At 68.7% G+C, this 56,021-nt stretch carries 54 protein-coding genes (1 of these 54 cut by a window edge); 30 read left to right on the top strand and 24 right to left on the bottom strand.

Annotated elements, in window-relative coordinates; translation table 11 throughout:
- The 4 genes in view from L324_RS13205 to L324_RS13190 are tightly spaced (each overlapping or abutting the next) and all read left to right on the top strand, a layout consistent with a single transcriptional unit that may run on beyond the window.
- Positions 1-556: the 3' end of a sensor histidine kinase gene (locus L324_RS13205; protein WP_037306801.1), read on the top strand. 1,955 nt of this gene lie to the left of the window's left edge; only the last 556 of its 2,511 coding nucleotides appear in the window; its start codon lies off the left edge, out of view; its stop codon occupies positions 554-556.
- Positions 557-967: a roadblock/LC7 domain-containing protein gene (locus L324_RS13200; RefSeq protein ID WP_037306800.1), complete on the top strand. Its 411-nt coding sequence runs from the start codon at positions 557-559 to the stop codon at positions 965-967.
- On the top strand, positions 964-1,335 hold the full coding sequence (locus tag L324_RS13195; protein WP_037306798.1) for a DUF742 domain-containing protein: 372 nt from the start codon (positions 964-966) through the stop codon (positions 1,333-1,335). Before L324_RS13200 ends, L324_RS13195 begins: the two co-directional genes overlap by 4 nt.
- Entirely contained in the window at positions 1,316-1,921 is a 606-nt protein-coding gene (locus L324_RS13190) for a GTP-binding protein (protein ID WP_044852534.1), read from the top strand. Before L324_RS13195 ends, L324_RS13190 begins: the two co-directional genes overlap by 20 nt.
- 429 nt (positions 1,922-2,350) lie before the next feature.
- Here L324_RS13190 and L324_RS13185 read toward each other — a convergent pair whose 3' ends face one another.
- Together L324_RS13185 and L324_RS13180 are read right to left on the bottom strand one after the other, a co-directional pair.
- Positions 2,351-2,776 carry a DoxX family protein gene (locus tag L324_RS13185; RefSeq protein WP_037306795.1) on the bottom strand — a complete coding sequence of 142 codons (426 nt, stop codon included), beginning with the start codon at positions 2,774-2,776 and terminating at the stop codon, positions 2,351-2,353.
- 193 nt (positions 2,777-2,969) lie between these two features.
- On the bottom strand, positions 2,970-3,419 hold the full coding sequence (locus L324_RS13180) for a DoxX family protein (RefSeq protein WP_152546818.1): 450 nt from the start codon (positions 3,417-3,419) through the stop codon (positions 2,970-2,972).
- Between the two features lie 141 nt (positions 3,420-3,560).
- On the opposite strand from L324_RS13180, the gene L324_RS13175 reads away from it, so the two are divergent.
- A complete protein-coding gene (locus L324_RS13175) occupies positions 3,561-4,028 on the top strand; it encodes an NUDIX hydrolase (protein WP_037306793.1) in 468 nt (155 codons plus the stop codon).
- Here L324_RS13175 and L324_RS13170 read toward each other — a convergent pair.
- The gene (locus L324_RS13170) at positions 4,018-4,662 is read right to left on the bottom strand and encodes an HAD family hydrolase (protein WP_037306791.1); all 645 of its coding nucleotides are present in this window, start codon (positions 4,660-4,662) and stop codon (positions 4,018-4,020) included. The two genes, L324_RS13175 and L324_RS13170, sit on opposite strands and share 11 nt — an antisense overlap.
- 144 nt (positions 4,663-4,806) lie before the next feature.
- Here L324_RS13170 and L324_RS13165 point away from each other — a divergent pair, with 144 nt between their 5' ends.
- The 3 genes from L324_RS13165 to L324_RS13155 all read left to right on the top strand — a co-directional run bounded on the left by L324_RS13165 (position 4,807) and on the right by L324_RS13155 (position 8,693).
- Positions 4,807-6,393 carry a discoidin domain-containing protein gene (locus tag L324_RS13165; RefSeq protein WP_162835862.1) on the top strand — a complete coding sequence of 529 codons (1,587 nt, stop codon included), beginning with the start codon at positions 4,807-4,809 and terminating at the stop codon, positions 6,391-6,393.
- A 75-nt stretch (positions 6,394-6,468) separates the two neighbouring features.
- Positions 6,469-7,713, top strand: a complete 1,245-nt coding sequence (locus tag L324_RS13160) for an MFS transporter (protein ID WP_037306788.1) — start codon at positions 6,469-6,471, stop codon at positions 7,711-7,713.
- Positions 7,710-8,693 carry a TolB family protein gene (locus L324_RS13155; RefSeq protein ID WP_037306786.1) on the top strand — a complete coding sequence of 328 codons (984 nt, stop codon included), beginning with the start codon at positions 7,710-7,712 and terminating at the stop codon, positions 8,691-8,693. Before L324_RS13160 ends, L324_RS13155 begins: the two co-directional genes overlap by 4 nt.
- 70 nt (positions 8,694-8,763) lie before the next feature.
- On the opposite strand, the gene L324_RS13150 is transcribed toward L324_RS13155, so the two are convergent.
- The 3 genes from L324_RS13150 to L324_RS13140 all read right to left on the bottom strand — a co-directional run bounded on the left by L324_RS13150 (position 8,764) and on the right by L324_RS13140 (position 11,487).
- Positions 8,764-9,561, bottom strand: a complete 798-nt coding sequence (locus L324_RS13150; protein WP_037306784.1) for an alpha/beta fold hydrolase — start codon at positions 9,559-9,561, stop codon at positions 8,764-8,766.
- 23 nt (positions 9,562-9,584) lie between these two features.
- Complete coding sequence (locus L324_RS13145) at positions 9,585-10,229, bottom strand: DUF998 domain-containing protein (protein ID WP_037306782.1); 645 nt, start codon at positions 10,227-10,229, stop codon at positions 9,585-9,587.
- 124 nt (positions 10,230-10,353) lie between these two features.
- A complete protein-coding gene (locus L324_RS13140; RefSeq protein WP_037306780.1) occupies positions 10,354-11,487 on the bottom strand; it encodes a metallophosphoesterase in 1,134 nt (377 codons plus the stop codon).
- A gap of 191 nt (positions 11,488-11,678) precedes the next feature.
- On the opposite strand from L324_RS13140, the gene L324_RS13135 reads away from it, so the two are divergent.
- Positions 11,679-12,545: a hypothetical protein gene (locus L324_RS13135; protein WP_037306870.1), complete on the top strand. Its 867-nt coding sequence runs from the start codon at positions 11,679-11,681 to the stop codon at positions 12,543-12,545.
- 178 nt (positions 12,546-12,723) lie between these two features.
- Here the strand turns inward: L324_RS13135 and L324_RS13130 are convergent, their stop codons facing one another.
- Positions 12,724-14,991 carry an ATP-binding cassette domain-containing protein gene (locus L324_RS13130; RefSeq protein ID WP_037306778.1) on the bottom strand — a complete coding sequence of 756 codons (2,268 nt, stop codon included), beginning with the start codon at positions 14,989-14,991 and terminating at the stop codon, positions 12,724-12,726.
- 78 nt (positions 14,992-15,069) lie between these two features.
- On the opposite strand from L324_RS13130, the gene L324_RS13125 reads away from it, so the two are divergent.
- From L324_RS13125 to L324_RS13105, 5 genes are all read left to right on the top strand, one after another.
- Positions 15,070-15,852: a TetR/AcrR family transcriptional regulator gene (locus L324_RS13125; RefSeq protein ID WP_037306776.1), complete on the top strand. Its 783-nt coding sequence runs from the start codon at positions 15,070-15,072 to the stop codon at positions 15,850-15,852.
- A 10-nt stretch (positions 15,853-15,862) separates the two neighbouring features.
- The gene (locus tag L324_RS13120) at positions 15,863-16,294 is read left to right on the top strand and encodes a nitroreductase/quinone reductase family protein (RefSeq protein WP_037306774.1); all 432 of its coding nucleotides are present in this window, start codon (positions 15,863-15,865) and stop codon (positions 16,292-16,294) included.
- A gap of 102 nt (positions 16,295-16,396) precedes the next feature.
- Positions 16,397-16,876 (top strand): pyridoxamine 5'-phosphate oxidase family protein, encoded by a 480-nt coding sequence (locus tag L324_RS13115; RefSeq protein WP_051173876.1) that lies wholly within the window; start codon positions 16,397-16,399, stop codon positions 16,874-16,876.
- 30 nt (positions 16,877-16,906) lie between these two features.
- Positions 16,907-18,454: a sensor histidine kinase gene (locus tag L324_RS13110; RefSeq protein WP_051173875.1), complete on the top strand. Its 1,548-nt coding sequence runs from the start codon at positions 16,907-16,909 to the stop codon at positions 18,452-18,454.
- Positions 18,451-19,098 carry a response regulator gene (locus tag L324_RS13105; RefSeq protein WP_037306773.1) on the top strand — a complete coding sequence of 216 codons (648 nt, stop codon included), beginning with the start codon at positions 18,451-18,453 and terminating at the stop codon, positions 19,096-19,098. Before L324_RS13110 ends, L324_RS13105 begins: the two co-directional genes overlap by 4 nt.
- A 330-nt stretch (positions 19,099-19,428) precedes the next feature.
- On the opposite strand, the gene L324_RS13100 is transcribed toward L324_RS13105, so the two are convergent.
- The 8 genes from L324_RS13100 to L324_RS13065 all read right to left on the bottom strand — a co-directional run bounded on the left by L324_RS13100 (position 19,429) and on the right by L324_RS13065 (position 29,217).
- The gene (locus L324_RS13100) at positions 19,429-20,124 is read right to left on the bottom strand and encodes a GntR family transcriptional regulator (protein ID WP_037306770.1); all 696 of its coding nucleotides are present in this window, start codon (positions 20,122-20,124) and stop codon (positions 19,429-19,431) included.
- A gap of 4 nt (positions 20,125-20,128) precedes the next feature.
- Positions 20,129-20,914 (bottom strand): SDR family NAD(P)-dependent oxidoreductase, encoded by a 786-nt coding sequence (locus L324_RS13095; protein WP_037306769.1) that lies wholly within the window; start codon positions 20,912-20,914, stop codon positions 20,129-20,131.
- A 2-nt stretch (positions 20,915-20,916) separates the two neighbouring features.
- On the bottom strand, positions 20,917-22,629 hold the full coding sequence (locus tag L324_RS13090) for a hydantoinase B/oxoprolinase family protein (protein WP_037306767.1): 1,713 nt from the start codon (positions 22,627-22,629) through the stop codon (positions 20,917-20,919).
- Positions 22,626-24,686 (bottom strand): hydantoinase/oxoprolinase family protein, encoded by a 2,061-nt coding sequence (locus L324_RS13085; protein ID WP_037306765.1) that lies wholly within the window; start codon positions 24,684-24,686, stop codon positions 22,626-22,628. The genes L324_RS13090 and L324_RS13085 overlap by 4 nt, the downstream gene beginning before the upstream one ends.
- Positions 24,683-26,314, bottom strand: coding sequence for a thiamine pyrophosphate-binding protein (locus L324_RS13080; RefSeq protein WP_037306763.1), 1,632 nt, complete (start codon positions 26,312-26,314; stop codon positions 24,683-24,685). The genes L324_RS13085 and L324_RS13080 overlap by 4 nt, the downstream gene beginning before the upstream one ends.
- Positions 26,315-26,431: 117 nt before the next feature.
- The gene (locus L324_RS13075) at positions 26,432-27,061 is read right to left on the bottom strand and encodes an MSMEG_1061 family FMN-dependent PPOX-type flavoprotein (protein WP_037306761.1); all 630 of its coding nucleotides are present in this window, start codon (positions 27,059-27,061) and stop codon (positions 26,432-26,434) included.
- A 1-nt stretch (position 27,062) separates the two neighbouring features.
- Positions 27,063-28,220, bottom strand: coding sequence for an NAD(P)/FAD-dependent oxidoreductase (locus tag L324_RS13070; RefSeq protein WP_037306759.1), 1,158 nt, complete (start codon positions 28,218-28,220; stop codon positions 27,063-27,065).
- Positions 28,204-29,217, bottom strand: a complete 1,014-nt coding sequence (locus L324_RS13065) for a glutathione S-transferase family protein (protein ID WP_037306864.1) — start codon at positions 29,215-29,217, stop codon at positions 28,204-28,206. Before L324_RS13065 ends, L324_RS13070 begins: the two co-directional genes overlap by 17 nt.
- Positions 29,218-29,312: 95 nt before the next feature.
- Between L324_RS13065 and L324_RS13060 the strand changes: the two genes are divergently transcribed.
- A complete protein-coding gene (locus tag L324_RS13060; RefSeq protein WP_037306757.1) occupies positions 29,313-30,689 on the top strand; it encodes a WS/DGAT/MGAT family O-acyltransferase in 1,377 nt (458 codons plus the stop codon).
- Between the two features lie 73 nt (positions 30,690-30,762).
- Here the strand turns inward: L324_RS13060 and L324_RS13055 are convergent, their stop codons facing one another.
- Positions 30,763-31,749, bottom strand: coding sequence for a PQQ-dependent sugar dehydrogenase (locus L324_RS13055; RefSeq protein WP_037306755.1), 987 nt, complete (start codon positions 31,747-31,749; stop codon positions 30,763-30,765).
- A gap of 340 nt (positions 31,750-32,089) precedes the next feature.
- On the opposite strand from L324_RS13055, the gene pqqA reads away from it, so the two are divergent.
- From pqqA to pqqB, 5 genes are all read left to right on the top strand, one after another.
- Positions 32,090-32,185 carry a pyrroloquinoline quinone precursor peptide PqqA gene (gene pqqA, locus L324_RS13050; RefSeq protein WP_007033797.1) on the top strand — a complete coding sequence of 32 codons (96 nt, stop codon included), beginning with the start codon at positions 32,090-32,092 and terminating at the stop codon, positions 32,183-32,185.
- 85 nt (positions 32,186-32,270) lie between these two features.
- Positions 32,271-32,978 (top strand): pyrroloquinoline-quinone synthase PqqC, encoded by a 708-nt coding sequence (gene pqqC, locus L324_RS13045; protein WP_037306754.1) that lies wholly within the window; start codon positions 32,271-32,273, stop codon positions 32,976-32,978.
- A 2-nt stretch (positions 32,979-32,980) separates the two neighbouring features.
- A complete protein-coding gene (pqqD, locus tag L324_RS13040; RefSeq protein WP_037306752.1) occupies positions 32,981-33,253 on the top strand; it encodes a pyrroloquinoline quinone biosynthesis peptide chaperone PqqD in 273 nt (90 codons plus the stop codon).
- Positions 33,244-34,332: a pyrroloquinoline quinone biosynthesis protein PqqE gene (gene pqqE / locus L324_RS13035; RefSeq protein WP_037306750.1), complete on the top strand. Its 1,089-nt coding sequence runs from the start codon at positions 33,244-33,246 to the stop codon at positions 34,330-34,332. Before pqqD ends, pqqE begins: the two co-directional genes overlap by 10 nt.
- Positions 34,329-35,192, top strand: coding sequence for a pyrroloquinoline quinone biosynthesis protein PqqB (pqqB, locus tag L324_RS13030; RefSeq protein ID WP_037306748.1), 864 nt, complete (start codon positions 34,329-34,331; stop codon positions 35,190-35,192). The genes pqqE and pqqB overlap by 4 nt, the downstream gene beginning before the upstream one ends.
- Here the strand turns inward: pqqB and L324_RS13025 are convergent.
- On the bottom strand, positions 35,189-36,163 hold the full coding sequence (locus tag L324_RS13025; RefSeq protein ID WP_051173874.1) for an aldo/keto reductase: 975 nt from the start codon (positions 36,161-36,163) through the stop codon (positions 35,189-35,191). The two genes, pqqB and L324_RS13025, sit on opposite strands and share 4 nt — an antisense overlap.
- A gap of 108 nt (positions 36,164-36,271) precedes the next feature.
- Here L324_RS13025 and L324_RS13020 point away from each other — a divergent pair, with 108 nt between their 5' ends.
- The gene (locus L324_RS13020; protein WP_037306862.1) at positions 36,272-36,790 is read left to right on the top strand and encodes an ArsR/SmtB family transcription factor; all 519 of its coding nucleotides are present in this window, start codon (positions 36,272-36,274) and stop codon (positions 36,788-36,790) included.
- The gene (locus L324_RS13015) at positions 36,787-38,007 is read left to right on the top strand and encodes an MFS transporter (protein ID WP_152546816.1); all 1,221 of its coding nucleotides are present in this window, start codon (positions 36,787-36,789) and stop codon (positions 38,005-38,007) included. Before L324_RS13020 ends, L324_RS13015 begins: the two co-directional genes overlap by 4 nt.
- A gap of 43 nt (positions 38,008-38,050) precedes the next feature.
- Here the strand turns inward: L324_RS13015 and L324_RS13010 are convergent, their stop codons facing one another.
- Together L324_RS13010 and L324_RS13005 are read right to left on the bottom strand one after the other, a co-directional pair.
- The gene (locus tag L324_RS13010) at positions 38,051-39,427 is read right to left on the bottom strand and encodes an amidase (RefSeq protein ID WP_037306744.1); all 1,377 of its coding nucleotides are present in this window, start codon (positions 39,425-39,427) and stop codon (positions 38,051-38,053) included.
- A 7-nt stretch (positions 39,428-39,434) separates the two neighbouring features.
- Positions 39,435-40,424, bottom strand: a complete 990-nt coding sequence (locus L324_RS13005; RefSeq protein WP_037306742.1) for a D-2-hydroxyacid dehydrogenase — start codon at positions 40,422-40,424, stop codon at positions 39,435-39,437.
- A 100-nt stretch (positions 40,425-40,524) separates the two neighbouring features.
- Between L324_RS13005 and L324_RS13000 the strand changes: the two genes are divergently transcribed.
- The 3 genes from L324_RS13000 (at position 40,525) to L324_RS12990 (ending at position 42,775) form a co-directional block, all read left to right on the top strand.
- Positions 40,525-41,265 (top strand): maleate cis-trans isomerase family protein, encoded by a 741-nt coding sequence (locus tag L324_RS13000; protein WP_037306740.1) that lies wholly within the window; start codon positions 40,525-40,527, stop codon positions 41,263-41,265.
- Between the two features lie 85 nt (positions 41,266-41,350).
- Complete coding sequence (locus L324_RS12995) at positions 41,351-42,079, top strand: maleate cis-trans isomerase family protein (protein WP_037306858.1); 729 nt, start codon at positions 41,351-41,353, stop codon at positions 42,077-42,079.
- 3 nt (positions 42,080-42,082) lie between these two features.
- Positions 42,083-42,775 (top strand): GntR family transcriptional regulator, encoded by a 693-nt coding sequence (locus tag L324_RS12990; protein WP_037306739.1) that lies wholly within the window; start codon positions 42,083-42,085, stop codon positions 42,773-42,775.
- 52 nt (positions 42,776-42,827) lie between these two features.
- On the opposite strand, the gene L324_RS12985 is transcribed toward L324_RS12990, so the two are convergent.
- From L324_RS12985 to L324_RS12975, 3 genes are all read right to left on the bottom strand, one after another.
- Positions 42,828-43,304: a DUF4262 domain-containing protein gene (locus tag L324_RS12985; RefSeq protein ID WP_037306736.1), complete on the bottom strand. Its 477-nt coding sequence runs from the start codon at positions 43,302-43,304 to the stop codon at positions 42,828-42,830.
- 213 nt (positions 43,305-43,517) lie between these two features.
- Positions 43,518-44,606, bottom strand: a complete 1,089-nt coding sequence (locus L324_RS12980; protein ID WP_051173873.1) for a tartrate dehydrogenase — start codon at positions 44,604-44,606, stop codon at positions 43,518-43,520.
- Complete coding sequence (locus tag L324_RS12975; protein ID WP_037306734.1) at positions 44,603-46,066, bottom strand: NAD-dependent succinate-semialdehyde dehydrogenase; 1,464 nt, start codon at positions 46,064-46,066, stop codon at positions 44,603-44,605. The genes L324_RS12980 and L324_RS12975 overlap by 4 nt, the downstream gene beginning before the upstream one ends.
- Before the next feature lie 88 nt (positions 46,067-46,154).
- On the opposite strand from L324_RS12975, the gene L324_RS12970 reads away from it, so the two are divergent.
- Both L324_RS12970 and L324_RS12965 read left to right on the top strand, forming a co-directional pair.
- Positions 46,155-47,405, top strand: coding sequence for an aspartate aminotransferase family protein (locus L324_RS12970; RefSeq protein WP_037306732.1), 1,251 nt, complete (start codon positions 46,155-46,157; stop codon positions 47,403-47,405).
- Positions 47,405-47,902 (top strand): DUF3830 family protein, encoded by a 498-nt coding sequence (locus tag L324_RS12965; RefSeq protein WP_007033814.1) that lies wholly within the window; start codon positions 47,405-47,407, stop codon positions 47,900-47,902. The genes L324_RS12970 and L324_RS12965 overlap by 1 nt, the downstream gene beginning before the upstream one ends.
- A gap of 60 nt (positions 47,903-47,962) precedes the next feature.
- On the opposite strand, the gene L324_RS12960 is transcribed toward L324_RS12965, so the two are convergent.
- The gene (locus L324_RS12960; protein ID WP_037306730.1) at positions 47,963-48,949 is read right to left on the bottom strand and encodes a hypothetical protein; all 987 of its coding nucleotides are present in this window, start codon (positions 48,947-48,949) and stop codon (positions 47,963-47,965) included.
- A gap of 149 nt (positions 48,950-49,098) precedes the next feature.
- Between L324_RS12960 and L324_RS12955 the strand changes: the two genes are divergently transcribed.
- A complete protein-coding gene (locus tag L324_RS12955) occupies positions 49,099-52,086 on the top strand; it encodes an AfsR/SARP family transcriptional regulator (protein WP_235783509.1) in 2,988 nt (995 codons plus the stop codon).
- Here L324_RS12955 and L324_RS12950 read toward each other — a convergent pair.
- The gene (locus L324_RS12950) at positions 52,070-52,861 is read right to left on the bottom strand and encodes a Calx-beta domain-containing protein (RefSeq protein WP_037306727.1); all 792 of its coding nucleotides are present in this window, start codon (positions 52,859-52,861) and stop codon (positions 52,070-52,072) included. The genes L324_RS12955 and L324_RS12950 overlap by 17 nt on opposite strands.
- A 189-nt stretch (positions 52,862-53,050) precedes the next feature.
- Between L324_RS12950 and L324_RS12945 the strand changes: the two genes are divergently transcribed.
- Entirely contained in the window at positions 53,051-54,433 is a 1,383-nt protein-coding gene (locus tag L324_RS12945; RefSeq protein WP_037306725.1) for an FAD-binding oxidoreductase, read from the top strand.
- Between the two features lie 12 nt (positions 54,434-54,445).
- Positions 54,446-55,999, top strand: a complete 1,554-nt coding sequence (locus L324_RS12940; protein WP_037306723.1) for an acetolactate synthase large subunit — start codon at positions 54,446-54,448, stop codon at positions 55,997-55,999.
- Positions 56,000-56,021 lie beyond the last annotated feature (22 nt).

Below are 56,021 nucleotides of genomic sequence, written 5' to 3'. Positions count from 1 at the left end.
GGACGCCGCACCGCTGCGCCCGGGCCGCCGTGCCCGCCACCGGACCGAGATCCCCGCGGAACGGCCCGAACTCCCGGTGCCGATGCCGATCGCCCCGCAGGCCCCGGTTTCGCAGGCCCCGCCGAGTGCGGAGCAGCCCGGTTCCGCGCTGCCGCCGCTGCCCCCGCGTCCGCCGCGGGTGCCCCGGCCCGAAACCCCGCGCCCCGAGCCGATCCGGCCGGAGCCCGCGCGGGCCGAGGCCCGGCCGCAGCCGATGCAGCCGCCGGCGTGGCCGCCCGCCGAAACCCGACCGCAGGACAGCCGCCCGCCGCAGACCCGGCGACCCGGCCCCGAGGCGCCCGGCAGGCCACCGCTGCCGCAGCGCCGACGTCAGGCGAACCTGGTCCCCCAGCTCATGGAGGACCGGCCTGCCGCCCAGCAGGAGGAGGTCCGCGAGGACACCCCCGAGCTGGCCAGGAACCGTCTCGCCGCGTTCCAGCAGGGAACACGGCGTGCCCGGGACACCGAACCCACCGACGACTACACCGACCTCGACATGTACGGAGATCGTGACTAGATGGCCAACGCGGGAGTCAGTGAACTCGACTGGTTGCTGGATGACCTGGTCAAGCGGGTCAGCGGTGCCGACAGGGCGGTAGTCCTGTCGGCCGATGGCCTGCTCATCGGACGGTCCGGCAACCTGTCGGAGCAGGACGGCGAGCACCTGTCCGCGGTGGCGTCGGCGTTCCAGAGCCTCGCGCGGGGCACGGGACGGCACTTCGGCGGCGGCAACGTCCGCCAGACCATGGTCGAGATGGACCACGCCTTCCTGTTCGTCACCGCGGCGGGCCGCGGCGCGTGTCTCGCGCTGCTGGCCAAGGAGGACGCGGACATGGGCCTCGTGGCCTATGAGATGAACCTGATGGTCAAGCGGGTCGGTGCGGTGCTCACTTCGGCGCCCCGCGCCGCGACTCCCACGTCGCCATGAGCGGGCGGCACGAGTCGTGGTTCGAGGACGAGGCCGGGCCGCTGGTCCGGTCGTACGCCGTCACGGGCGGGCGCACCCGTTCGGACACGATCGGCCTCGACCTGATCACCCTGGTGGTCGCCATGCGCACCGCGCACGAGGTCGCCGGCTTCGAACCGGAGTACGGGCGGATCCTCAACCTGTGCCAGAGACCGACCTCCGTCGCGGAGGTGGCCGCGCGCATCGATCTGCCGCTGCCGGTGGTGAAGGTGCTGCTGAGCGACCTCATCGAACAGAACCTCGTGCTGTTCCGCACCGCGACACCGGTCACCGACACCCCCAACAAACACGTACTCCAGGCGGTTCTTGATGGCATCCGGAAACTCTGAGCCCCGGCGATCCTTGACCGCGAACGCGGTCAAGGTCCTCATCGCCGGCGGGTTCGGGGTCGGTAAGACCACGATGGTCGGTTCGGTCAGCGAGGTTCCCCCGCTGCGCACCGAGGAGGTCATCACCGCGGCGTCCGAGGGCGTCGACGACCTCACCGGTGTCGAGAAGAAGACGACCACCACGGTCGCCCTCGACTTCGGCCGGATCACCATCAACCCCGAGCTGATCCTGTACCTGTTCGGTACGCCGGGACAGGACCGCTTCTGGTTCATGTGGGACGAACTGGCCGAAGGCGCGCTCGGCGCCGTCGTGCTGGCCGACACCCGGCGGCTCGACAGCTGCTTCGCGGCCGTCGACTTCTTCGAGCGGCGCGGGCTGCCGTTCGTCGTCGCGGTCAACTGCTTCGACAACGCGTATCGCTATGGCACCGAGGAGGTCCGGCAGGCGCTCGACGTCGGCATGGACGTCCCGCTGCTGCTGTGCGACGCGCGGGAACGCGACTCGACGAAGCAGGTGCTGACCGTGCTGATGGAGCACGTGCTGGCGCTGTCCGACCTGGCGGCGGGACTGCCTCAGGTCCGCTGATCCGTCCTGCTCGAGACGAGCTGAAGGGCGCTTTCCCCGCATGCGATGCGGGGAAAGCGCCCTTCGTCGCGTGAGATGCGGGTATGGGGCCCTTCGCACCCCTCGCAATTAGTCGACTAACTGCCCGTCTGGGCTGGCCGCCGGGGTTCTGTGGCGCGACCTTGATCAACGGAGGAACGGGGACGTTGAGTGTCCAGATTCCTGCACCGACGATCCCGAGGCCCGCGGGACCGCCACCCTCGCGTGGGTCGTGAGTGGTAAGTGCCGTTAGAACGGCACTTACCACTCACGACCCACGCGAGCAGTCGACTACTTGCGGGGCAAGACCCCGCTCCCCCCTCGCAACCTCCCGGCGAAAAAGGCGCCGTGAAGGACGCTTTCCTTGTAATTTTCACCGGGAAAGCGTCCTTCACGGCATTCGGCGAACGGTCAGGAGCGACGGCGGCGAAGCAGGGTGTCGAGCGCGTAAGTGCCCGGTCCCACCACCGCGAACAGCAGGAAGATCCAGGAGTACAGCGCCGCCGTTTCCCCCTTGTTCTGCAACGGCAGCAGTGCGTCCGGCTGGTGAACGACGAAGTACGCGTAGGCCATGGTGCCCGAGAGGAGCACCGCGACCGGGCGGGTGAACAGGCCCGCCAGGATGAACAGCGAGCCGACCAGCTCGATCACCCCGGCATACCAGCCGGGCCAGGTGCCGACCGGTATGGCCGGCTTGTCGAAGAAGCCCATCTTCTGCAAACCGTGGCAGAGGAACAGGAACGCGACCACTACGCGGACGATGGAGAGGGTCAGGCCTTGCCACTTCGTTCTGGTCTGTCCGACCTCGGCACTCGTGGCGGCGGTTGTCTGGGTCATGACACATCCTTCCGGCTCAAGATGGTCTAAACCATTGATAGGTGTTCAGGATGACGGATGGCCCTGTCTGGAGGGAACTTTCTTTCGTGGGTAATACCACGGCTCTTCTGAGCCCAACAACGTTGTGCGCACGCGAAAAGAAGGCCCCTTTCCTGGAATCGTTCCAGGAAAGGGGCTTTTTCGTTTTTCTTGCTCAGCGACGGCGGCGGCGCAGCGTGTCGAGCGCGAAGGTGCCCGGGCCGACCACGGCGATCAACAGGAAGATCCAGCAGTAGAGGGTCGACAGCTCGCCCATGTTCTGCAGCGGCAGCAGGCCTTCCGGTGCGTGGACGGTGAAGTAGGCGTACGCCATGACGCCGGAGAGGAGCACGGCGACCGGCCGGGTGAACAGGCCGACCAGTACGAGCGCGGCGCCGACGACCTCGATCACGCTGCCGTACCAGCCGGGCCAGGAGCCGAGTTCGACCGAGCCGCCGGCGCCGTCGACGCCACCGAAGAAGCCGAATCCCTGCAGGCCGTGGCAAAGGAAGAGGAACGAGACCACGATCCGGACGGCCGACTGGATCGCGCCCTGTGCCTTGGCGGACCGGCTGGTGGTCGTGGTCGTGGTGGCGGTGCCGGTGGAGGTGATGGTCTGCGTCATCGTCCTGGTCCTTCCGAGAGGGTCTGTGGGGCGGCTTCTGACAACGCGTCGTACGGGCACGACGCATTTCGACATCGCCGCCGGAACTTTTTTCCCGAGGCGGTCGCATCACCCGGTCGGAGCAAGGGCACACTGGACGCCGTGGCGGGTAAGACGAGTGCCGGGATCCTGCTTTTCCGCAGGTCGGGCGAGGTGACCGAAGTACTGCTCGGGCATATGGGCGGGCCGTTCTGGGCCAAGAAGGACGCGGGCGGCTGGTCGGTGCCCAAGGGCGAGTACGAACCGGGTGAGACGCCGGAGGCCGCGGCGCGGCGCGAGTTCCAGGAGGAACTGGGCCTGCCCGCGCCGGAGGGGGAGTACCTCCCGCTCGGCGAGGTGAAGCAGTCCGGCGGCAAGGTCGTCACGGTCTGGGCGGTGGAGGGAGACCTCGATCCCGCTCAGGTGGTCCCGGGCACCTTCGAGATGGAGTGGCCGCCGCGGTCGGGGCGGACGCAGGAGTTCCCCGAGGTCGACAGGGTCGCTTGGTTCGGGCTCGTGGAAGCCGAGGAGAAGCTACTCAAGGGGCAGCGCCCGTTCCTCGTCCGGCTGGCGGAAACGCTCAGCGGCTGAGCAACGCGCTCAGCGGTTCGTCGGCCAGCGAGCCGAGGACGAGATCGGCGTGGTCGAAGTTCAGCACCGCGGTGATCGGATTCGGGACCGCGACGCACTTCAGCCCGGCGGCCTTCGCCGCGGTGACGCCGTGCGGTGAGTCCTCGAACGCGATCGCCTCGGACGGCGGCAGGTCCAGTGCCGCGAGCGCGGCCAGATAGAGGTCCGGACTCGGCTTCGCCTCGTGGAGGTCGCCGGTGAGGACGGCTTCGAACGCGTCCGCGAGACCCAGCCGGTTCAAATGTGTGGCGACCCAGTCGCCGGTCGAACTGGACGCGATGGCCAGCCGCAGGCCCTGCTCATGCGCGTCTTCGAGGTACTCCTTGACGCCGGGACGCGGCCCTTCGGACTCCAGCAGCTCGGTGACACGGGCGCGGACGCCGGTGCGGATCGCGAGTTTGTCCAGGTGCTCGTCGTCCTTCGCCAGCAGCTCGAACATCGCGGCGGCGGTGTGCTGGGTGCCGATCACGGTGTGCCAGACGTCGAGGGGGAGTTCGCCGCCGCGTTCGCGGAAGGTCTCCTGCCAGGCCACGAGGACGGCGGCCTCGGTGTCGACCAGCGTTCCGTCGAAGTCGAAGATCAAGGCACCGGTCATGGGACGAGTCTATGTCTTGACTCACTGAGTGGCACGGATTACCGTACGCATTCGTTAGGAAAGTTACCAAACGAACACTGCTCGAAGAACAACGCCGCGCACCCGTCCCTCTTACCCGCCGCCACGGATCCCGGGGAGAACGATGTGAAGGCCCGAACCAGACTACTGCCCTTAGGCGCGGCCGCCATCCTGTTGCCGACGCTGCTCAGCGGAAGCGCGCAAGCCGCTGACGTCCTTTTGTCCCAAGGAAAACCCGTCCTCGTCTCGTCGGTGGAGAACTCGTCGTACGGCGGCCCACTCGCCGTCGACGGCAAGACGACCACCCGCTGGGCGAGTGCCGAAGGGGTGGACCCGCAGTTCATCCGCGTCGACCTCGGCGGCCCTTCGGCCATCAACCGGGTCAAGCTGAGCTGGGAAGCGGCCTACGCCACCGCGTACCGGCTGGAAGTCTCCAACGACGGTTCGTCGTGGACCTCGATCAAATCCGTCACCAGTGGTAACGGCGGGACCGACGATCTCACCGGGCTGTCCGGCCGCGGCCGGTACCTGCGTCTCGTCGGCACCAAACGCGCCACCAGTTACGGCTACTCCCTTTGGGAGATGCAGGTCTACGGCACGTCGGACTCGTCCAGTGACACGCAGGCGCCCACCGCGCCCGCGAACCTCGCGGCCGGTGCGATCACGTCGTCCACTGTGGACCTGACGTGGACCGGCTCGACGGACAACGTCGGTGTCAGCGGTTACGAGGTGCTGAGGAACGGTCAGGTCGTCGGCACGACCGAGACCACGGCCTTCACCGACAGCGGGCTGAGTGCCTCGACCGCGTACACCTACACCGTCCGCGCGAAGGACGCCGCCGGCAACACTTCCGCGGCCAGCAACCAGATCCAGGCGACCACGCAGGCGGGCGGTTCTTCCTTCGTCCTCGCCGCCTCCGGTGACATCGCCGAACAGTGCACCGCCTCCTCGTCCTCGTGCGTCCATCCGAAGACCGCCGCGCTGGTCGGCCAGATGAACCCGGCCGCGGTGATCACCATGGGCGACAACCAGTACGACGACGCCCATATCGAGGACTTCACGAGCTACTTCGACAAGACCTGGGGCAAGTACAAGAGCATCATGCACCCGGTCCCGGGCAACCACGAAACCTACGACCACACCCCGCTGGGCGCCTACAAGCAGTACTTCGGGAATATCGCGACCCCGAACGGGAAGACCTACTACAGCTGGGAAATGGGCAACTGGCACTTCGTGGCCATCGACAGCACGGAGTTCTCTCCCGGGCTGGCCGCGAACGCCATCAGCGACGAGCAGCTGAACTGGATCAAGCAGGACCTGGCGAAGAACACCAAGCCCTGCGTCGCCGCGTACTACCACCATCCGCGCTACACCTCGGGTGACCACGGCGACAACGACAAGATGGCCACCCTCTGGGAGACCATGGTGCAGAGCAAGGTCGACCTCGTGCTCAACGGGCACGACCACCACTACGAGCGGTTCTATCCGCAGAACGCGGACGGAGACAAGGACGCGGCCGGTCCGGTGCAGATCATCGGCGGTGGTGGCGGGGCGAGTCTGTACCCGGTCAAGACGCTGCATCCGGCCACGGCGAAGGCGATCTCGACCTACGGCGTGCTCAAGCTGAACATGTCGGACAACGCCTTCTCGACCCAGTTGATCGGTCTGGACGGCAAGACCATCGACGCCTCTCCCACCTACACCTGCCACTGATCCTCGCGATCAGGTGCCGGGTCGCGGCCGTGTGCACCGCGACCCGGCACCGTCCTCGCGGCGCTGGAGGTCTCCATGTACATAGCCACCAGTAGAGGAGCGGACGCCGCGGCGGAAGTCCCGAAGAGCGGCGTGAAACGGGCCGTCACCGGGAATGTCGTCGCGCTCGGCCTGGTCAGCCTGGTCACCGACATCTCGTCGGAGATGGTGACCGCGGTACTGCCGCTCTACCTCGTTCTCGGCCTGGGCCTGAGCCCGCTGCAGTTCGGCGTGCTCGACGGCCTCTACTCCGGCGTCACCGCCGTCGTCCGGCTCGTCGGCGGTCATCTCGCGGACCGGTGGCAGCGGCTCAAGGCGGTCGCCTGCTTCGGTTACGGACTTTCGGCGCTGGGCAAGATCGGCCTGATGCTGGCGGGTTCGTCCACGGTGGCGATCGGGGCGGTGCTCGCGGCCGACCGCACCGGCAAGGGCGTCCGGACCGCGCCGCGGGACGCGCTGATCACCTTGAGCAGCGATCCCGAACATCTCGGCCGCGCGTTCGGCGTGCACCGCGCGATGGACACCTTCGGCGCCTTCCTCGGCCCACTGGTCGCGATGGCCGTGCTGTGGCTCAGCCTCGGCAGCTACGACTCGGTGTTCTTCACCAGCTTCTGCGTCGCCGCGATCGGCGTGATCATCCTGGTGCTGCTGGTCAAGGACCACCAACCGGGGCCGCGGGCCGAGCGGCCCAAGGTCTCCTTGCGGGAGACCGCCGGACTGATCCGGCAGGCGTCGTTCCGCCGGATCTGCGTCTGGGCGGCGCTGCTGGGCCTGGTCACCCTCAGCGATTCGTTCCTGTACCTCGTCCTGCAGCGGCGCTGGGAACTCGGCGCCGTCTTCTTTCCCTTGCTGCCCTTGGGAACCGCGGGGGTCTACCTGCTGCTCGCCGTGCCGCTGGGCAGGCTCTCCGACCGCGTCGGCCGCTGGAAGGTGTTCCTCGGCGGGCATATCGCGCTGGTCGCCGCGCTGCTGGCGCTGCTCGGTCCGGTGGACGGTGGCGTGCTCGCGGTACTGGCGCTGATCCTGCACGGCGTCTTCTACGCCGCCACCGACGGTGTCCTGATGGCCGCCGCCGGGCCACTGCTGCCCGAACATCAGCGGGCGAGCGGACTGGCGCTGGTGCAGACCGGGCAGGCGACGACCCGGATGTTCGCCTCCGTCCTCTTCGGACTCGCGTGGACCGCGTGGGATCTGCACGCCGCGGTCCTGGTCGCCGCGGGCGCGCTGGCGATCGCGGTCGTCGCGGCCGCCATCCTCCGTCCACTGAGGACATACGCATGAGGGCGCGGATCGTGGGTGTGGCGGCGGCGGTCGTCGTCCTGATCGCGGCGGCCGTCGTCTTCGGACTCCAGTCCCGTGACCGAGGGCCGGCGGTCAACTCGGTCGCCGTCGTGACCGGGCAGCCGGTTTCGGTGCAGGCCAAGGGGCAGCTGCTGTTCCGCAACACCGCCGAAGGCCCCGACTTCGGCCACCTCGCCACCGTTCCGGCCGATCGGCCCGGCGAACCGAGGAAGGTGGCCGGTCTCAGCTGCGACCGGTTCGCCACCTCGGCGGGGACGGCGCTCTGCCTCGCCGCGCAGCCGGGCGTGCTGCCGCCGATGACCGACGTCATCGTGCTGGACCAGGACCTCAAGGAGATCCGCCGGGTCGAACTCCCCGGGACACCCAGCCGCGGGCGGGTCTCGCCGGACGGGAAACTCGTCTACTGGACGCTGTTCGTCAACGGGGATTCCTATGCGGAGAACGGGTTTTCGACCAGGGCCGGGATACTCGACCTGTCGACCGGGAACCTGATGAAGAGCATCGAGGAGATGGGGCTCCTGCTCGACGGCAAGCCGTACTACGCCTCGGATGTGAACTACTGGGGGATCACCTTCGCCCCCGACGGGAAGCGGTTCTACGCGACCGTGGGGACGAAGGGGAAGACGTACCTCGTCGAGGCGGATTACGAAAGGCTCGTCGCGAGGATGGTCCGGGAGAACGTCGAATGCCCGTCGCTTTCGCCGGACGGTAAGCGGATCGCCTTCAAGAAGCGGGTTTCCACCGATTCCGCGGCGCCGTGGCGGCTGGCCGTCCTCGAGCTGGCCTCCGGCCGGGAGACCCTGCTGGCGGAGACGCGCAGCGTCGACGACCAGGCGGCCTGGCTCGACGACCGGACCGTGGCCTACGGCCTGGAGTCGGGGATCTGGACGGTGCCCGCCGACGGGACCGGCTCCGCGAAGCTCTTGGTGCAGGGGGCCAGTTCGCCCGCGGGCGTGTAGTGGGCTCGTGAGTGGTAATGACGGTTAGAACCGTCATTACCACTCACGAGACCCACTGGATGCCGCCACTTCAGCTCGCGAAGTACTCGACCAGGACCGGGGCCACCGCTTTCGGCTTGAGCATATGCGTCTGGCCCTCGATCGTGCGGTGCTCGGCGCCGGGGACAGCCTTCGCGAGCGCGGCGACGCCGTTGCGGATCCACGCCGGGCTCTTGCCACCGTCCATGACCAGTGCCGGTGTGGTGACGCCCGCCCAACGGCCCTCGGGCAGCGGGGTGCCGTCGTGCAGACCGTCGAAGAGCGCGGCGTCGTAGCGCAGGGTCGGCGCGACTTTCTTCAGCTTCGGCCAGGCGGGCATGAACTGCATCATGAACACGACCGGCGCCGGAACCCGGACGCCCTCGCGCATGAACGTCTTGATCGCGGTGCCGGGCCGCCCGGCGGCGATGGCCGTCTCCAGCCGCCGCGCGTAGTCGGCCGGGACCGGCGGGCGGGTGTCGTCGACGACCAGCGGGAACTCGTACACCGCCAGTTTCGTGATCGGGAGCCCGGCGTTCGCGGCTTCGAGGGCGAGCGCGGCGCCGGACGAGATCCCGTAGACGTGGGCGGTGCCGCCCGCCTCCTTGATCAGCGCGGCGAGGTCCTCGACTTCGCGGGCGACCGAGAACGGCGCGGTGTCGGTGCTTTCCCCGCGGCCGCGGCGATCGTAGGTGTAGACGGTGAAATGCGGGGCGAGTTCGGCGGCCAGCGGCGTGGCCGGGCCGAAGCCGCGGTGGCACATCGCGCCGTCGACCAGGATGACGGCGGGGCCGGAGCCGGTGCGGGTGTAGGCGATGGTGGTGCCGTCTTGCGAGGTCACGGTGCTCATGGCGGGGATTCTCCTCGATCGGGTCAGCGGGCGGTACGGACGATGACGGCGGTGACCCAGCCCCAGGCCAGCAGCACGGCGGCCCAGAAGGCGAGCATCACGGCGGCGTTGGCGTTGCCGGAACTGATCCCGGCGAAGGCGGAGAAGAACGCGATGCCGGTGGCGCGGGAGTAGACGGCCCAGCCGCGGTGTCCCTCACGGGAGAAGCGGCTCGCGAACACGAAGGTCGCCACGATCAGCGACAGGAAGCCGATCGAGCCGGCGGCCATGTGCAGGATCCCCGCGGTGCTGATCGTCGCCGCGCCGGTACCGGCCGGGAAGCCGTTGCCGGGGTCGGCCTTGAAGACCGCCGCGAAAAGCAGGCTGACCCCGAAGACGCCCAGCAGTCGTGGACCCCAGACGCTCCCTCTGCCCGGTTCCATCCTGCGGTGCAGGCCGACCGCTCCCGCGATCATCAGGACGCCGGTGACCAGGAAGTTCGTCACCTGGATCCAGCCGGCGTCGCCGTTGCTCAGCATGCTCGCCGGGTGCTTGGTGAGGTCGAAGCCCTCGCGGACGGCGGCCTGGGCGAACGCGGTCAGGAAGTACAGCGGGCCCGAGACGGCGCCGCAGGCGAGCAGGGCGCGGGTCGGGACCGCGGCGTGGGTTCGGGTGGCGGCGATGGTCATCGTCTAGGCCTTTCGGAGCGGGGTTCGTTGGGCACCACTCTCGCTCCGAACGCTGGAGTTGTCAAGACAAAAAAAATTGTCGGTGGCACCTGCTGCGACGCCCGAAGACGTCGCATCCAGAGGGCTAAACGCGCTTTCGCAAGGTCAGGAGGGTGATCTCACTGGGCGCGAAGACGCGCAGCGGTGGTCCCCAGAAGCCCGTGCCGCGGCTCGTGTACAGCTGCGTGCGCTCGCCGTGACGGGACAAACCGGCCAAAACGGGCTGGTCGAACCGGACCAGGAGATGGAACGGCCAGATCTGGCCGCCGTGGGTGTGCCCGGAGATCTGGAGGTCGATACCGGCCTCGGCGGCCTGCTTGACCTGCTTCGGCTGGTGGGCGAGCAGGACGACCGGGGTGTCCGCGGCGACGCCGTCGAGCGCGGCCGGGAGGTCCGGGCCGTGTCCCGGCAGGCCGGAGGCGGCACCCGTCGGGTCGTCGATCCCGGCGAAGACGAGCGTGTCCCCGCCCTGGCGCACCGGTACGTGCCGGTTGTGCAGCGGTTCCCAGCCGAGGTCGCGCATATGGTCCAGCCAGGCCTGTGCTTCGCCGAAGTACTCGTGGTTACCGGTGATGTAGAACTTGCCGAGTTTGGCGCGCACCTTCCCCAGCGGCGCGACCTGCCCCTCGCGTTTGGCGACCGAACCGTCCGCGAGGTCACCCGCGTGGGCCACGACGTCCGCGTCGAGTTCGTTCACCACCTCGACGACCTTCTCCGACCACCTCGTCCGGTTCAACGGGCCGAAATGGGTGTCGGTGATGATCGCGAACCGGAGACCGTCGAGCCCGGCGCCGAGGCGGGGGAGGACGACGTCGAGTTCCTTCAGCCGCGGAACGCGCCTGGCCTCGACCATGCCGTACGCCGCGAGCGCCACGAAGCTCGCCACGATCACACCGGACACGATCTCCGCCGCACCGTCCACTCCGGACAGGGCGAGCACGAGGCGCAGCACGTTTCCGAGTACCGACAAGGAGAACAGCAGCCAGATCAGGCCGAGGGCGAGGTCGCCGATCTTCGCCGCGAGGTCGCGTTGCCACGGGCCGTGGCCCAGGACCATGCACGCGGGCAAGGCGAGGGCCGAGACGGCGAAGACGATCGTGCCGAGGTACTCGAGCGCGGCCGGGAGTTCGGGGGAGCCGACGACCGTCCACCACGGCACCCCGAACAGGAGGGCGAGGACGGCGATCAGCGTGAGAACGCGGACAAGGATGCGCGGCATCGGCGGGAAGTACCTCGGAATCGGGTCGGGATGTACCGGCCAGACTAACAGACCGTCGGTCTCTACCGCGGTTTTCGCTGAGGCGCCGACCGGTTTCACCTGGTGGTGTTCTCAGGTACGTAACCGGACGTACGTGAGGTGTCGCTTCGAGGACGACGCTTTGCCGGCCGGTGGCGAAGAGACTGCTCGGTATGAACATTTGGACCGAGGGCAGGCGGATCGAGCGCGTCGCCTACGTGACCGGAGTGCTCCTGTTCCTCAGCGGCCTCGTGCACGCGATCGTGCTGATCGCGTCGGGTGGCTCGTGGACCGGGCCGCTGTCGATGCGCAAGGCGGTGACCTTCGGCCTGTCGTTCGGGCTGACGCTGGCCACCGTCGCGTGGGCGACGTCGTACGTCGCGGTGCGGCCGCGGGTGCGGAACGCGCTGCTCGGTGTCTTCACCGGGGCGAGTGTCGTCGAGACGGCGCTGGTGAGCATGCAGGCATGGCGAGGAGTGCCGTCGCATTTCAACTTCGAGACCGGCTTCGACAACGCGGTGTCGACGACGCTCGCGGCGGGCGGCGGCGTGATCATCCTGACGGCGGTCTCGTTCACGGCCGCGGCGATGCGCGGCGAAGGGGAGACCACGGCCAGCATGCGGCTCGCGGTGCGGTTCGGCCTGGTCGCCCTGCTGGTGGCGCTCGGGGCGGGCGCGGCGATGATCGCGAGCGGCGTCACCGAGGCGCGCGGCGGGAACCCGCAGGCCGCGTACGCCACCGCTGGTGCGCTGAAACCGCTGCACGCCGTGGCGATGCACGCGATCCTCATCCTGCCTGGGCTCGCCTGGCTGCTGCGGTTCGCGGACTGGACGGAGCGGCGGCGGGTGCGGCTGGTGTGGGTGGCGATCGGTGCCTATGCGCTGCTGACGGCCGTGGTGGGGCTGGAATCGGTGACCGGGGTTTCGCCGCTGGCGGCCTCTCCCGTCGAGACGGTGACTTCGGGACTGGCGTTGGGGGTACTGGGGCTGGTGGGGCTGGGTGCCGCTCGTGAAGCTGTCCGTGGTCTCGGCAGGGGCTGAAGGGCGCTTTCCCCGCATCGCATGCGGGGAAAGCGCCCTTCACCGCATGCGATGCGACGAAAGGGCCCTTCACCTCGGTCGGGAGCCAGGGGTGCGGTGAGAGGTCGGTACCGGGGGTCGTGAGTGGTAAGTGCCGTTAGAACGGCACTTACCACTCACGACCAGCGGGGCGCGCGGCTCAGCCTTCCCAGCCCACGTAGGTGCGCAGGTGCTGGGCCGTCAGGGTGGTGCCGTCGGCGACCAGATCGGCCGGGGTGCCGGTGAAGACGATCTCCCCGCCGTCCACGCCGGCACCGGGGCCGAGGTCGACGATCCAGTCCGCATGCGCCATCACGGCCTGGTGGTGCTCGATGACCACCACTGTGTTCCCGTCGTCCACCAGCCGGTCCAGCAGGCCAAGCAACTGGTCGACGTCGGCGAGGTGCAGGCCGGTGGTCGGTTCGTCGAGGACGTAGGTCGCCGACTTCTCCGCCATCCGGATGGCCAGTTTGATCCGCTGCCGCTCCCCGCCGGACAGCGTCGTCAGCGGCTGCCCGAGGCCGAGGTAGCCGAGGCCGACGTCGGACAGGCGGTCCAGGATCGTCCGCGCCTGTCCCGAGGTGAAGAACTCGCGCGCCTCGGCGACCGGCATCGCGAGGACCTCGCTGATGTTCTTGCCCCGCAAGCGATAGGTGAGCACTTCGGCGGTGAAGCGCTTGCCCTCGCATTCTTCGCAGACCGTCGCCACCCCGGCCATCATCGCGAGATCGGTGTAGATCAGGCCGATGCCCTTGCACTTCGGGCACGCGCCCTCGGAGTTCGCGCTGAACAGGGCCGCCTTGACGCCGTTGGCCTTGGCGAACGCGGCGCGGATCGGGTCGAGCAGGCCGGTGTAGGTCGCCGGGTTGCTCCGCCGCGAGCCGCGGATGGCCGACTGGTCGAGCACCACCACGTCGTCCCTTGTGGACAGTGAGCCGTGGATGAGCGAGCTCTTGCCGGAACCGGCGACCCCGGTGACCACGGTGAGCACCCCGAGCGGGATGTCGACGCTGACGTCCTTGAGGTTGTGCCGGTTCGCGTTCCGGATCGGGATCTGCCCGCTCGCCACGCGGACGTCGGTCCGCAGCTTCGCCCGGTGGTCGAGGTGCCGCCCGGTCAGGGTGCCGGAGGCGCGCAGCCCGGCGACGTCGCCGGTGAAGCAGATCTGCCCGCCGTTCGGCCCGGCGCCGGGGCCGAGGTCGACGACGTGGTCGGCGATCTCGATCGTCTCCGGCTTGTGCTCGACGACGAGGACCGTGTTCCCCTTGTCCTTCAAGAGCAGCAGCAGCCCGTTCATCCGTTGGATGTCGTGCGGGTGCAGCCCGACGGTCGGCTCGTCGAAGACATAGGTGACGTCGGTGAGGCTGGAACCCAGGTGCCGCACCATTTTCACGCGCTGCGCCTCACCGCCCGAGAGCGTCCCGGATTCGCGGTCGAGGCTCAGATAGCCGAGGCCGATCTCCACCAGCGAGTCCAGCGTGCCTCGCAGGGTCTGCATCAGCGGGCCGACCGAGGGGTCGTCGAGTTTGCGGACGAAGTCGGCGAGATCGCTGATCTGCATCGCCGAACAGTCCGCGATGTTCAGCCCGTCGATCTTCGACGACAGCGCCGCCTGGTTGAGCCGCGCGCCGTCGCAGGCAGGGCAGCGCTTGAAGGTGACCGCGCGGTCGACGAACGCCCGGATGTGCGCCTGCGTCGCCTCCTTGTCCTTCGCCAGGAACAGCCGCTGGACCTTCACCAGCAGGCCTTCGTAGTTGGTGTTGATCCCGCCGAGCTTCATCTTGGTGGCGGGTTTGTACATGAAGTCTTCCCACTGCTGAGGGGTGTAGTCCTTCAGCTTGACCGCGGGATCGACGAAACCGGACTCCGCGAGCCCTTTCCAGTACCAGCCTCCCGGCGCGAAGTTCGGGACGGTGATCGCCCCTTCGTTGAGGGAAAGCTCCTTGTCGACCAGCTGGTCGACGTCGATGCTGGAAACCTTCCCGAGTCCCTCGCATTCCGGGCACATCCCCTCGGGCAGGTTGAAGCTGAACGCCCCCGAAGTGCCGATATGCGGCTTCCCCAGCCTGCTGAAGACGATCCGCAGCATCGTGTGCGCGTCGGTCGCGGTGCCGACCGTGGAGCGGGAGTTGGCCCCCATCCGCTCCTGGTCGACGACGATCGCGGCGCTCAGGTTCCGCAGCGCGTCCACGTCCGGCCGTCCGACCGGGGCCATGAAGGACTGGATGAACGCGGTGTAGGTCTCGTTGATCAGCCGCTGCGATTCCGCGGCGATGGTGCCGAACACCAAGGACGACTTCCCCGAGCCGGAGACACCGGTGAAGACGGTGAGGCGGCGTTTGGGGATGTCGACCGAGACGTCGGCGAGGTTGTTCTCTCTGGCTCCGCGCACCTGGATCATGTCGTGGCTGTCGGCGGCCGAAGGCATGGCTCTCCCCTGGTTGGAACTCTTTAGCCTGTAAAGTGAGGGTAGCAGAGGTTAGTTTATGCTGTAAGGAGTTGGCAAGTGGTCGTCTACGCGGCGCAGGGAGACCCCCGGAAGTCGATGGCCCTGCTGTGGCGGACGACGTCGCCGGTGGTCGAGCGCCCCGGCCCGAAACCGGGCCTGTCGGTGGATTTGATCGTGGACGCCGCCATCGAGATCGCCGACGTCGAAGGGATGGCGGGCCTGTCGATGCGCGCCGTCGGCGACAGGCTCGGCCGGACGGCCATGGCGCTCTACACCTATGTCCCGAGCAAGAGCGAACTGATCGACCTCATGTACGACAAGGCGCTCGCCGAACTGCCCGTCTCCTATGAAGGCGGCGATTGGCGGCCCGACGCGGCTCAGTGGGCGTACGACCTGTGGGACTTCTACCTGCGGCACCCCTGGGTCCTGCAGGTCTCGTCGGCACGGCCGGTGCTGGGGCCGCACGAGTACGTCGTGCTGGAGGCGCTGGTGAAGATCCTGCGCCGGACCGGGCTGTCGCCGGTGGTGTTGCGGCGGCTGGTCAGTGCGCTGTATTCGTGTGTCCGCGAGCCCGCGCGGACGGTCGCCGAGTCCAGGGCCGCGGAGAAGGTGACCGGGCAGACCGACGACGAATGGTGGTACGCGCGGTCGGCGCTCCTACGGGAGGTCTCGCCGGACTTCGCCGAGCGGTTCCCGACGCTGACCTGGATGGAGAGCGAGCGGGCGTTCCGGATGGCGGACGAGACGGTGCCGTATCTGGAGCAGGAGGCCAGGGAGGCCTTCGAACTCTCGCTGGCCGTTCTGCTGGACGGGATCGAAGTCACGATGAAAGCGGAGTAGTCTTCTCCGCATGCCCAGTGATTTCGCCTTGAAGACCATGAACGCCGTCCATCGCGTCATCCAGAAGGTCAGTGGCGGCCGCGCCGGCTGGGAGGTCGCCGGGATGACCGTGCTGGAACTGACCACCATCGGCCGCAAATCCGGCCAGCCGCGCACCGTGCTGCTGACCTCGCCGCTGCGCGAGGGTGACGCGTACGTCATCGTCGCCTCCCGTGGTGGCGACGACCAGCACCCCGCGTGGTTCCTGAACCTCCGCGACAACCCCGAGGTCCAGGTCACGCTGAAGGGTCAGGCTCCCCAGCCGATGGTCGCGAGCGTCGCCGACAGCGAGCTGCGGGCGCGCCTGTGGCCCAAGATCACCGCCGACTTCAAGAACTACGCGCAGTACCAGACCAAGACCGAGCGGGAGATCCCCGTCGTTCTTCTTTCCCCGAAGGCGTAACACCGGCATCCCCCGCGCGGGCCGGGTCCATCGGCCCTACCGGCGAGTCGGTAAGCCGGGGACCGTGGACCTCGAAGCCAACTGGGCCACGAGAACGCGGGGATGCCGATGTCAGACTCCTTGGGTCTCGAGACGCTCGATCGCGAGCAGTGCCTCGCGCTGCTCGCGGGCGCCGGGCTGGGCCGGGTGGTGTTCACTTCCCGGGCCCTGCCGGCGATCCAGCCCGCGCGGTTCGCGGTTCACCACGGCGCGATCGTCCTCCGGACGCCCTCACAGAGCGCGTTGTTCGCCGGAGTGCTCGACAGCGTGGTCGCTTTCGCCGTCGACGAGTTCACCGACGACCTGGGTTCCGGCTGGTTCGTCACCGTGCTGGGCCGCGCCTCCGAGGTACGTGATCCGATCGTGATCGCCGAGCTCGCGGAGCTGCCGCTCGGCTGCTGGACTGGTCGAACGGACGCCCGGTACCTGCGGATCCCGATCGAGTCGGTCACCGGTCGGAGGATCCTCGGCGTTTGCAGTAACGAAGCGCTGTCCGTGATCGACGCACCAGGTGAGCGATCCGGGCGCGTTTGTCATTCCTGACCCCACTGCCCGGGGAGTTACCCCAGGACGGTGACGCCAGTGCGGCGGGTGAGTGCGGCGAGCGACGCCAAGGCGCCCAGAATCCTGGACGCGGTGGCGGGGATCGCCCACGATCTCAGCCCCTCCGACGTGCTGCGGCGCATGGTCGAATCCGCCTGTGAGCTGACCGGGGCGCCGTTCGGCGCGCTGAGCGTCTTCGATTCGAACGAGTTCATCCGGTTCGGCGACGCGTGGGAGGCCCCGCCGCTCGAGGACGAGTCCCGCGTGATGCCCATCCGCCTGCGCGGCCGCATCTTCGGGATGCTGTATCTCGCCCGCAAGCCGGACGGTGAGGATTTCACCGAATCCGAGGAGGACCTCCTCGTCGCGCTCACCGCGGCGGCCGGTGTGGTGATCGAGAACGCCGCGCTGTTCGACCAGGTGCAGCGGCGCGAGCGCTGGCTCGAAGCCTCCTATCACGTCACCGGCGCACTGTTGACCGACCAGGATCTGACCGCGACCCTGCGCCTGATCGCCGAACGCGCCCGCGTCGTCGCCGGCGGTACCGCGGGCGCGGTGGCCCGTCCTCGCGGCGACGGGATGCTGGTCTTCGAGATCGTCGAGCCGCCGGGACCGGACGCGGATCGGCTCGCCGGGATCGCGGTGCCGACCGAGGGCACCGCGACCGGGATGGCCTTCACCACCGGCAAACCCGTCGTGGTCCGGGACTACGGCGAAAAGGTGGTCGAGTACCAGGGCGGACGCGGCGCCGTGATGCCCGCGGCGGTCAAGGACCTGGACTCCACGGTCGCCGTCCCGCTGATCGCGGGCGAGGAGAAACTCGGCGTCCTGCTGGTGGCGAAGTTCCGCGACAAGACCCCGTTCTCCGCCTACGACGTCCAGCTCGCCGAGACCTTCGCCGCGCACGCCGCGCTCGCGGTCGAATTCGCCCGCGCGCAACAGGACCGGCAGCGGCTCGCCGTCTTCGAGGACCGGGACCGGATCGCCCGCGATCTGCACGACCTGGTGATCCAGCGGCTGTTCGCGATCGGGCTCGGTCTGGAGGGGCTCGGCAAACTGGCGGGCGAGCCCGCCGTCGCCGACCGCGTGACCGGTTTCGCGCACGAGATCGACCGCACGATCCGCGAGATCCGCAACAGCATCTTTTCGTTGCAGGAACCCGCCGAGGCGCAGGGCAGCCTCCGGTCGGAGTTGCTGCGCGTCGCGCTCGACGCGGGTTGCTCGGCCGAGCCCCGGGTAGGCTTCGACGGGCCGCTCGATTCGACCGTGCCGGATTCGGTCCGCTCCGATCTCATCGCGACCCTGCGGGAAGCACTGTCCAATGTGGTCAGACATGCCGCGGCGACGGCGGTCTCGGTCGACGTCTCGGTCGATCGCGACGGGCGGTGGCTGAAGCTTTCGGTGGTGGACGACGGGGTCGGCATGCCCGTCGCACCCGGTCATCGCAGCGGGGTGGCGAACCTCGCCGAACGCGCGGCCCGCTGGAGCGGGTCGTTCAGCGTCGAAGCGAGGCCGGAAGGCGGGACGAGGCTCGACTGGTCGGTGGAACTACCGGCCCGACAGGGGAGTGTGGGATGACGATTTCGGTGTTCCTGCTGGACGATCACGAACTCGTCCGCACCGGGCTGAAGACCGTCTTCGAGGCCGAAGACGATCTCACGGTGATCGGTGAGGCGTCCACGGCCGCCGAGGCGCTGGTGCGGATCCCCGCGGTCAAACCGCAGGTCGCGGTGCTCGACGTCCGGTTGCCGGACGGTGAAGGGGTCAGCGTCTGCCGCGAGATCCGCTCGTCGGTCACCCCGCCGCCCGCCTGCCTGATGCTGACGTCCTATTCGGACGACGACGCGTTGTTCGGCGCGATCATGGCGGGCGCGGCCGGGTACATGCTCAAGCAGGTCTCCGGCGGCGCGCTCGTCAAGGCCGTCCGCACGGTCGCGGCGGGCGGCTCGCTCCTGGACAGCACGATGACGGCGTCGGTGATGAACCGGCTGCGCGGCGGAAGCGACCTTCCCGACCCGCGGTACGAACAGCTGAGCCCGCAGGAGCGGCGAGTGCTCGACCACATCGCCGACGGGCTGACCAACCGCCAGATCGCGGAAAAGCTGTACCTGGCGGAGAAGACGGTCAAGAACTACGTGTCGTCCTTGCTGCACAAGCTCGGTTTCGAACGCCGTACCGCCGCGGCCGTCTACGCCTCCCAGCGCCGCAAGCCCACTTCTTAGAAGAGCGTAAGGCAAACGTGGCGTGATCGACTCGATGCCGTGAAGGTCCCCTTGCCTACCCTCAAGGTAGCGAAGGAGGCCTTCACTACTTGGCGACCTACGTGGGACTCTCTCACGAGACCGGGGCCTATCCACAAAGGACAGGTTGCGGCGACTCGGCGTCCGGTTGATGCCTGAATGCACGTTCCTCAACGGGGGTCGTGAGTGGCAAAGAGCGTTCTAACGCTCCTTGCCACTCACGACCACGGCCCGGCTTCCGCCAGCCAGTCCGGACGCTCGCCGGGGCACGACATCTTTGCCTCACCCCTCAAATAGAACCGTCATCACCACTCACGACTCCCGGCGGTCGTAAGCGGTGAGGAGCTGCTTTTCGGCGTCCCGCAGGTACTTCTCCAGCGCCGTCTCGGCCGCCCCGAACCGGCCTCGCTCCAGATCGCGCAGGATCCGCTCGTGCCGCTCCAGGAACGGCTCGAAGAACGCGCGGGTGTTCTCCGCCAGCACGAAGAAAAGCCGCGTCTCCGCCAGCACCTGGCGCATCGTCGTACTGACCCGTTCGCTGCCCGCCAGATCACCCAGCGCCTGATGGAACGCGATGCTCGCGGTCCCGACGGCCTGCCAGTCGCCTTCGTCCGCCGCGGCCCGGCCCCGGCGCACGGCCTGGGCGACGGCCTTCAGATCCACAGTGGACAGTTCCGCCGCACGGCGCAGCGCGCCGCATTCGGTGACCCGCCGCATGACGTAGAGATCCGCGATGTCCCGCGCGGTCAGCTCGCGCACGAAGACGCCGCGGTTGAGTTCGTGCACCGCGAGCCGTTCGTGCGCCAGCAGTTGGAACGACTCGCGCAGGGTGTTGCGCGATACGCCCAGTGCGGCGCTGATCGAAGGTTCGGAAAGCCTCGACCCCGGCGGGAAGACCCCTTCGGTGATGCGCTGGCGCAGGATCTCGGCGACCCGTTCCGCTGTCCCGCTCCGTTCCAGCAAGGCTCTGTCGCGGGCCAGCGTCTCCTCGGCGGCGGACGTGGACATGGCGTTACCTGACACCGAGTTCGAAGTCGAGGCTGTACCGGTTACCCGGCATGGCACCGGCGGCCTTGGCGCCGTCGATCGGCAGCGCGACACCGTTGACGAACCGCGATTCGTCACTCGCCAGGAAGACGACGGCCTTCGCGACCTCCCACGCCTCGCCGACCCGCCCGGCGGGGGTGCTCGCGACCAGTTGATGTTGCCTCGCCTCGAAATCCTCGGGTGAGGCGAGTGTGCCGCGCAGCATGTCCGTGTCGATCGCGCCCGGGTTGACCGTGTTCGCGCGGATCCCCTGATGCGCGTGCGCGACGGCGATCGACTTCGTCATGCCGACCAGCGCGTGCTTGGTGGCGTTGTATACCGGGTCGCCCGGGCGGCCCATCACGCCGCCGTTGGACGACGTCGTGATGATGCTGCCAGCCTTCTGTTCGATCATCCGCGGCAAGACCGCCCGGGTACCGAGGAAGGCGGCGCGGACGTTCAGCGCGAAGATGTTGTCGAACTCCGCCAGCGTGGTGTCGGCCAAGGGCTTCCCGAGATGGATGCCGACGTTGTTGAACAGCACGTCGATCCGGCCCGCCTCGGCCAGTACGCCGCGGACGAACTCGTCGACCTGCCCCTCGTCGGTGGCGTCCACAAGGGAGTGAGTGGCGCCTTCGACGGCCTCCGCTGGTTCGCGGATGTCGCTGGTGAACACGGTGGCGCCCTCGGCGACGAACTCCTTCACCGTGGCGAGACCGATTCCCCTGGCGCCACCGAAGACCACCGCGACCTTGCCGGCCAGCCGACCCATGCTCATTTCTTCCCTCTCGACGAAACCGCTGTGTAGTCCTCCGGGAGCCGCACCAGTGCCCCGGGTTCTCCGTGATAGGTGACCTCGACGCCGTAGAGTTCGCGCGCGGCGGCCACGGAAACGTAACCGTCGACGACGTCGGCGAGCACGGCCTCCGGCTCCCGTTCGAACGGGTCACCGTATCCGCCGCCACCGGGCAGGACCACGTCCACGACGTCGTCCGGCCGCAGGTTCACCCGGCTCTTCGACGGCAGGGCGGCTCCATCGGAGAGCCCGAACCGGCCCGCGGCCCCATCATGCCCCGAGTCCACTCCGGACGCCGGTCGAAGCACCCGATCGACGTTCCCGTTGACACTCCAGGAAATCTCGCCGCGGGCGGCCATGGAGGTGCGCTGACCGAGACCGCCGCGCCACCGGCCGGCGCCACCGGAGTCGGCCCACAGCACACGTTCGCGCTGGACGAGCGGCGCCATCGTCTCGATGACCTCCGTCGGCGTGGACCGCAGCCCGCTCGGGAACCCGGTGGTGCTGAGACCGTCCTTTGTGGCCCGTGCGCCGATCCCGCCGGTCTGGAAGACGTTGAGCATGAACTCGGCGCCCTCGGCGTCGGTCCCGCGCCAGATCGTCATCCACAACGCGTCCGCGCTGTGCGCCAAGGCGTTGCCGGGTAAGGCTTCACGCAACGTGGTGATCAGCAGCGAGGGCAGGAAGTGCCCGATCAGATGCCGCGACGCGACCGGGGCGGGTGGCGTGCAGTTGAGGACCGATCCCGGCGGCGCGGTGACGTGCACCGGCCGGAACGAGCCCGCGTTGTGCGGCACTTCCGGCGCTATGGCCGCCTTGACCGCGAACGAGGCGTACGCCCGCGTGTAGTTGAGGACGACGTTGATCCCGCGTCGGCTCTGCGGTGACGATCCGGCGAAGTCGAGGTGGATCTCGTCACCGTCGATGGTCACGGCGACCTTGAGGACGACCTCTTCGTCGTCGAACCCGTCGGTCAGCAGCTCACTGGTGTACGTGCCGTCCGGCAGTTTCGCCAGGGCGTCACGCAAGGCTCGTTCGGAGCGGTTCATGATCTCGGCGGCGACGTCGTCCAGCGAGTCGAGCGCGAATTCCTCCAGCAGCCGCACCAGGCTGGCGGCGCCCACCTCGTTGCCGGTGACCTGCGCGTACAGATCACCGATGGTCTCTTCCGGGGTGCGGACGTTCGCGCGGATCAGCAGTTCGAGATCCGCGTTGACCTCTCCCGCGCGGAGGAACTTCATGATCGGCAGGCGCAGTCCCTCTTCGAAGACCTCGCTGGCCTCGGCCGAGACCAGGCGTCCGCCGATATCCGGGGCATGACAACAGGAAGCGAACCACGCGACCAGCCGCCCCCGCAGGAACACCGGCGTGGCGACGGTGATGTCGTTGATCTGGCCGGCCGTCTGCCACGGATCGTTGGTGAGCAGCACATCGCCCGGCTCCAGGGTCTCCGGCGGATAGGCGGCGACGAAATGCCGCATCCCGGTCGCCATCGCGTTGATGTGCCCGGGTGTCCCGCCGACGGACTGTCCGATCATCTCGCCCCGCGAGTCGAACACCGCGCAGGCGAGGTCGAGCGATTCCCGCACCACGGCGGAGAACGCCGTGTTGACCAGGGCGTTCTGCTGTTCGGCCAGAATCGAGTGCAGCCGGTTTCCCAGCACGCCCACCAAGATCGGGTCGACGCTCACACCGTCACCACCAGACTCGCGTCCTCGCCGACGACACAGCGGGCGCCCGGTGGAACGACCACTGTGGACTCCCGTTCCTCCACGATGGCCGGACCTTCGACGCGATCGCCGGCCTTGAGCCGATACCGGTCGAACACCGCGGTATCGACGAAACCACCCGCAGCCGGGAAATACGCCGGACGGCTCCCCTTGCGCGCGTCGCCTTCGGCCATCGTGCCCGCGAGTTTCAGCGTGACGTCGGGGGCCGGGCCGCTGGAGACGACCCGCCAGTTGAGCACCTCGATCGCGACGTCCGGACCGGTCCGCCGATACAGCGTCCGGTAGGCGTCGGTGAACGCGTCGAGCAGCGACTCCGGCCAGTTCCCCTTCTCGACCGGCACGCGAATTTCGTAGCCCTGCCCGGAATACCGCATCTCGGCGATCCGGCGGTGCGTCACCTGTGCACCGTCCACACCGGACTTCTCCAGCAGCTCCGCCCCCTCGGCCTCCATCTCGGCGAACAGTGTCTCCACCTGTTCCCGGGAAAGATCGAGTACGGCCGCGCGTGCCGAACGCACGAAGTCGAAGGCCAGTGGCGCGGTGAGGAAACCCGCCGCGCTCAACACCCCGGCCGCCGGCGGGGCGACCACTTCGGGTGCACCGAGCGCCCTTGCGACACCGACGCCGTGCACCGGTCCGGCGCCGCCGAAGGTGAACATCGGCAGTTTCGCCGGATCCTTGCCCCGTTCGACGGCGTGCACACGGGCGGCGTTCGCCATGTCCTCGTTGACGCTGGTGTGGATACCCCAGGCGGCCTCTTCGACACCGACGCCGAGCGGTCCGGCGATCTTCGACCGGATGGCCTCGCGCGCGCCCACGGCGTCCAAAGTCATTCCGCCGCCGAGGAAGTACGCGGGATCCAGATAGCCGAGCACGAGGTCGGCGTCGGTCACGGTGGGCTCGGTGCCGCCTCGCCCGTAGCAGACCGGGCCGGGTTCGGAACCGGCCGAATCCGGGCCGACGGTGAGCAGGCCGAGTGCGTCGATGCGGGCGATCGAACCGCCGCCGACGCCGATCTCGATCATGTCGGTGACCGGGACCTTGACCGGCAGCCCGGAGCCCGGCAGCAGCCGGTACTTCCGGTCCACTTCGAACTCGTGGGTCACCAGCGGCGCGCCACCGGAGATCATGCACAGTTTCGCCGTGGTGCCGCCCATGTCGAAGGCGAGCAGATCCTCGACCCCGGCCGCGGAACCGATGGCGGACGCGGCCAGCGCCCCGCCCGCCGGACCGGATTCCAGGATGCGGATCGGATAGCGGGCGGCGGTTTCGACGGTCGCTATCCCGCCGTTGGACAGCATGATGTGCGGCGACGGCCGCACTCCGGCCTCGTGCAGACGCCGTTCCAGGTCACGCAGATAGCGTTCGGTGAGGTCCTGGACGTAGACGTTCGCGACCGTGGTGGAGGTGCGTTCGAACTCGCGGATCTCCGGGACGACCTCGCTCGACAACGCGATCCGCAGCCTCGGCGCGACGTTCTTGAGCACCTCCGCGGCCCGGCGTTCGTGCGCGGGATTGGTGAAGGCGTGCAGGAAACAGATCGCCACCGCGTCGATCCCGCGGTCGTCGAGTTCGCGGCCGAGCCGCGCGACGTAGTCCTCGTCCAGTCCGGTGTGGACGGTCCCGTCGGCGAGGATGCGCTCGGGGACGTCGAATCTCAGATGCCGCGGGACCAGGGGCGACGGCAGCTCGATGAGCAGGTCGTACAGCTCGTACCGGTGTTCGCGCCGCATCTCCAGCACGTCACGGAAACCGGCGGTGGCCAGCAGCGCGGTACGCGATCCCTTGCGTTCGATGAGCGCGTTCGTGACCAGGGTGGTGCCATGCACGAACTGCTCGACGTCGCCCGGGTCCAGTCCGGCGTCGTCGAGTGTCCTTTTGAGACCTTCCTCGACCGCGCGGGCTGGTTCGTCGTGCGTCGTCAGCACCTTGCCGACGGCGACGACACCGGTTCCGTCGAGGACGCAGAGATCGGTGAACGTGCCGCCGATGTCCACGCCGACGCGGAGCCCGGTCACGAAGATTCCTTGCGATACCAGCGCGGGGACGTGTTGAGCGGCGGCGCCATCTTCGCCCGGACGACCAGGACGTTCGGCTCGTCGGATTCGACGAACTCGCCGAGCAGCCGCCGGAACGCGCGGCCGAACCCGGACACCCGGTCCGCGTGGACGCCGAAGGACCGGGCGAGACCGACGAAATCGGGGCTGTCCCAGTCGACACCGCGCCGCGGCAGCCCGGCCCTGTCCTGGTCGTAGCGGAGCATCCCGTAGCCGCCATCGTCGACGATGATCACCGTGACCGGCAGCTGTTCCTGCGCGAGCGTGGCGAGATCACCACAGGCGAACAGGAAACCGCCGTCCCCGCTGACGCAGATGGCGCGCCCGGTGCCCGCCGCCCCGGCGCCGAGCGCGGCCGGGAAACCGTACCCGAGCGTGCCCCAGCCCATCGGATAGGCGAGCTTGCGCGGGGCGCGGACGCGGTGGAAACCGCCGATCCAGTACCCGGCGACGCACATGTCCGCGACCACGACGGCGTCCTGCGGCAGCACCTCGTCCAAAGTGGACAGGAGATCCGCCGCCTGCGGTTCCTCCTCCTTGATCCGCTGCCGGACCCGGGCGGAGACCTTGGCGAGCCTGCCGACCAGGGCCGCGATACCGGGCCGTTCCTCGACTTTCAGCGCTTCGGTGAGCACCCGGGCGTCGCCGACCAGCGTGATGTCCGGCTGGTAGTTCTTGGCCGCGTCGTCGGGATCGACGTTGATCGCGATGAGCTTCTTCGGCTTCGGCATCAGCCAGTTCTGCGTCATCAGCCCGTCGAAATCGGTGCCGATGGCGAGGACGACGTCGGCCTCGTCCCACAGCGCGCCGACTTCGGGCGCGTGGACCGGGTTCGGAGCGAGACAGGGATGATCGACCGACAGGAGCCCGCGCGCGCCGAACGTCGTGAGCACCGGCGCGGCCAGCCGTTCGGCGAGTTTGCCGATCGCCTCACCGGCTTCGGCCCGCAGCGCGCCGCCGCCCGCCCAGATCAGCGGCCGTTCCGCGGTGGCCAGCACCGCCTCGGCCTCGCTGAGATCCGGGATCTCGGCCGGCCGCGCGTGCGATCGCGGCGGACGGCGGGCAGGCGTCCGCTCGGAAAGGAAGTCGGCCGGGATGCCGAGATAGACCGGCCCGCTCTGCGGCTGGAGCGCGAGCCGGGCCGCGCGGTGCAGGGTGGCGGCGACCTGATCGGCGCTCTGGACGGTGAACCCGGCCTTCGTGACCGGCGCGAACATCGCCTGCTGGTCCGACGTCTCGTGCAGGACGCCGCGGACCACGCCGGGACGCCGCAGGGTGGACGGGATGTCGGTCGCGATCACCAGCATGGGCGCGGCCGAGGCCATCGCCTCGCCGACGGCGGCGAGTGTGTTCGCCGCACCGGGCCCGGTGGTCACCAGCGCGACGCCGAGTTTCCCGGTCGCGCGGGCGTAGCCGTCGGCCGCGTAGCCTGCCGTCTGCTCGTGGCGGACCCCGACGAGCCGGATGTCCGTATCGGCCAGCGCCTCCCATAACGGCAGGTTGTGCACCCCGGGGAGACCGAAGACGACTTCGGTCCCCAGAGCGGTCAGCGCGTCGGCGAGATGCTGGGCTCCGGTGGGTGCAGGCACCCCGCCGATAGTGCCAGATCGTTCAACGATCCAGCAACCATCACGCTATGGCCTCGTGAGTGGTAATGACGGTTCTAACCGTCATTACCACTCACGAGCCCCAGCACCCGGCCGCACCTATCCGTACAGCCCGGCCGCGTAGTTGGCGGGATCGTAGTACGACTCGATCTCCGCCAGGCTCTCGTCCGGCCGCTCGAAGGTCTTGGCGAGAACCGCCCTCGACGGCATCGCGTCGGGCGTCCAGGTCTCGTGGGCCCAGAGCTTCGACCGCATGAACGCCTTCTGACAGTGGTGGAAGATCTCGTCGATGTCGACGACCAGCGCGAGTTTCGGCCGGTTCCCCTTCACGATCATGTCGTCGAAGAACGGCGCCTCCCGCACCAGCCGCGCCCTTCCGTTGATCCGCAGCGTGTCCCCTCGGCCGGGGATGAGGTAGATCAGCCCGACGTGCGGATTCGACAGCACGTTGTGGAACCCGTCGGCGCGGCGGTTGCCCGGCCGCTCCGGGATCGCGATCCGCGTGTCGTCCAGTACCAGGGTGAACCCCGCCGGGTCGCCCTTCGGCGAGACGTCGCAGGTGCCGTCCGCCGCCGACGTCGCGATCAGCACGAACGGCGACTCCGCCAGCCACCGCCGGTCCATTTCGTGCAGTTCCGCCCGCGCCTTGTTCGCGGTCCGCTCCAGCGGCGGCGGCAGGATCTCGCGCAGCTCCGCCTCGGTCGTGACCTCGATGATCCCGTCAGACAATTCAGACAATGTTGTGCTCCCTCGTCACGGCCCGGTCGCCGGCGAACCGGCGGACGTCGAGCTCGGTGATGTCGATGGCCGGGACCCGCCCCAGGTAGAGGTCCCGCACGAGCTCCCCCACGGCCGGGCCCATCTGGAACCCGTGTCCCGAAAACCCGGTCGCGTAGAAGAACCGCGACAGGTGGACGCTTTCCCCCACGATCTGGTTGCGGTCGGGGGTGACTTCGTACAGCCCGGCCCAGCCGCTGCGGATCCCCGCGTCGAGCACCGCGGGCACCCGCCGCGCGGCGATCTCGGCGAGCTTCGGCAGCCAGTCGCCCGGCTGGTAGCGGGTGTCGAAGCCGGGGTCGCCGTCCCCGTCGCAGAAGGACATCGCCAGGCCGAGGCCCTCGCGGTGGAAGTAGAACGCCGACGGCATCTCGATGGTCAGCGGGACGGACTCGGGCAGCTCCGCGACCGGTCCGGTGAACACGACCTGCCGCCGGAACGGCCGCACCGGCAGCTCGACGCCGGCGAACTCGCCGATCCGGCCCGACCAGGCGCCCGCCGCGCAGACCACGGCGTTCGTCGACACGAAACCGTCGCTGGTCCGGACGCCGGTGATCTCGTCGCCGTCGCGCTCGATGCCGACGACCTCGACCCCGGTCCTCAGCACCGCGCCGTGGCCGCGGGCCGCCCGCGCGTAACCCTGGACGGCGGAGTCCGGGGTGGCCTTCGCGTCGTCCGGGGACCACAGCGCCGCGACCACGCCTTCGGTGTCGATCAGCGGCGAGAACCGCCGCGCTTCGGCCGGTTCGACGAGCCTGCTGCGGACGCCGTAGGAGTTCTGCAGGGCGACACAGCACTCGAATTCGGGCAGATCCGCGGGATCGGTGACCAGGTACAGGTACCCGTCGCGGCGGAAGTCGATCTCGGTCCCGTACGTCTCGGCGAAGGAGGCGTACTCGGCCAGCCCGCGCAGCCCGATCTCGATGTTGACCCTGGTCGTGAACGACGACCGGATCCCGCCCGCCGCCTTCGCCGTCGAGCCCGCGCCCAGGCCGTCGCGTTCGAGCAGCAGCACCGAGACCCCGGCGGCGGCGAGCCGGTACGCGCAGGCGACCCCGATGATGCCGCCGCCGATCACGACGACGTCGGTGCGTTCAGGAAGTGGCTCCATCCGTTTCCCCGATCCGTTCGTCCTCGGGCGGCGGTCCCGGCGGCGTGCCGTCGCCGAACGGGCGACCGCCCAGCTGCTCCCGGTGATGCGGGGTCGCCCAGCCGGACAGCTCCGGTCCCAAAGGGACGATCCGCGTCGGGTTCACCTGCTCATGCACCGCGTAGTAGTGCCGCTTGATGTGGTCGAAATCGACGGTGTCACCGAAACCCGGCGTTTGGAAGAGGTCGCGGGCGTAGGCCCACAGGACCGGCATCTCGGTCAGTTTGTTCCGGTTGCACTTGAAATGCCCGTGATAGACCGGATCGAAGCGGACGAGGGTGGTGAACAGCCGGATGTCCGCTTCGGTGATCGTGTCACCGACGAGGTAGCGCTGCCTTTCGAGCCGTTCGGAAAGCACGTCCAGCATGACGAAGAGCCGATGATAGGCGTCTTCGTACGCGGCCTGCTTGGTCGCGAAACCGGCCTGGTAGACGGCGGCGTTGACGTCGGCGAACACGCCCGCGTTGACGTCGTCGATCTCGTCGCGCGACCGCTCGGGATAGAGGTCCGGCGCACCGGACCGGTGGAGACTGGTCCATTCGGTGGAAAAGTCCAGGGTGATCCGCGGATAGTCGTTGGTCACCAGCCGCCCGCTCGGAATGTCCACAATGGCCGGAACGCTGATCCCGCCCAGATAGTGCGGATCGGCCGCGTGATAGGCCTCGGCCAGGTATTTGATGCCCAGTACCGGGTCCCGGTCATCGGGATCGAGGGTGAACCGCCAGCTCTTGTCGTCCTGGATCGGGTCGGCCACGGCCACGCTCAGCGCGGACTCGAGGCCCAGCAGCCGCCGGACGATCAGCCCCCGGCTCGCCCAGGGACAGGCCCGGCTCACCACCAGCCGGTATCTTCCCGCCTCGACCGGCCAGCCGTCGCGGCCGTCGGCGGTGATGCGCGCGTCGAAATGGTTGGCGGACCGACGGAACTCACCCGTCTGCGGATCGGTCGGGATCGTCATGTACGCCACCCTAAAGCGTGAGATGGTGGTTTCGGTGTGCGTAGACTCTCGCACCCGGCGTGCTCGCACGCCGCCGCGCGGAAGGTGGTCCGACGATGCCGTTCATGCCCGTGACCGACTCGATGTTCCTTCTCGTGGAGACGCGCGAACATCCGATGCACGTCGGCGGCCTGCAGCTGTTCAAGAAACCCGAGGGCGCGGGGCCGGACTACCTGCGTGACGTCCGCAAGACCATGCTCGAATCCGACAACATGCGCTCGGTGTTCCGCCGCCGTCCCGCCCGGCCGGTCAACACCGCCGGGCATATCGCCTGGGCGACCGACAACGATCTCGAGCTCGACTACCACTTCCGGCATTCGGCGCTGCCCCAGCCGGGCCGGATCCGCGAGCTGCTGGAGCTGACCGGACGCTGGCACGGCACCCTGCTCGACCGGCACCGTCCCCTGTGGGAGATCCATCTGGTGGAGGGGCTGCAGGACGGCCGGTTCGCGATCTACAGCAAGATCCACCACGCGCTGATGGACGGCGTGTCGGCGCTGCGGCATCTGCAGGGCACGCTGTCGGACGATCCGCACGATCTCGACTGCCCGCCGCCGTGGGGCTCGCGGCCCAAACCGGACGGCGGCCGCAACGGCAAGGCGTCGCCGTCGATGCTCCGCACCGTGGGCAAGACGTTCAACCAGCTCGCGGGCATCGCGCCCGCCGCGATGAAGGTGGCGCGGGAGGCGTTCCAGGAGCACACCCTCACGCTGCCGTCGCAGGCGCCGAAGACGATGTTCAACGTTCCGATCGGCGGCGCCCGGCGGTTCGCCGCGCAGTCGTGGTCGCTCGACCGCGTGCGCAAGGTCGCCACCGCGGCCGGGGTCTCCCGCAACGACGTCGTCCTGGCGATGTGCTCGGGCGCGCTGCGGGACTACCTGATCGAACAGAACGCGCTCCCCGACGCGCCGCTGACCGCGATGGTCCCGGTTTCCTTGCGGCGCAAGGACAGTGGCGACGCTTCGGGGAACAACATCGGCGCGTTGCTGTGCAACCTCGCCACCCATCTGACCGATCCTGCCGCCCGGCTCGCGACGATCAACGCGTCCATGCGGAACGGGAAGAAGCTCTTCTCGGAGCTGACCCCGCTGCAGACGCTGCTGCTGTCGGGGATCAACGTCGCCCAGCTCGGCGCGTCGCCGATCCCGGGTGTCGTGAACAACACGAAACCGCCGTTCAACCTGGTGATCTCCAATGTGCCGGGGCCGCGTAAGCAGATGTACTGGAACGGCGCGGCGCTCGACGGCATCTACCCGGCGTCGGTGCTGCTCGACGGGCAGGCGCTGAACATCACGCTGACCAGCAACGGGGACAACCTGGACTTCGGTATCACCGGCTGCCGCCGGAGCGTGCCGCATCTGCAGCGCATCCTGACCCACCTCGACACCGCGCTCGCCGAACTGGAACATGCCGTGTCCGTCGGGCGCGGCTGACCTCGCGTTTCGTCCTCTGAATGCGGTAGTTCGACACTGAACTACCGCATCCAGAGGACGAAATGCAGACCCCTCAGCTCCCGTCGGAGGCGTAGATGGCACCCGGGGTGATCGTGTACAGCTGACCATCGGGGCCGGCGACCTCGTCCCGCGTCCGGCCGAGGTTGGTCCACAGCTTGCCGCCGTTGCCGTTGACGTCGAGCTTGTAGGTACCGCCCTTGAGCGAGGCCATGTACAGCGAGCCCTTGTACGCCGCGAGCCCGCTCGGCGTCGCCGAGGACGTCGGCCAGGCCTTGACCGGGTTGGTCATGCCCGCGGTGTTGCACGGGCCTTCGCAGGTCGGCCAGCCGTAGTTCTTGCCAGGCTCGATCTTGTTCAGCTCGTCGAGCTTGTTCGCGCCGATGTCGGTGTTGTACAGCTGGCCGTTCACCCAGGTCAGCCCCTGGACGTTGCGGTGGCCGTAGGAGTAGACGCGGCTGTTGAACGGGTTGCCCGGCGCGGGCGCGCCGTCGGTGGTGACCCGCAGGACCTTGCCGCCGAGGGAGTTCTTGTTCTGCGCGTTGGCGCCGTTCTGGCCGTCGCCGGTGCCCGCGTAGAGGTAGCCGTCCGGGCCGAATTTGATCCGCCCGCCGTGGTGGTACTGCGAGCCACGCGGGATGCCGGTGACGATCGGCGTCGGGTTCTGGCCCAGTTTCAGTTTGGCGATGCGATTATCGGAGCTGGTCGTGTAGTAGATGAAGACCGTCTGGTCGGTGGCGTACTGGGGCGAGACGGCGATACCGAGCAGGCCGGCCTCCGCCGTGACGCTCACCCCGGGAATGGTCTGCACCGTGGTGACCTTGCCCGCCTTGTCGATCTTGCTGATCGTCTTGGCGTCCTTCTGCGTGAAGAGACCGGTGCCGTCGGGCAGGAAGTCGATCGACCAGGCCTGGTTGAGCCCGCTCGCGATCTGCTTGATCGCCTGGACGGACGGCGCTTCGGCCGCGGTGGCCGGTACGGCCACGATCGACGCGGCCGTCACGGCGGCGAACGTGGTGGCGAGAGTACGGTTTATGGACATGAGACGCCTCCTTCAGCTACACCCCTGGAGCCTGGATGGCGGCGGATGACGGATGGTCGGGGTGCACCCGTCGGGTTGGATACAAACACACCGCCGGACGAAACGGACACCACTGGACGGGCTAAGGCAAGCGCTTACCGTTAACCGTTGCGTGCGCCGAGCGTGACCGGGGGGACGGCTCGATCGACCATAGGTAGGAAACTTTACAAAACTCCACGGGAAGTTGGTCCTTACGTCTGGTCAGAATCGGCGGTCCGCTTCTAGGGTGACGGGGCTCGGCCCGGTTCGTTCCCATGTGGACGTTCCGGGGATGAACGTCAGCGATCCGAGGAGTACGAAAATGATCGAAACCATCGAGGTATGGACCACGCCCGACTTCGTCGAGTACGAGACTCCCATGGAGGTCACCGCTTACGCGGCCCGCATGGAGGACTGATTCACCACCGGTGGTGGGGGCCGTCCCCCACCACCGCGCCGCCGTCGGAGATCACTGAACATTCCAGGCCGTTGGAGGCAGTGCGATGTCTCTTTCCCCCTCCCCCGCACCGATGTCCCCGGCGGAGTTCGTCGCGGCGTTGCGCGGGCTTTCCCACCGGTACTGGGGCACGCACCCCTTCCACCGGCGGATGCACGGCGGCGAACTGTCCGAGTACGAACTGAAGATCTGGGCCGCGAACCGCTGGTACTACCAGTGCGTTCTCCCGCAGAAGGACGCGGCGATCATCAGCAACTGCCCGTTGCCGGAAATACGCCGGGAATGGCTGGACCGGATCGTCTATCACGACGGCACCCAAGCCGGAGACGGCGGAATCGAGCGGTGGCTCCGGTTGTGCACCGCGGTCGGGCTCGACCGTGAAGAGGTTCTCGATCAGCGGCACGTCGCCCCCGGAGTGCGTTTCGCCGTCGACGCCTATGTGAATTTCGCCCGTACGAAACCTTGGCTCGAAGCGGTCGCTTCGGGGCTGACCGAAATGTTCGCCGGCCACCTCATGCAACGGCGCGTCGCCGACATGCTGGCGAACTACCCGTGGATCGCCCGGGACGACCTCGCCTACTTCACCAACCGCATCGACAAGGTCTCGGGCGAGGGCAAGGGGACCCTCGACATCGTCGTGCGGCACGCCGTCACCCGCGAGCAGCAGGAGAAGGCGATCGCCGCGTTGTCGTTCAAGACCGACGTGCTCTGGTCCATGCTCGACGCCATCGAGCGCGCCGCGGCGAAGGAGTAGCGATGTCCGCCATCACCACCGGCTCCGTACCGCGACTGCGGCGCGGGGTCCGGCTGAGCTATGACCAGACCAGGGAAACGCATGTCCTGCTGTTCCCCGAAGGTGTGCTCGTCCCGAATCCGACGGCGGCCGCCGTGCTCCGGCTCTGCGACGGCACGGCGGACGTCGCCGCCATCGCGGCCAAGCTGGGCGAGCGCTACACGGGTGTGCGCGAGGAAGAGATCCTGGACGTCCTGTCCCGGCTGGGAGATCGGCGGATCGTCGAATGGACCTGAACACCTCCACCGCGGCGGCACCACTGGGGATGCTGGCCGAACTGACCCATCGTTGCCCGCTCCACTGCCCGTACTGCTCCAATCCGGTCGAGCTGGCCACCCGCGAAGACGAAATGTCCACAAAGGAATGGTTGTCCGTACTCTCGCAGGCGCGGGAACTCGGCGTACTCCAGGTACACATGTCCGGCGGTGAACCACTCGCCCGGCCGGATCTGCCCATCCTGGTCGAGCACGCCACGAAACTGGGCTGCTACGTCAACCTGGTGACGTCCGGGCTCGGATTGACGGAGTCCAGATTGGACGATCTCGTGGCGCGCGGCATCGCGCATATCCAGCTGTCCGTCCAAGGCGCGACCGCCGAACGCGCGGACCGGCTCGCGGGCGCGCGGGCGCACGACCGGAAACTGGTCGTGGCCGAACTGATCAAGAAGGCCGGGCTGCCTCTTTCGGTGAACGTCGTCCTGCACCGGCAGAACCACGATCAGCTGGCCGGGATCATCGAACTGGCCGAGATAATGGGCGCGGACCGGCTCGAACTGGCCAACACGCAGTACTACGGCTGGGCCCTGCGGAACCGCGATGCCCTGATGCCGACCAGACGCCAACTCGAACAGGCCGAGCCGATCGTGCGCGCCGCCACCGAACGGCTGCGCGGGAGCATGGAGATCATCTACGTCGTCGCCGACTACTACGAGCAGTACCCGAAGCCGTGCATGTACGGCTGGGGAGCGCGGCAGCTGACCGTGGCGCCCAACGGGAACGTGCTGCCGTGCCCCGCGTCGACCGCGATCGAAACGCTGGACTTCGACAACGTGCGCGACGTGCCGCTGGCGCGGATCTGGTACGAATCCAGTTCCTTCAACGCCTACCGCGGAGAGGACTGGATGCCGGACACCTGCGGGACCTGCGAACGGCGCTCGATCGACTTCGGCGGCTGCCGGTGTCAGGCGTTCCAGCTCACCGGTGACGCTTCGGCGACCGATCCGGTCTGCTCGCGTTCGCCGCATCGCGACGTCGTCGACCTCATCCTCGCCACCCCACCCCGGACGGACAAGCTGGTCATGCGGGCGCCCCGATGAGGGTGATCCTGCTCGGTACCGCGGCGGGCGGCGGTTTCCCGCAATGGAACTGCGCCTGCGCACTGTGCACTTCGGGCGCGCCACCGCGGACGCAGGACTGCGTCGCGGTGAGCGCGGACGGCGAGGGCTGGTACCTGCTCAACGTTTCCCCGGACATCCGCGCGCAGATCCTCGCCACACCGCCGCTCCGGGCCGGGCCGGGACCGCGGGAGATCCCGCTGCGCGGGGTCCTGCTCACCGACGCCGAACTCGATCATTCGCTGGGCCTGCTCATGCTGCGCGAGGCGGGCGGGCTCCCGGTGTGGGCACCGGACGCGGTGCTTCGCGCGCTGTCGGACCAGTTCCCCGCGCGGTCGATCATCGACGGCTACGGTGGCTGGGAGTGGCAGCCCGCGTCGGAGATCGCCATCGACGGCCTCCGGGTGAGCGTACTCCCGGTGAGCGACAAGCGGCCGAAGTACGCGCGTTCGTCCACTGAGGACGGACCATGGGTGGTGGCGTACCGGATCGAGGATCCGCGGACCGGCGGCGTCTTCGTGTACGCGCCCTGTCTGAAGAGCTGGCCGGACGGATTCGACGAATTCACCCGCGACGCGGGTCTCGTGCTGCTGGACGGAACCTTCTACGCGCCGGACGAGATGTCGGCGGCCACCGAGGCGAAGGTCGGCGACGGCGCGCAACTGGCGATGGGGCATCTGCCGATCACCGGCAGTCTCGCGAGACTCCGGCCTGGTCCGCGGTGGGCCTTCACGCATCTGAACAACACGAACCCGGTCGTCGACCCGTCCTCACCGGAGCACGCCGCCGTACTGCACGGCGGCGCCTCACTTCCCTTGGACGGAACCGAATTCAAGCTCTAAGCGACGCCTTCGGGACTCGCGCCCGCGACAGGGACGGCGTCGGCGGTGAGCCGGTCGATCTCCGCGAGGTCGTCCGCGGTCAGGTCGACGTCGGCCGCGGCGACGCTGGCGTCGATGTTGGCCACCTTGCGCGCACCCACGATGGCGACGTGCACGCCCGGCTGGGCGAGGGTCCACGCGATCGCGAGCTGACTGACCGAGATCCCCTTGTCCCCGGCGAACTCCTTGAGCCTGTCGATGACGGCGAGGTTGCGCCGGAACGTCTCCCCGGTGAAGGCCGAAGACCGGGACCGCCAGTCGGTCTTCTCGAAGGTCGTCTCCGGCGTGAAGGATCCGGTGAGCAGGCCGCTGCCCAGCGGACTGTAGACGAGCACGCCGATGTCGTTCTCCCGCGCGTACGGCAGCGGATCGGTTTCGATGTCCCGGCGGAACAGATGATACGGCGGCTGCAAGGTTTCGACCGGACGGGTCTTGTCGAAGTCGGCGAGCTGCGCGGCATCGTAGTTCGAGACACCGATGTGCCGGATCTTCCCCGCGTCGACGAACTCCTGGAGGATCCCCGCGGTCTCTTCGGCCGGGGCGTCGGAATCGGGCCAGTGGATCTGGTAGAGGTCGATGTGGTCGACGTCGAGGAAGCGGAGGCTGTCCTCGATCCCTTTCGTCAGCCACTCGCGCCGCGAGTCGCGCGGCCGCTCGGAACGCGGCTTGATACCGCCCTTCGTGGCGATGACGAGGTTTTCGCGGTCGCGCTTGAGTTCCTCGCGCAACGCCTTCCCCAGCATCGCCTCGGATTTCCCGAACCCGTAGGCCTGGGCGGTGTCGAAGAAGTCGACCCCCGACTCGCGGGCGTGGTGGATGGCCGCGATCGCCGCGTCCTCGTCGAAGGAACCCCAGTCGCCGCCGAGCTGCCAGGTGCCGAAGGCGATCCTCGACACCTTGAGGCCGCTCCTGCCCAATGTCGTCGTACGCATGCCTTCAGCACAGCACAGACATCGGATCACCGCACCGGATCTCCCGGCCAACGAAACCCCCAAATAACTGTTTGACGGTCAGTGTCCCGGCAGTCGATACTCCTCCCCATGCCCGATTCCCCCAGCCTCGAAGGACTTCGTGTCCTCGCCCATCCGGTGCGGCTGCGCATTCTGTCGCTTTTGACCGGGGTGGCGATGAGTGCCGCCGAGGCCGCGCGCGAACTCGGCGAGACACAGGCGAACGTCAGCTATCACGTGCGAAGGCTGCACGAGGCCGGATTGCTGGACGTCGTCGAAGAGGTCCGGATCCGGGGCGGGCTGGCGAAGCGCTACCGGCACGATCCGGAGTCCGGCAGGCGGTTCGCCTCGACGAATCCGAGGGAGGAGCAGCTGCTCATCGCGACGATGGCCGAAGAACTCAGGCGCCGCAGCGAATTCCGGGTCCTCGGCGAACACGGTTCGATGACCGACGCGGAGATGTGGGTCGACCGCGAGACCTGGGAGAAGGCGCTCGGGCACGCGCGCGAGCTGAGCGGGCTTCTGCATTCGGCCGCGCGACCACCCCGGACCCGCGGCACGATCCCGGTCAGCGCGACGGTCGCGATGTTCGAGATGACGCGATCGTGACGTCACTGCGCGAGCCGCTGCGCCACCACAACTTCCGCTGGCTGATCGGTGGCCGGACCTTCGGCGAGTTCGGCAACGCCGTCGCTCCGCTCGCACTGGCGTTCGCGGTGATCGACCTGACGGGATCGGCCGTCGACATCGGCATCGTCGTCGGCGCGCGGTCGGTGGCGAGTGTGCTGTTGCTGCTGTTCGGCGGGGTCCTGGCGGACAGGCTGCCGCGATCGGTGATCCTGCAAGGCACCGAAGTCGCCGCCACGCTGACCCAGGCGACCATCGCGGCGAGTGTCCTTTGTGGATTCGCGTCGATCCCGCTGCTGGTCGCGCTGAGCGTGGTCAACGGCGCGGTGGCCGCGATCTCCGCACCCGCCTCGGCGTCACTCACCCCGTTGACGGTGCCCATCGAACTGCTGGCACCGGCCAACGCGCTGGGCAGGTTGCTCTCGAACTCCGGCCGGATCGCCGGCGCCGGGCTCGGCGGCCTCCTGGTCACCGCGGTCGGCCCCGGCTGGGCGCTCGGCGGGAACGCGCTGCTGTTCCTGGCCTCGGCCCTGTCCTACCGGCGGATCCGGCTCAACCGCCGGGAACGGATCCCAGGCAGCCGCCCGCTGTCGGAACTCGCCGAAGGCTGGCGCGAGTTCCGGTCACGGACCTGGGTGTGGGTCGTGGTCGTCCAGTTCATGGTGGTGAACGCCGTCATCGCCGGCGGGATCGCGGTACTGGGCCCCGTCGTCGCCGACAGCACTTTCGGCCGCACCGGCTGGGGATTCGCCCTCGCGGCGCAGACGATCGGCTCGCTCGTCGGCGGGATCCTCGTCGCACGATGGCAGCCGAGGCGCGCGTTGTTCGTCGGCGTCGCGGTGATCCTTTTCGAGGCTCCGCCGTTGATACTGCTCGGCCAGGCACCCTGGCTGCCCCTGCTGCTGGCGGCCATGTTCGTCTCCGGTCTGGCCATCGAGCAGTTCGTGGTCGCATGGGACGTCTCGTTGCAGGAGAACGTGCCCGAGGAGAAACTCGCGCGCGTCTACTCCTACGACATGCTCGGTTCCTTCATCGCCCTGCCGCTGGGACAGATGGCGGCCGGGCCGGCCGCCCAGCACTTCGGGGTCGGCACCACGTTGCTCGCGTGCGCCGCGCTGGTCGTGGCCGCCACCTGTCTCGCGCTGTGCAGCGGCCAGGTGCGGAGCCTGGTCCGCAAGACCCACGCCGCCCACCCCTGACCGCGCGGGCGATAGCAAAGGTCCCTTGCTCCCTTTCCGCTGGTCACGGCCAGGGACGGACCTCCTCGAGCAGTTTCGCGACCGCGAGCACCAGGTCGTCGGAGTGCCGGGGGCCGACGATCTGCAGCCCGACCGGGAGACCGCTGGAGGTGCGTCCCGCCGGAACGCTGATGGCGGGCTGCTGAGTCATGTTGAACGGGTAGGTGAACGGCGTCCAGTCCGGCCAGCCGCTCAGCCCGCTGCCCGGCGGCACCTCGTGCCCGGCCTCGAAGGCGGGGATCGGGACGGTCGGCGTGATCAGCACGTCGTAGCGCGTGTGGAACTCGCCCATCAGGATCCCCAGCGCGGCCCGCTCGGCGTTGGCGCCGAGGTAGTCGCTCGCCGAGAAGGTCTTGCCGAGCTCCCACACCTTCCGCAGCCCGGGGTCGACCTTGGTCTCCGCGCCGGCTGGGAAGGTGTCCAGCCACTTGGCCGCGCCCGTCGACCACAGGATGTCGAAGGCGGGCTTGGGGTCGGCGAAGCCGGGGTCGGCCTCTTCGATGTGCAGGCCCGCGTCGCCCAGCGACTGGACCGCCGCTTTGACGATCGCCGCGACCTCCGGGTCGACGTCGACGAAACCGAGTGTCGGCGAGTAGGCGGCGATCAGCCCGCGCACGTCCCGGCGGACGGCTTCACGGAAGGTCGAGACGGGCGGAGCGAGCGCGGCCGGGTCACGGTGGTCGGGCATCGCGAGGACGTCGAGCATCAGCGCGGTGTCGTCCACCGAGCGCGCCATCGGACCGGCGTGCGACAGCGGGCCGAACGGGCTCGCCGGGAACAACGGGATCCGGCCGTGTGTCGGTTTGAGACCGACGATCCCGCAGAACGAGGCCGGGATCCGGATCGAGCCACCACCGTCGGTGCCGACGGAAAGCTCACCCATCCCGGCCGCGACGGCCGCGGCGCTCCCGCCGCTGGACCCGCCCGCCGTCTTCGACGGGTCGTGCGGGTTGCGGGTGATCCCGGTCAGCGTGTTGTCGGTGACACCCTTCCACGCGAGTTCCGGGGTCGTGGTCTTTCCCAGCAGCACCAAGCCGTTCTCGCGAAGACGCGCGGTGACCGGGCTGTCGACGTCCCACCGCTGATCGGGGTCGATGCAGCGCGAACCGCGCAGCGTCGGCCAGCCCTGCGTCAGGAACATGTCCTTGATCGAGGCCGGGACACCGTCGAGCCAGCCGATCGGGTTGCCGTCGCGCCAGCGGACCTCGGACGCCTTCGCCTGTTCCAGCGCGTGCTCGGCGTCGACCAGGCAGAAGGCGTTGGTCTCGCCGTCGCGTTCTTCGATGACACGCAACGCGTTCTGAGTGGCCTCGACCGGCGACAGCTCTCCGGTGGCATACGCGGCGACCAGCTCGCTCGCGGTCAACTTGGTGTCGTTCATCCGGCCCCTAACCTTGGCGAAGCGTCTCCGACGGCACGTATCCGAGCTGCTTGTCCACGACGTTGCGCAGCGGCTCCCCCGCGCGCCAGCGACGGAAGTTGTCCGCGAACACCTCTACCAGAGTATTCCGCCAGCCGACGAAGTCGCCCGACATATGCGGCGAGATCAGCACGTTCTCCATTGTCCACAAAGGACTCTCGGCAGGCAGTGGCTCGGTGTCGAAGACGTCGAGCGCCGCACCACCGAGCCGCCCGTCCCGCAGCACGCCGACGAGATCGGAGGTGACGACCAGTTCGCCGCGGCCGACGTTGACGAACCGCGCCCCGGACTTCATCGCGGAGAACGCCTCGGCGTCGAACATCCCCTTGGTCTGGTCGGTCAGGGGTGCGACCGCGACGACGTAGTCCGCCTCGGGAAGGTGGCTTTTCAGCTCCGAGGACGCGTAGACGTCCCCGAAGTCGGGGTCGTTCACACACGCCCGGCGCCCGGCACCTGCCACCGACATCCCGGCGGCCCGCAGCAGCCGCGCGATCGACCGGCCGATCGGCCCGGTGCCGACCACGAGGACCCGGCGGCCGGAGATCCGTTCACTCTCCCGGTGCCGCCACTCCTTCCGCCGCTGCAACTCCCACGACCGAGTGAAGTCCTTGGCGAACGCGAGGACGACACCGAGGACGTACTCGGCGATCGCCCCGTCGAACACCCCCCGCGAGTTGGTGAGCACGACATCGCTCGCCCGCAGCCCGGGGAAGAGCACGGGATCGACGCCCGCGCTGGCGATATGCAGCCAGCGCAGCTTGTCGGCCGCGTGCCAGGCGCCGGGAACGGCCGTCGAGAGGAAGTCGTAGACGAAGAGCGCGTCGGCCCCTGATAACGCATCAGCCAACCCGGCCTCGTCGGTGTAACGAACCACCGCTTCGGCTTCGATAGCGCGCATGTCCGGTGGGCGTGCGTCGCCGCACAGCACCGCCAGCACCGGGGTCTCCGAGCCGATCACGTTGACACCGTAAAAGTGACTCGTATGATTGTCAACAATCCGAGGAACGACCCCCGGAGCACCGGACCTGTGACTGCAGAAGTTCTCCGGAGGCTGAGACTTGGATTTCGACTTATTGGAGTTCGAAGGGCCCTTGGCGCAACGCGGCATCGGCATCATCGCTCCCTTCGACCTGGCGCTGGAGCGCGAGCTGTGGCGCTGGGTACCGATGGAGGTCTCCCTTCATCTGGCACGGACGCCGTACGAGCCCGTGCCCGTCAGCATGGAGATGGCCCAGCTCGTCAGCGACAGCAGGCACCTCGCCGCCGCCACGAGGGACGTGCTCCACGTGGAGCCCGAAGTCGTCGCCTACCTGTGCACCTCCGGCAGTTTCGTCAACGGTGTGGACTACGAACGCTCCTTGACCAAGGCGATCTGTGACGCGGGCGCTCCGGACGCCGTCACCACCTCCGGAGCACTCGCCGAGGTCCTGCACCAGCTCGACCTCCACCGGGTCTCGGTGCTGACGCCCTACGACGGCGACCTCACCGGGAAGCTGCACGACTTCCTGACCGAACTCGGCGTGCGCACCGTCTCGAGCGACCACCTCGGCCTGGGCGGCGGCATCTGGAAGGTCAGCTACCGGACCATCGCCGAACGCATCCTCGCCGCCGACCACGCCGACGCCGAGGCCATTTTCGTCAGTTGCACCAACCTCCCCACCTACGATCTGATCGAGCCGCTCGAAAGCGCGCTCGGCAAACCCGTCCTCACCGCGAACCAGCTCACGATGTGGGCCTGCCTCCGGCGGATGAACCTGCCGATCGTCGGGCCCGGCAAGTGGCTCCGCGAGGTCGATTGACCTCTTCCCCTACGATTGTCGACAATCTGCCTCCGGAGGTTCCGTGCCCATCACGCCGCTCACCCCACCCGAGCCACCGTCCGAGATCACCACGATCGGGTTCATCTACCCCGATCACGCGGCCGAGGACGACTACCCGCTCGCGGAGCAGCTCCTCGGCGGGGACATGGCCGGGATCAAGCTGCCTGTCGAGCACATCTACGGAACCGATCTGCACGCCGTGCCCGAACTCCTCGACCTCGGCAGCGAAAGCCGTCTCGCCGACGGCGCCGCGCTGCTGGCCAAGCACGAACCGGACGCGGTGGTCTGGGCGTGCACCAGCGGCAGCTTCGTCTACGGCTGGGAAGGCGCCCGGGACCAGGCCGACCGGCTGGCCGCCGTGGCGGGCGTCCCGGCGTCGAGCACCTCCTTCGCCTTCGTCCACGCCGCACAGGCACTCGGCGTCCGGCGGGTCGCTGTCGCCGCCAGCTATCCGGACGACGTCGCCCGGCTGTTCGTCGACTTCCTCGGCGCCGGCGGGATCGAGGTGGTCTCGATGGGCAGCGCGGACATCGACACCGCCGCCGAGGTCGGCGAACTCAGCCCGGAAGCCGTCGTCGAACTCGCGGTGAGCCGCGACCACCCGGATGCCGACGCGCTGCTCGTCCCCGACACCGCCATGCGGACGCTCGGCGAGATCAACACGCTCGAAACGCGGCTCGGCAAGCCGGTGCTGACAGCCAATCAGGTCACCGTCTGGGAAGGTCTGCGGCTCACCGGGAAGTCCCCGCTCGTCCGCACCCTGGGCGCACTGTTCGGTCAGAGAGGCAACTGAACCATGTCCTTGCCGGATATCGAGCCGGTCAGCCGGGAATCGACCGCCGGGATCATCGCGCGCCAGCTGCGGGACGCGATCATGACCGGCGCTCTTCCTCCCGGCACCCAGCTCGGTGAAACCGAACTGGCCTCCCGGTTCCAGGTCTCGCGGGGGCCCTTGCGAGAGGCGATGCAGCACCTCGTCTCCGAAGGGCTCCTGCGCAGCGAGCGGCACCGCGGCCTGTTCGTGATCGATCTCGAGCCCGGCGACGTCTACGACATCTACTCGGCGCGTTCGGCCATCGAACGCGCCGCGATGCTGCGAGCGCTGCGCGGCGACCGGGAGAAGGTCGCGGACGAACTCGAACAGGCCGTCGGGGCGATGGCCGTCGCCGCCGGCGACGACGATCCGACCGCGCTCTCCTGGGCGGACCTCCGCTTCCACGAAGCACTGATCGCGGCCTCCGGCAGCAAACGGCTCGTGCGCATGGCGCGGACCCTGCTGATCGAGACCCGGATGTGCCTCACCGCGCTGCAAGGGACCTATCAGCAGGTCGAAGAGCGGGTCACCGAGCACACCCGGATCATCGAGGCCCTGCGTGCCGGCGACGAGGAGACCGCGCTGTCGCTGCTGGAAGCCCATATGGAGGACGCGGTCCAGCGGCTGGCCCCGGGGACCAGCCTGCGAGAGGGCGAAGCTCCCGCGGTGCCTTAGTGGTCGCCATCGGAAGTCCTTCGGGGGTATTCGGCGGATCCAGGTTGAGGATTCAGCCACGGCTCCGCGCTCCCAGCACCGGCTGTCCACCCGTCCCGCCGCGGAACTCCCTGTCCCACGGCCAGTTCCCGTGCTCGTCCTCGTAGACCAGTTGCAGGGCACGGAAATCGGAGCCGTACAGGAGGACGGCGGTGAGCAGGTGCGCCGACGGCGTGCCGAGCGGGACGACCTCGAACGCGGGCCATCCCACCGCCGCCGGCAGCACCTCGCCGGGTTCCGGCGGCCCCGACCGGACCACCTCCTGGGCGAAGTAGTTCAGCAGCTGTCCGGATCTTCGCTCTCTCAGTCCGGTGACGACCAGTTCCGGCAGCCCGGCGTCGGTGAGCCCGACCGTGTAGGCGAAGCCCGGCTGGGCGGCCGCGCGCTCGACGGTCTGGACCATCCAGCCGTACTTCCGGATCAGGGGACGGACCTCTTCGACGAGGTAGTCGTCGCGGGTCTTCCCGGGGTTGTCGCAATGCCAGCACATCGGCACTCCTCCAGTCGTCGGATTCGATGATCGACACTGTGCACCGGGGCACCGACAAAAACCGACGGCTCGGAAGTCCGAGCTTCACTTCTGACTCGACGACGACGTGATGAACGGGACTTTCATCACGGAATTCGTAAGGAAAGTCCCGTTCATGACATCACTGGCGGGAAAAGTGCCGCGTGGGACTTGACACGCCTCTATGCGGATGGTTCAAGATAGAGCGGCGACCACCGCGGAACCGAGTTCGGCGGTGGTGGACTTCCCGCCGAGGTCCGGGGTCCGGACCGCCCCCTCCTCGAGCACCTTCTCCACCGCCGCGTGAATGTCTTGTGCCGCAGCGGTTTCCCCGAGATGGTCGAGCAGCATCGCCCCAGCCAGGATCTGCGCCACCGGATTCGCGATGCCCTGTCCGGCGATGTCGGGAGCACTCCCGTGCACCGCCTCGAACATGGAAGGAAATTCACCGGAAGGATTGATATTGCCCGAAGGCGCCATTCCGAGCCCGCCCGTCACGGCCGCCGCCAGGTCGCTCAGGATGTCGCCGAAGAGATTGGACGCGACCACGACGTCGAGCCGGTCCGGTGCCTGCACCATCCGCGCGGCGAGCGCGTCGACATGGCATTGTTCGGCTCGCACGTCCGGATACTCCGAAGCGATCTCGGAAAAGATCTCGTCCCAGAACGGCATCGAGTGAATGAGCCCGTTGGACTTCGTCGCCGAGCAGACCCGTCCCGTCCTCGTCTTCGCCAGCTCGAAGGCGTAGCGGATGATCCGCTCCACCCCGACCCGCGTGAACACGGATTCCTGTAAGACGAACTCGTTCCCCTGACCACGATTGTGCCTGCCGCCGATCTCCGAGTACTCGCCCTCGGAGTTCTCGCGGACGATCACCATCTCCAGCTCTTCGGCGTCACGGCCGGCCAGTGCCGAGGTCGTCCCCGGCAGCAGCCGGACCGGCCGGAGGTTGACGTACTGGGTGAACGCGCGCCGCACCGGGATGAGAAGACCCCACAACGAGACATGGTCCGGGACACCGGGAAAGCCGACGGCACCGAGGAAGATCCCGTCGAACCGAGAAAGCTGCTCGATACCGTCCTCGGGCATCATCGAACCGGTCTTGGTGTACCGCTCACAGCTCCAGTCGAATTCCTTCCAGGACAAGGAGAAACCATGTGACGCCGCCGCACGGTCGAGGACCTTGCGAGCCTCGACCGTGACATCGACGCCGATCCCGTCGCCGGGAATGCTGGCGATCCGATAAGAATTCCCTGCTTGAGAGGTCCCTGCTTCAGAAGTCACAGAGCCACCGCGATGTACTTGGTCTCGAGGAACTCGTCGATACCGACGGTGCCGCCTTCACGACCGAGCCCGGACTGCTTGATCCCGCCGAACGGTGCCGCCGGGTTCGAGACCAGTCCCTGGTTGAGGCCGATCATGCCGGCTTCCAGCCGTTCCGAAACCCGCAGCGCCCGCTTGAGATCGGAGGTGTACACATAGGACACGAGACCGAATTCGGTGTCGTTCGCCGCAGCGATGGCCTCGTCCTCGCTGTCGAACGGAGTGATCGGGGCGACCGGCCCGAAGATCTCCTCCGACGCCAGTTTGGCTTCCTTGGGCACGTCGGTGAGCACCGTGGCCTGATAGAAGTTACCCGGACCGTCCACAGTAGACCCGCCGGTGAGGACGCGTGCGCCTCGGTCGACGGCGTCGGAGACGAGGCCGCTCACCTTCTCGACCGCGGCTTCGTCGATGAGCGGGCCGACGACGACACCTTCCTCGGTGCCCCGGCCCATCGGCAGGGCCTCCATGCGCTCGGTGAGGCGGCGAGAGAACTCGTCGACGATGCCTCGCTGGACGTAGAAGCGGTTCGCGGCCGTGCAGGCCTCGCCGATGTTGCGCATCTTGGCGGTCATCGCGCCTTCGATCGCGGCGTCGAGGTCGGCGTCCTCGAAGACCAGGAAGGGGGCGTTGCCGCCGAGTTCCATCGACGTGCGGAGCACCTTGTCCGCGCACTGTTCCAGCAGTTTCCGCCCGACGCCGGTGGAACCGGTGAAGGACAGCTTCCGGGCACGGCCGTCCCGGATCAGCGGTTCCATCACGCCGCCGGAGTCCGACGTCGTGAGCACGTTCAGCACACCTTCGGGCAGCCCCGCTTCGGCGAGGATCGCCGCGAGGGCCAACATCGAAAGGGGGGTTTGCGCGGCGGGTTTGATGACCATCGTGCAGCCGGCCGCGACCGCGGGGCCGATCTTGCGGGTGCCCATCGCCATGGGGAAGTTCCACGGCGTGATCAGCAGGGACGGCCCGACGGGCTGCTTCGTCACCAGGAACCGGCCGGTCCCGTTGGGCGCGACGGCGTAACCACCGTCGATCCGGACGGCCTCCTCCGCGAACCAGCGGAAGAACTCGGCCGCGTAGGTGATCTCGCCCTTCGACTCCGCGAGCGGCTTGCCCATCTCGAGGGTCATGAGCAGCGCGAGTTCGTCGGCGCGCTTCACGAGCAGCTCGTAGGCGCGGCGAAGGATCTCGCCGCGTTCGCGCGGGGCGACGTTCGCCCAGTCGGCCTGCGCCGCGACGGCGGCGTCGAGCGCGCTGACACCGTCCGCAGGTGACGCGTCGGCCACCTCGCACAGGGCTTCGCCCGTCGAGGGGTCGAGAACGGGGAAGGTCTTCCCGTTCGCGGCGGGCACCCACTTCCCGCCGATGAACAGTTCCTTGTCGACCGCCGCGACTACGCCGGCCTCACTGATCGAGGTCATCCCAACGCTCCTCCATGTTGTCCCGAACGCCATGCTATGGATATTGTCAACAATCGACAACAGCTCAGCCGACCTAGGAGCGCAGCCCATGGCCCAGCTATCACCGCTGCTCAAGCAGGCAACGCCGGTCGTGGTCGACCACGGTGAAGGGGTGTACCTCTACGACACCGATGGCAAACGTCACCTGGATTTCACCGCCGGTATCGGCGTGACCAGCACCGGCCACTGCCACCCGCATGTGGTGAGCGCCGCGCGGGAACAGATCGGCAAGCTCATCCACGGTCAGTACACGACGGTCATGCACAAGCCGATGCTGGACCTGACCGAGAAGCTGGGCAGCGTCCTGCCGCAGGGCTTGAATTCACTCTTCTACGCCAACTCGGGCAGCGAGGCTGTCGAGGCGGCGCTCCGGCTGTCGCGCCAGGCGACGAAGCGTCCCAACGTCATCGTCTTCCAGGGCGGGTTCCACGGCCGGACGGTCGCGGCGGCGACCATGACGACCTCGGGGACCCGGTTCAGCGCCGGGATCTCGCCGCTCATGTCCGGCGTGCACGTCGCGCCCTTCCCCTACGCCTTCCACTACGGCTGGGACGAGGAGACCGCGACGAAGTTCGCCCTGCGCGAGCTCGACTACCTGTTCGCGACGGTCTGCGCGCCGAACGAGACGGCCGCGTTCTTCATCGAGCCGGTGCTCGGCGAGGGCGGATACGTCCCGGCGAACACGGAGTTCCTGGCGGGCTTGCGGGAACGTGCCGACAAACACGGCATCCTGCTGGTGATGGACGAGATCCAGACCGGCTTCGGCCGGACGGGCAAGTTCTGGGGTCACGACCACTTCGGGGTGCGCCCGGACATCGTGCTCATCGCGAAGGGACTCGCGAGTGGGTTCCCGATCTCGGGCATCGCCGCGTCGGAGGAGTTGATGGCGAAGGCGCTCCCCGGTTCGCAGGGCGGAACCTACGGCGGCAACGCGGTGGCCTGCGCGGCGGCGATCGCCACGCTCGAGGTGATCCAGCGGGAGGGGCTGGTCGAGAACGCCGCCGAACGCGGACGGCAACTGCTCGAAGGGGTGCGGGTGATCGCGGACAAGTCGCCGTCGATCGGCGACGTCCGGGGGCTGGGGCTGCTGGTCGGTTCCGAATTCACCACCCCGGACGGCGAACCGGACACCGCGAAGGCCCAGGCGGCGCAGAAAGCCGCGTCCGCCAACGGGTTGCTGCTGCTGACCTGCGGGGCGTACATGAACGTCGTCCGGATGGTCCCGCCACTGGTCGTCAACGCCGAACAGGTGGACGACGCCCTGCGGATCTGGGGCGACGTCGTGGCGGGGGTCGAGTGATGGCCCGCTACATCACGATCACCCTCGACAAGCGCGGGGTGTCCTGCCGGGCCCGGCTGCTCGACGCCGAGGCCCCGCGGACCTGCCGCGCGGTCTGGGACGCGTTGCCGCAGAGCGGTTCCGCCTACCACGCGAAGTACGCCAGGAACGAGGTCTACACCCTCGTGCCGCCCTTCGCCGAGCCGAAGCCCGGTCGCGAAAACCCCACGGTGACCCCGATCCCGGGTGATGTCGTGTACTTCGGCTTCGAGGCGTGGGAGATCGGCAACCCGGCCTACGGCTACGACGAGGGCAGTGAGGCCCACAGCGACCAGGGTGCGACCGACCTCGCGATCTTCTACGGCCGCAACAATCTGCTGATCAACGGGGACGCGGGCTGGGTGCCCGGCAACGTGTTCGCGACCATCGAGGAGGGGCTGGCCGAAATGGCGGAGGCCGCGCAGGATCTCTGGCTGCGCGGAGTCGAGGGCGAGACGCTTTCCTTCGCACGTGCGTGAAACCCGTGGGCGGTAAGGGATTCTCCCCTCACCGCCCACGGGCCGGCACCCCTCCCTGGCTTACTGCCGTTCGCCGTCGAGCCGGTATTCGACGCCGCCGACCTCTGCGCCGCGCTGGTCGACCTGGGTCACGTGGACGGTGTACTGCCCGCCCTCCGCTTCGGCTCCGGCGGTGAAGCTCAGCCTGGCGTCCACCTGTTCGCCCGCCTTGAACGTCAGTCCGCCGATCCGGGCCCGCTGCGGGTTCACGATGGCCAGCTCGGTCTCGCCGACCCGTTCGATGCCCTCACCCTTCGCGCCGCCGGCCCGCCAGCGTGCCGCGAGATCGGGACCGAGGTCGATGGTGATCCGCCCGGGGCCGGTGAACGGCCTGCCCGGCTGGGTGAAGACGAGGTCGCCGACCGTGGTGGGGTCGGGACCGTCCCAGCCGAACACGATCGGCCTGAGCTGTGGGATCTTGATCTTGAACGGGATCACGTTCACGTTGTGCCAGGCGATGTTGTTGTTGTTCCGCGTGTTCGCGGACGTGCTCGGGCCCTCGGTCGGCAGATCGGTCGGCGAAAGCCACCGGGCCAGCAGGCAGAAGTGCGAGCCGAACGGCACCTTCCACGGGATGACGACCCGTTTGACGCCGTAGGGCACGCTCACGTCGGTGGCCGAACCGATGTAGTTCCACTGGCTCGGCCATTGCGCCACGGTGCCTTGTTTCGTGTAGTAGAGCTGCAGCGTGCCCTTCTCGAGCGCGTCCCCGTACGGACCGGGGTTGTTCAGGAAAACGTTGATGTAGGCGGTGCTCCCCTGGACGACCGGCTGGTCGGCGGGGCATACGGGTCCCGGCGAGTTGCACACCCGGATGTCGGGGCTGGAGTAGAGCGAACCGGACGAGGGCTCGAACCCCACGTCGGACGTGTTGTCCCGGATGAAGACGTCGGCGCGGCCTTCCGGTGCGGCCTGCACGGCCGGTGCGACACCCGCGAACAGTGTCGCGACCGCCAAGACGGCCGAGGCGAGCAGCGTCCGGCGGCGCCGCGGATTCCTGCGGATCATGGTCCCTCCTTGGGCGGAACATTCGATCCACCGACCGTCGGCCAAGCCGGTTGTGGCGGGGTTGTCGAGATCGTGTGCCCTAATCGGCCGATTTGGGTGGGTCTTCACCCGGATACGCTCACCGGGGTCACCAGCCGGAGGGAGCGGGGGTGCCCGGGCCAGGGGAACTACGGGTGCTGGGCCCGGTCGAAGCGATCGGCCCCACCGGGCGGGCGGAGCTCCACGGCGCCCGCCAACGAGCCGTGCTCGGCGTCCTCGCCCTGCACGCGGGCACGGTCGTGCCGATCCCGCGGCTGGTCGACGTCCTCTGGGGCGAGGACCCGCCCCGCACCGCGGTGAAGACCCTGCACAGCCACGTCGCGAGGATCCGGCAGGCGCTGGAGGACTGCGGATTCCCGCCGGTACTGCTGACCCGTAAACCCGGGTATGTCCTCACGGTCGCGCCGTCCTCAGTCGACGCTCTCCGTTTCGAGGAAACACTTCGTGCCGCCAAGGGGAACACGCCCGGCCAGGCGGTGACGGCGTTGCGCGAGGCGCTGCGGCTCTGGCGCGGCGAAGCGTTCGCGGACGCCGAACTGGACGGCTGGGGGCTCCGGGAGGTCGAACGCCTCCAGGAACTGTGGCTGTCCGCCTGGGAAGAACTCCTGCACGCGGAACTCCGGCTCGGCGACCACGAAGAGGTCGTCCGGGAACTGCCGCGGCTGCGGGCCGGGCATCCGTACCGCGAGCGGCTCGCCGCGCTGCAGATGCTCGCCCTGCATCGCTGCGGCAGGCACGCCGAAGCACTGGAAACCTTCCAGGCCGTGCGCCGGGGACTGGCCGAGGAGTTCGGCGCCGATCCGGGCCCGGAACTGGTCGAACTGCATACGGCGATCCTGCGCCGCGCACCCGAACTCGACGCGCCCGCCCGCGGCACAGCACCCGCCCAGCTCCCCGCCCGCGTCGGGCATTTCACCGGACGCCAACAGGAACTCGCTTCGCTGGACCGGCTCCTCGACGAACCCGAGCCACCGGTCGTGGTCATCTCCGGCGCGGCCGGGATGGGCAAATCCGCGCTCGCCGTGCAGTGGGCGCACCGTATCGCGGACCGCTTCCCCGACGGCCAGCTCTTCCTCGATCTCGCCGGGCACGACCCGCGCGAGGCCGTGTCCCCCGGCGACGCGCTCGCGCATCTGTCGCGTGGACTCGGCCTCCCCGACGACCGTTTGCCCGACGCGACGGCCGAACGCGCCGCGCTCTACCGCTCGCTGCTGCACGGCAGGCGCTGCGTGATCGTCGCCGACAACGCGGGCGGCGTCGACCAGATCCTGCCTCTCGTCCCCGGAACGGCGAAGGCGATGCTGATCGTGACCAGCAGGCAGACCCTCGCCGCACTCGGCAGCAGGCACGCCGTCCACGTGCTCGCCCTCGACGCGCTGGCCGACCCGGAATCGATGACCCTGCTCACCCGGGTACTGGGTGCCGATCGAGTCGCCCGCGAACCCGGGCAGGCGGCGCGCCTGGCCAGGCTGTGCGACGGGATGCCGCTGGCACTGCGGATCGCGGCCGCGCGCCTGACCGGCGAGCCGGACCGCCCGATCGCGGAGCTCACCCACGAGCTGACCGCCGCCGGCCGCTTGGAATCCCTTGCCGTGCAAGGAGATTCCCGGACGGTCAAAACCGTCCTCGCGAGCGCGTACCTGCCGTTGGACCACGCTTCGGCGCGGTTGTTCCGGCTCGCCGGGTCGACTCCGGGGACGTCGTTCGGTTCGGCGCTCGGAGCCGCGCTGTGCGGGGTGTCCGCCGAAGTGGGCCGGACCGCGTGTGCCGCGTTGTCCGCCGCGCACCTGATCACCCCGGCCGGTCCGGACCGCTACCGCTTCCACGATCTGATCCGCGAATTCGCCGTCGCGTGCGCTCGCGCCGACGAAACGACGTCGAGCCGTGCCGAAGCGGCGGACCGGCTGATCGACTGGTATCTGCACGTCGCCGCCGAGGCGAACCGGATCATCGACCCGAACCGCGATCTGGTCACCCCGGCACTGCGCCATCCCGCGCCCGAGCGGCCGTTCCCGGCGGAAAGGCTTGCGGCACTGGCGTTCCTGGGTGCCGAACGCGCGAATCTGCTGCCCGTGGTGCGCTTCGCGCGCGAACACGGCCGCAACACCGCCGCCTGGCAGCTCACCTACCTGCTCACCAGTTTCTACGACACCACGGGCGGCTGGAACGAGCGCGTCGGCCTCTGCCGCGAGGGCGCCGCGGCGGCCGCCGAACTCGCCGATCCCTTGGCGGAGGCGGAAATGCTGCGCGCGCTGGGCGCGGCCTACTTCATGACCCGCAGGCTGACGGACGCGCTCGAAACCAACGCCCGCGCTCTGAAGGCCGCCCGCGCGGCGGGTGACCTCGAAGGCGAAGGGCATATCCACAACAACACCGCGAACGCCTACGCCGCGCTGCGCCGGTTCGACGAGGCCATCACCGCGTACCGGCTCGCGGTGGAGCGGTGCACCGAGGCGGGCAACCGGCTCGGGCGCGCGCTGTCGCAGCGCAACCTCGGCCACGCCTACATCCGTCGCGGCCAGGCGATCGACGGCCTCACCCCGCTGGCGGCCGCGCTGGAGACGTTCCGCGAACTCGGCAACGCCCGGCTGGAGGCCGCCACCCTGGACACGCTCGGCGAGGCCTACGAGGAACTCGGTGATCACGAGGTCGCGCTGGAGCATCTCGGCAAGGCACTGGCCGCGTCCCGGGCGATCGGAGACCGGTGGCAGGAATGGGAATCGCTGCTGCACGCCGGCCAGGTCCACCTTGCCCGCCGCGACTTCCGGGCCGCGCGGGACGATTTCGACCAGGCCTTGGTGATCAGCCGGGACGTCGGTAACCGGCACAGTGAGGCGGCCGCGCTCGACCGGCTCGGCCGCGCCCACCTCGGGCTCGGTGATCTGGCCGCGGCACGGGAGAACCTCGAACGCGGCCTCGCGGTCCGGGCCGGGGTTCCCGATCCGTACGAGGAGGCCCACCTGCGCCGCGACCTTGGTGATCTCGAGGCACGATGCGGCGACACGGCCGCCGCGGCCACCCATTGGGCTCGAGCGATCGAGCTGTACCGGCGGGCGAACGCGACGGCCGACGCCGATCTGGTCACCGGCCGGGGCTGATCACCACCGTCGAGGTCGCGTACACGAGCTTGCCGTCCGACGGCTCGAAGAACTCGACCCGCGCCTTTCCGGCCTGATCCGGCAAGACCGTGAACTCGGCGTATCCCCTCGTCTGCCCGGGCTGGAAGACCACGACACCGTCCTTCACCGGTATATGCCCGGAACCTTCGGTGCGATAGCGGACCGTGAGCGGTCCCGCCGTCCATGGCCGGGAAAGCACGAGCGGCACCTTGCAGCCGCCGCCCTGTGCGAAGGCGGGCGGAATCGACCAGCAGATCTCGCCTTCCTGGGTGGCGGCCAGCGGCGCGGTTTTGACCACGTCGTCGTCGGCCACCCAGGCGACGCCGACGCTATGGCCGATCCGCAGGCCCTTCGCATCGGACAGGCGGAGGGAGAACATCTCGTCGTTCTCCGCGAGGGAATCGGCGCGGACCTTGACCACGACGGTCTGCGTATCCGCCCTCCCGGACCAGGTCAGCGTGCCCGCACGCGGCAGGTAGTCGACGCTCTCCTTCGCGACGAACGCCGGATCGACCGGCGAGCCGTTGCCTTCGATCGTCCGGAATTCGACCGAACCTTGCGGCGCGCATCCGCCGTCGGCGATCGAGACGGTGAACACGAAGGTGGTGTATCCGGCGCTCGTCCCCTCGACCTGGCTGACGCCGCTGACGTTCACCACGGGCGCCGTACAGCCCGCCTGCCCGCTCGCGGCCACCGGTACCGCGAGCCCGAACAGGACCGCGAGCGCCGCTCCCAGCGTCGCGATCCGTCTCATTCTTGGTCCCATCGAGCGTCCACCCCTTCCGGCGGGCCGCCGCGGCCCGCTGCGACATGGGTAACCGAGTGAGGTTGTCGCGAGGTTGTGACCACCGGACGGCAAACATGAAAAGGATTCATAGCCGTCGCCGCCCACTACGTACTACGCTTCGGTAACCAGGCAATGAAGCGCGAGGAAGGGCAGCCGATGGGCGATGTTGCGGCACGGTTCGCCGAGATCGTCGGGGACACGAATCTGCTGGCCGGTGAGGCGATCCCCGAGGACTACGCACACGACGAGGCGTTGACGGCCGCCCCGCAGCAGCCCGCCTACCTGGCGAAACCGGGAAGCGCCGAAGAAGTCGCCGAGCTGCTCAAGGCGGCTGGCGAATCCGGCGTGCCGGTCACCGCGAGAGGGTCGGGCACGGGACTCTCCGGCGGCGCGCGGCCGAGCGCGGACGGCATGGTGATCTCCTTCGAGCGGATGAACACGATCCTGGAGATCGACGCCGAGAACCACGTCGCCGTCGTCCAGCCCGGCGTCACACTGTCCGAATTGGACGAAAAGGCCGCGAAGGCCGGACTCGGCTACACCGTCCATCCCGGCGAACTGAGCGCGAGTGTCGGCGGCAACGTCGGGACGAACGCGGGCGGGATGCGCGCGGTCAAATACGGCGTCACGCGGCACAACGTCGTGGGGTTGCAGGCGGTGCTGCCCACCGGCGAGATCATCCGGACCGGCGGCAAGACCTCGAAGGTGTCGACCGGGTACGACCTGACGCAGCTGATCATCGGTTCCGAAGGCACGCTCGCGATCGCGACCGAGATCATCGTGAAGCTGTACCCGCGCCTGCCGCACGGCGCCACGGTGCTCGCCCCGTTCGAGACCTTCGACGAGGTGATGACCGTCGTCCCGAAGATCATCTCCACCGGGCTCGCGCCGCATATCCTCGAATACATCGACAACCTGACCCTCGCCGCGATCAGCTACAACGAGAAGCTCAGCCTCGGCGTCCCGGACGGGATCCGCGACTCGGCGCAGGCCTATCTGGTGGTGGCACTGGAAAACCGCGACAACGACCGGCTGCACGCCGACATCGAGGAACTCGGCGGACTGCTGGGCGATGTCGGCGCGATGGACGTCTACGTGCTGGAGGGCGGTTCGGCGCGCAAGCTCATCGAAGCCCGTGAAAAGGCCTTCTGGACGGCCAAGGCGGCGGGCGCCGACGACGTCATCGACGTGGTCGTCCCGCGGTCCGCGATGCCGGAATTCCTGCGCCGGACCAGGGAAATGGCGTTGTCACGCGAGGCGGGCGCACTCGGCTGCGGGCACGCGGGCGACGGGAACGTCCACCTCGCCATCTTCTGCAAGGACGCGGAGAAGCGAAAGAAACTGCTGAGCGACATCTTCGCGCTCGGGATGGAACTCGGCGGCGCGATCTCCGGCGAGCACGGCCTGGGGCAGGTCAAGTCCGCGTATTTCCTCGATCTGGAGGACCCGGCGAAGATCGCGCTGATGCGCCGGATCAAGGAGAGCTTCGACCCGGCCGGGATCCTCAACCCCGGCGTTCTTTTCCGTGAGAGGGCTTGAAAAGTGAGTGAGATGAACGGCGCCCAGTCCCTGATCCGCACGCTCGTCGACGCCGGCGTCGACGTGTGCTTTTCCAATCCCGGCACCTCGGAAATGCACTTCGTCGCCGCACTCGACACCGTGCCCGAGATGCGCGGGGTGCTCGGCCTGTTCGAAGGCGTCGTCACCGGCGCCGCGGACGGGTACGCGCGGATCGCCGGCAAACCGGCGGCCACGCTGCTGCACCTCGGCCCGGGTCTCGGGAACGGGCTGGCGAACCTGCACAACGCGCGCCGGGCGCACACCCCGATCGTCAATGTGATCGGCGATCACGCGACCTACCACAAGCAGTACGACGCCCCGCTCGAATCGGACATCGAGGCCGTGGCCGGTTCACTCGACGGCTGGATCCGCCGCTCCGAGCACACGAAGGACGTCGGAGCCGACGCGGCCGCGGCGGTGGCCGCGTCGCAGGACGCCCCCGGACAGGTGGCGACCCTGATCCTCCCGGCCGACGCGTCCTGGGGCGAGGGCGGCGAGACCTGCGCGCCCATCCCGCCGCGGATCCCGCAGGCCGTCGACGCGACGACGGTGAAGAACATCGCCGAGGTGCTGGCCAGTGGCGAACCGGTCGCGCTGCTCGTCGGCGGCAGCGGCTGCCGCGAGGCCGGGTTGCGCGCGACCAGCCGGATCGCCGCCGCGACCGGGGTGAAGGCGTTCGTCGAAACGTTCCCCGCACGACTGGAGCGCGGTGAAGGCCTGCCGACGATCGAGCGGCTGGGCTACCTTGCCGAGCAGGTCGCCTACCAGCTTGACGGGATCAAGCACCTGATCGTCGCGGGGACGAAGGCGCCCGTGTCGTTCTTCGCGTACCCGGGCAAGGCGAGCAACCTGGTTCCCGAAGGCGCGAAGGTTCACGTGCTGGCCGATGTCGGGCAAGACGTCCCTCGTGCCCTGAACGACGTCGCGGAGCTGGTCGCGGCCGAGACGGAGCCGGTGCTTCAGGAGGCCTCGCGACCCGCGCTGCCGTCCGGACCGCTGACGCCGCAGAACTGGGTCGAGGTGATCGGCGCGCTGCTGCCGGAACGCGCGATCATCGCGGACGAGGCGAACACCTCCGGTCTGCTGCTGCCCGCCGCGACCGCGGGTGCGCCGCGACACGACGTGCTGACCCTGACCGGCGGCGCGATCGGCTACGGCATGCCCGTCGCGACCGGGGCGGCCGTCGCCGCGCCGGACCGGCCGGTGATCAACCTGCAGTCCGACGGCAGCGCGCTGTACACGATTTCGGCGTTGTGGACGCAGGCTCGGGAGAACCTCGATGTCACCACGGTCCTGCTGAACAACCGCGCGTACGCGATCCTGCGGCTGGAGCTGCAGCGCGTCGGCGCGGACGCCAGCGGTCCCAAGGCGAACGAACTGCTCGACCTTTCGCGGCCGGACATGGACTTCGTCAAGATCGCCGAGGGGATGGGCGTTCCGGCGACCCGGGCGACGACCGCGGAGGAACTCGCCGAGCAGTTCCAGCGTGCGCTCGCCGAACCGGGACCGCATCTGATCGACGCGATCATCCCGCCGCTGTTCTGAGCGGAGCGCCGGGTAGCGCGCC

The sequence above is a fragment of the Amycolatopsis orientalis DSM 40040 = KCTC 9412 genome (assembly GCF_000478275.1).
GTDB classification, from domain to species: domain Bacteria; phylum Actinomycetota; class Actinomycetes; order Mycobacteriales; family Pseudonocardiaceae; genus Amycolatopsis; species Amycolatopsis orientalis.
This window is presented reverse-complemented; position numbering and strand designations above follow the sequence as displayed.

What these genes read in the sequence shown, in the direction of transcription:
- L324_RS13105 (WP_037306773.1), top strand. Translation starts at nt 18,451, where the DNA reads ATGACGATTTCGGTGTTCCTGCTGGACGATCACGAACTCGTCCGCACC.
- L324_RS13200 (WP_037306800.1), top strand. Translation starts at nt 557, where the DNA reads ATGGCCAACGCGGGAGTCAGTGAACTCGACTGGTTGCTGGATGACCTG.
- L324_RS13190 (WP_044852534.1), top strand. Translation starts at nt 1,316, where the DNA reads ATGGCATCCGGAAACTCTGAGCCCCGGCGATCCTTGACCGCGAACGCG.
- pqqE (WP_037306750.1), top strand. Translation starts at nt 33,244, where the DNA reads ATGGACCTGAACACCTCCACCGCGGCGGCACCACTGGGGATGCTGGCC.
- L324_RS13185 (WP_037306795.1), bottom strand. Translation starts at nt 2,776, where the DNA reads ATGACCCAGACAACCGCCGCCACGAGTGCCGAGGTCGGACAGACCAGA.
- L324_RS12990 (WP_037306739.1), top strand. Translation starts at nt 42,083, where the DNA reads ATGTCCTTGCCGGATATCGAGCCGGTCAGCCGGGAATCGACCGCCGGG.
- L324_RS13070 (WP_037306759.1), bottom strand. Translation starts at nt 28,220, where the DNA reads ATGGAGCCACTTCCTGAACGCACCGACGTCGTCGTGATCGGCGGCGGC.
- L324_RS12940 (WP_037306723.1), top strand. Translation starts at nt 54,446, where the DNA reads ATGAACGGCGCCCAGTCCCTGATCCGCACGCTCGTCGACGCCGGCGTC.
- L324_RS13025 (WP_051173874.1), bottom strand. Translation starts at nt 36,163, where the DNA reads ATGCGTACGACGACATTGGGCAGGAGCGGCCTCAAGGTGTCGAGGATC.
- pqqA (WP_007033797.1), top strand. Translation starts at nt 32,090, where the DNA reads ATGATCGAAACCATCGAGGTATGGACCACGCCCGACTTCGTCGAGTAC.
- L324_RS13130 (WP_037306778.1), bottom strand. Translation starts at nt 14,991, where the DNA reads ATGCCTTCGGCCGCCGACAGCCACGACATGATCCAGGTGCGCGGAGCC.
- L324_RS13055 (WP_037306755.1), bottom strand. Translation starts at nt 31,749, where the DNA reads ATGTCCATAAACCGTACTCTCGCCACCACGTTCGCCGCCGTGACGGCC.
- pqqB (WP_037306748.1), top strand. Translation starts at nt 34,329, where the DNA reads ATGAGGGTGATCCTGCTCGGTACCGCGGCGGGCGGCGGTTTCCCGCAA.
- L324_RS12975 (WP_037306734.1), bottom strand. Translation starts at nt 46,066, where the DNA reads ATGACCTCGATCAGTGAGGCCGGCGTAGTCGCGGCGGTCGACAAGGAA.
- L324_RS12985 (WP_037306736.1), bottom strand. Translation starts at nt 43,304, where the DNA reads ATGTGCTGGCATTGCGACAACCCCGGGAAGACCCGCGACGACTACCTC.
- L324_RS13140 (WP_037306780.1), bottom strand. Translation starts at nt 11,487, where the DNA reads ATGCCGCGCATCCTTGTCCGCGTTCTCACGCTGATCGCCGTCCTCGCC.
- L324_RS12945 (WP_037306725.1), top strand. Translation starts at nt 53,051, where the DNA reads ATGGGCGATGTTGCGGCACGGTTCGCCGAGATCGTCGGGGACACGAAT.
- L324_RS13010 (WP_037306744.1), bottom strand. Translation starts at nt 39,427, where the DNA reads ATGAACGACACCAAGTTGACCGCGAGCGAGCTGGTCGCCGCGTATGCC.
- L324_RS13135 (WP_037306870.1), top strand. Translation starts at nt 11,679, where the DNA reads ATGAACATTTGGACCGAGGGCAGGCGGATCGAGCGCGTCGCCTACGTG.
- L324_RS13095 (WP_037306769.1), bottom strand. Translation starts at nt 20,914, where the DNA reads ATGGGTCGGCTGGCCGGCAAGGTCGCGGTGGTCTTCGGTGGCGCCAGG.
- L324_RS12950 (WP_037306727.1), bottom strand. Translation starts at nt 52,861, where the DNA reads ATGAGACGGATCGCGACGCTGGGAGCGGCGCTCGCGGTCCTGTTCGGG.
- pqqC (WP_037306754.1), top strand. Translation starts at nt 32,271, where the DNA reads ATGTCTCTTTCCCCCTCCCCCGCACCGATGTCCCCGGCGGAGTTCGTC.
- L324_RS13100 (WP_037306770.1), bottom strand. Translation starts at nt 20,124, where the DNA reads ATGTCCACGTCCGCCGCCGAGGAGACGCTGGCCCGCGACAGAGCCTTG.
- L324_RS13145 (WP_037306782.1), bottom strand. Translation starts at nt 10,229, where the DNA reads ATGACCATCGCCGCCACCCGAACCCACGCCGCGGTCCCGACCCGCGCC.
- L324_RS13170 (WP_037306791.1), bottom strand. Translation starts at nt 4,662, where the DNA reads ATGACCGGTGCCTTGATCTTCGACTTCGACGGAACGCTGGTCGACACC.
- L324_RS13020 (WP_037306862.1), top strand. Translation starts at nt 36,272, where the DNA reads ATGCCCGATTCCCCCAGCCTCGAAGGACTTCGTGTCCTCGCCCATCCG.
- L324_RS13155 (WP_037306786.1), top strand. Translation starts at nt 7,710, where the DNA reads ATGAGGGCGCGGATCGTGGGTGTGGCGGCGGCGGTCGTCGTCCTGATC.
- L324_RS13060 (WP_037306757.1), top strand. Translation starts at nt 29,313, where the DNA reads ATGCCGTTCATGCCCGTGACCGACTCGATGTTCCTTCTCGTGGAGACG.
- L324_RS13150 (WP_037306784.1), bottom strand. Translation starts at nt 9,561, where the DNA reads ATGAGCACCGTGACCTCGCAAGACGGCACCACCATCGCCTACACCCGC.
- L324_RS13160 (WP_037306788.1), top strand. Translation starts at nt 6,469, where the DNA reads ATGTACATAGCCACCAGTAGAGGAGCGGACGCCGCGGCGGAAGTCCCG.
- L324_RS13115 (WP_051173876.1), top strand. Translation starts at nt 16,397, where the DNA reads ATGCCGATGTCAGACTCCTTGGGTCTCGAGACGCTCGATCGCGAGCAG.
- L324_RS13065 (WP_037306864.1), bottom strand. Translation starts at nt 29,217, where the DNA reads ATGACGATCCCGACCGATCCGCAGACGGGTGAGTTCCGTCGGTCCGCC.
- L324_RS12970 (WP_037306732.1), top strand. Translation starts at nt 46,155, where the DNA reads ATGGCCCAGCTATCACCGCTGCTCAAGCAGGCAACGCCGGTCGTGGTC.
- L324_RS13180 (WP_152546818.1), bottom strand. Translation starts at nt 3,419, where the DNA reads ATGACGCAGACCATCACCTCCACCGGCACCGCCACCACGACCACGACC.
- pqqD (WP_037306752.1), top strand. Translation starts at nt 32,981, where the DNA reads ATGTCCGCCATCACCACCGGCTCCGTACCGCGACTGCGGCGCGGGGTC.
- L324_RS12960 (WP_037306730.1), bottom strand. Translation starts at nt 48,949, where the DNA reads ATGATCCGCAGGAATCCGCGGCGCCGCCGGACGCTGCTCGCCTCGGCC.
- L324_RS13195 (WP_037306798.1), top strand. Translation starts at nt 964, where the DNA reads ATGAGCGGGCGGCACGAGTCGTGGTTCGAGGACGAGGCCGGGCCGCTG.
- L324_RS13120 (WP_037306774.1), top strand. Translation starts at nt 15,863, where the DNA reads ATGCCCAGTGATTTCGCCTTGAAGACCATGAACGCCGTCCATCGCGTC.
- L324_RS12965 (WP_007033814.1), top strand. Translation starts at nt 47,405, where the DNA reads ATGGCCCGCTACATCACGATCACCCTCGACAAGCGCGGGGTGTCCTGC.